At 59.3% G+C, this 57,671-nt stretch carries 49 protein-coding genes (1 of these 49 running past the window's edge); 19 read left to right on the top strand and 30 right to left on the bottom strand.

Features of this window, described 5'->3' with window-relative positions; translation table 11 throughout:
• Positions 1–46: 46 nt before the first annotated feature.
• Complete coding sequence (locus ACW9IR_RS01010; protein ID WP_457461237.1) at positions 47–1,201, top strand: PQQ-dependent sugar dehydrogenase; 1,155 nt, start codon at positions 47–49, stop codon at positions 1,199–1,201.
• Between the two features lie 108 nt (positions 1,202–1,309).
• Here the strand turns inward: ACW9IR_RS01010 and ACW9IR_RS01005 are convergent, their stop codons facing one another.
• Positions 1,310–2,410: a peptidase C39 family protein gene (locus ACW9IR_RS01005; RefSeq protein ID WP_102899831.1), complete on the bottom strand. Its 1,101-nt coding sequence runs from the start codon at positions 2,408–2,410 to the stop codon at positions 1,310–1,312.
• A 92-nt stretch (positions 2,411–2,502) separates the two neighbouring features.
• Here ACW9IR_RS01005 and ACW9IR_RS01000 point away from each other — a divergent pair, with 92 nt between their 5' ends.
• The 4 genes from ACW9IR_RS01000 (at position 2,503) to nudC (ending at position 6,875) form a co-directional block, all read left to right on the top strand.
• Positions 2,503–4,077, top strand: a complete 1,575-nt coding sequence (locus tag ACW9IR_RS01000) for a RimK family protein (protein WP_102899830.1) — start codon at positions 2,503–2,505, stop codon at positions 4,075–4,077.
• Positions 4,078–4,084: 7 nt separating this feature from the next.
• Positions 4,085–5,008 (top strand): magnesium transporter CorA family protein, encoded by a 924-nt coding sequence (locus ACW9IR_RS00995; protein ID WP_102899829.1) that lies wholly within the window; start codon positions 4,085–4,087, stop codon positions 5,006–5,008.
• Positions 5,009–5,225: 217 nt separating this feature from the next.
• Complete coding sequence (locus tag ACW9IR_RS00990; RefSeq protein ID WP_102899828.1) at positions 5,226–6,038, top strand: crotonase/enoyl-CoA hydratase family protein; 813 nt, start codon at positions 5,226–5,228, stop codon at positions 6,036–6,038.
• Between the two features lie 6 nt (positions 6,039–6,044).
• Positions 6,045–6,875 carry an NAD(+) diphosphatase gene (gene nudC, locus ACW9IR_RS00985; RefSeq protein ID WP_457461233.1) on the top strand — a complete coding sequence of 277 codons (831 nt, stop codon included), beginning with the start codon at positions 6,045–6,047 and terminating at the stop codon, positions 6,873–6,875.
• Here nudC and ACW9IR_RS00980 read toward each other — a convergent pair.
• Complete coding sequence (locus ACW9IR_RS00980; protein ID WP_457461232.1) at positions 6,843–7,622, bottom strand: TSUP family transporter; 780 nt, start codon at positions 7,620–7,622, stop codon at positions 6,843–6,845. The two genes, nudC and ACW9IR_RS00980, sit on opposite strands and share 33 nt — an antisense overlap.
• A gap of 357 nt (positions 7,623–7,979) precedes the next feature.
• Between ACW9IR_RS00980 and sfnG the strand changes: the two genes are divergently transcribed.
• A complete protein-coding gene (gene sfnG, locus ACW9IR_RS00975; protein WP_457461230.1) occupies positions 7,980–9,062 on the top strand; it encodes a dimethylsulfone monooxygenase SfnG in 1,083 nt (360 codons plus the stop codon).
• A gap of 122 nt (positions 9,063–9,184) precedes the next feature.
• Here the strand turns inward: sfnG and ACW9IR_RS00970 are convergent, their stop codons facing one another.
• Entirely contained in the window at positions 9,185–9,664 is a 480-nt protein-coding gene (locus tag ACW9IR_RS00970) for a nuclear transport factor 2 family protein (RefSeq protein ID WP_186615028.1), read from the bottom strand.
• Positions 9,665–9,718: 54 nt separating this feature from the next.
• A complete protein-coding gene (locus ACW9IR_RS00965) occupies positions 9,719–10,282 on the bottom strand; it encodes a TetR/AcrR family transcriptional regulator (RefSeq protein ID WP_007914737.1) in 564 nt (187 codons plus the stop codon).
• A gap of 216 nt (positions 10,283–10,498) precedes the next feature.
• Here ACW9IR_RS00965 and pssA point away from each other — a divergent pair, with 216 nt between their 5' ends.
• Positions 10,499–11,842 carry a CDP-diacylglycerol--serine O-phosphatidyltransferase gene (gene pssA / locus ACW9IR_RS00960; protein WP_102899824.1) on the top strand — a complete coding sequence of 448 codons (1,344 nt, stop codon included), beginning with the start codon at positions 10,499–10,501 and terminating at the stop codon, positions 11,840–11,842.
• A gap of 131 nt (positions 11,843–11,973) precedes the next feature.
• Here the strand turns inward: pssA and efeO (ACW9IR_RS00955) are convergent, their stop codons facing one another.
• From efeO (ACW9IR_RS00955) to efeU, 4 genes are read right to left on the bottom strand one after another with little or no spacing between them, the layout of a single operon-like run.
• Entirely contained in the window at positions 11,974–12,798 is an 825-nt protein-coding gene (gene efeO, locus ACW9IR_RS00955) for an iron uptake system protein EfeO (RefSeq protein WP_110718559.1), read from the bottom strand.
• A 27-nt stretch (positions 12,799–12,825) separates the two neighbouring features.
• Positions 12,826–14,124 (bottom strand): iron uptake transporter deferrochelatase/peroxidase subunit, encoded by a 1,299-nt coding sequence (gene efeB, locus ACW9IR_RS00950; RefSeq protein ID WP_457461227.1) that lies wholly within the window; start codon positions 14,122–14,124, stop codon positions 12,826–12,828.
• A gap of 18 nt (positions 14,125–14,142) precedes the next feature.
• On the bottom strand, positions 14,143–15,342 hold the full coding sequence (efeO, locus tag ACW9IR_RS00945; RefSeq protein ID WP_457461225.1) for an iron uptake system protein EfeO: 1,200 nt from the start codon (positions 15,340–15,342) through the stop codon (positions 14,143–14,145).
• 8 nt (positions 15,343–15,350) lie between these two features.
• Positions 15,351–16,190: an iron uptake transporter permease EfeU gene (gene efeU, locus ACW9IR_RS00940; protein ID WP_223026846.1), complete on the bottom strand. Its 840-nt coding sequence runs from the start codon at positions 16,188–16,190 to the stop codon at positions 15,351–15,353.
• 291 nt (positions 16,191–16,481) lie between these two features.
• Between efeU and ACW9IR_RS00935 the strand changes: the two genes are divergently transcribed.
• Positions 16,482–17,540 (top strand): AraC family transcriptional regulator, encoded by a 1,059-nt coding sequence (locus ACW9IR_RS00935; RefSeq protein WP_457461222.1) that lies wholly within the window; start codon positions 16,482–16,484, stop codon positions 17,538–17,540.
• On the opposite strand, the gene ACW9IR_RS00930 is transcribed toward ACW9IR_RS00935, so the two are convergent.
• Positions 17,521–20,718 (bottom strand): dermonecrotic toxin domain-containing protein, encoded by a 3,198-nt coding sequence (locus ACW9IR_RS00930; protein ID WP_457461220.1) that lies wholly within the window; start codon positions 20,716–20,718, stop codon positions 17,521–17,523. The two genes, ACW9IR_RS00935 and ACW9IR_RS00930, sit on opposite strands and share 20 nt — an antisense overlap.
• A gap of 245 nt (positions 20,719–20,963) precedes the next feature.
• Between ACW9IR_RS00930 and ACW9IR_RS00925 the strand changes: the two genes are divergently transcribed.
• The 5 genes from ACW9IR_RS00925 (at position 20,964) to ACW9IR_RS00905 (ending at position 26,673) form a co-directional block, all read left to right on the top strand.
• Positions 20,964–22,628: an AMP-binding protein gene (locus tag ACW9IR_RS00925; RefSeq protein WP_457461218.1), complete on the top strand. Its 1,665-nt coding sequence runs from the start codon at positions 20,964–20,966 to the stop codon at positions 22,626–22,628.
• An 18-nt stretch (positions 22,629–22,646) separates the two neighbouring features.
• Positions 22,647–23,408 carry an SDR family NAD(P)-dependent oxidoreductase gene (locus ACW9IR_RS00920; protein ID WP_102899817.1) on the top strand — a complete coding sequence of 254 codons (762 nt, stop codon included), beginning with the start codon at positions 22,647–22,649 and terminating at the stop codon, positions 23,406–23,408.
• A 12-nt stretch (positions 23,409–23,420) separates the two neighbouring features.
• A complete protein-coding gene (locus tag ACW9IR_RS00915; RefSeq protein WP_457461216.1) occupies positions 23,421–24,614 on the top strand; it encodes an acetyl-CoA C-acyltransferase in 1,194 nt (397 codons plus the stop codon).
• A gap of 142 nt (positions 24,615–24,756) precedes the next feature.
• Positions 24,757–25,884 carry an acyl-CoA dehydrogenase gene (locus ACW9IR_RS00910; protein WP_110718551.1) on the top strand — a complete coding sequence of 376 codons (1,128 nt, stop codon included), beginning with the start codon at positions 24,757–24,759 and terminating at the stop codon, positions 25,882–25,884.
• Between the two features lie 15 nt (positions 25,885–25,899).
• The gene (locus ACW9IR_RS00905; RefSeq protein ID WP_102899814.1) at positions 25,900–26,673 is read left to right on the top strand and encodes an enoyl-CoA hydratase; all 774 of its coding nucleotides are present in this window, start codon (positions 25,900–25,902) and stop codon (positions 26,671–26,673) included.
• A gap of 351 nt (positions 26,674–27,024) precedes the next feature.
• Here the strand turns inward: ACW9IR_RS00905 and ACW9IR_RS00900 are convergent, their stop codons facing one another.
• Both ACW9IR_RS00900 and ACW9IR_RS00895 read right to left on the bottom strand, forming a co-directional pair.
• Positions 27,025–28,176, bottom strand: a complete 1,152-nt coding sequence (locus ACW9IR_RS00900; RefSeq protein WP_457461213.1) for an acyl-CoA dehydrogenase family protein — start codon at positions 28,174–28,176, stop codon at positions 27,025–27,027.
• Between the two features lie 3 nt (positions 28,177–28,179).
• On the bottom strand, positions 28,180–29,286 hold the full coding sequence (locus ACW9IR_RS00895) for an enoyl-CoA hydratase/isomerase family protein (protein WP_457461211.1): 1,107 nt from the start codon (positions 29,284–29,286) through the stop codon (positions 28,180–28,182).
• A 255-nt stretch (positions 29,287–29,541) separates the two neighbouring features.
• On the opposite strand from ACW9IR_RS00895, the gene ACW9IR_RS00890 reads away from it, so the two are divergent.
• Positions 29,542–30,564 carry a hypothetical protein gene (locus ACW9IR_RS00890; protein ID WP_457461210.1) on the top strand — a complete coding sequence of 341 codons (1,023 nt, stop codon included), beginning with the start codon at positions 29,542–29,544 and terminating at the stop codon, positions 30,562–30,564.
• A 24-nt stretch (positions 30,565–30,588) separates the two neighbouring features.
• On the opposite strand, the gene ACW9IR_RS00885 is transcribed toward ACW9IR_RS00890, so the two are convergent.
• The 11 genes from ACW9IR_RS00885 to arnB form a co-directional block, all read right to left on the bottom strand.
• Positions 30,589–31,281 carry an HPP family protein gene (locus tag ACW9IR_RS00885; RefSeq protein ID WP_457461208.1) on the bottom strand — a complete coding sequence of 231 codons (693 nt, stop codon included), beginning with the start codon at positions 31,279–31,281 and terminating at the stop codon, positions 30,589–30,591.
• Between the two features lie 157 nt (positions 31,282–31,438).
• Positions 31,439–32,617 (bottom strand): MFS transporter, encoded by a 1,179-nt coding sequence (locus ACW9IR_RS00880; RefSeq protein ID WP_457461206.1) that lies wholly within the window; start codon positions 32,615–32,617, stop codon positions 31,439–31,441.
• Between the two features lie 199 nt (positions 32,618–32,816).
• On the bottom strand, positions 32,817–33,326 hold the full coding sequence (locus ACW9IR_RS00875) for a GNAT family N-acetyltransferase (RefSeq protein WP_457461204.1): 510 nt from the start codon (positions 33,324–33,326) through the stop codon (positions 32,817–32,819).
• 114 nt (positions 33,327–33,440) lie between these two features.
• Positions 33,441–34,820 carry a UDP-glucose dehydrogenase family protein gene (locus tag ACW9IR_RS00870; protein ID WP_457461202.1) on the bottom strand — a complete coding sequence of 460 codons (1,380 nt, stop codon included), beginning with the start codon at positions 34,818–34,820 and terminating at the stop codon, positions 33,441–33,443.
• On the bottom strand, positions 34,817–35,221 hold the full coding sequence (gene arnF, locus ACW9IR_RS00865) for a 4-amino-4-deoxy-L-arabinose-phosphoundecaprenol flippase subunit ArnF (protein ID WP_457461200.1): 405 nt from the start codon (positions 35,219–35,221) through the stop codon (positions 34,817–34,819). The genes ACW9IR_RS00870 and arnF overlap by 4 nt, the downstream gene beginning before the upstream one ends.
• Entirely contained in the window at positions 35,218–35,562 is a 345-nt protein-coding gene (arnE, locus tag ACW9IR_RS00860; protein ID WP_457461198.1) for a 4-amino-4-deoxy-L-arabinose-phosphoundecaprenol flippase subunit ArnE, read from the bottom strand. Before arnE ends, arnF begins: the two co-directional genes overlap by 4 nt.
• Positions 35,559–37,211 carry a lipid IV(A) 4-amino-4-deoxy-L-arabinosyltransferase gene (gene arnT, locus ACW9IR_RS00855; protein WP_457461196.1) on the bottom strand — a complete coding sequence of 551 codons (1,653 nt, stop codon included), beginning with the start codon at positions 37,209–37,211 and terminating at the stop codon, positions 35,559–35,561. The genes arnE and arnT overlap by 4 nt, the downstream gene beginning before the upstream one ends.
• Entirely contained in the window at positions 37,208–38,092 is an 885-nt protein-coding gene (gene arnD, locus ACW9IR_RS00850) for a 4-deoxy-4-formamido-L-arabinose-phosphoundecaprenol deformylase (protein WP_457461194.1), read from the bottom strand. Before arnD ends, arnT begins: the two co-directional genes overlap by 4 nt.
• Entirely contained in the window at positions 38,092–40,083 is a 1,992-nt protein-coding gene (gene arnA / locus ACW9IR_RS00845) for a bifunctional UDP-4-amino-4-deoxy-L-arabinose formyltransferase/UDP-glucuronic acid oxidase ArnA (RefSeq protein ID WP_457461192.1), read from the bottom strand. Before arnA ends, arnD begins: the two co-directional genes overlap by 1 nt.
• Entirely contained in the window at positions 40,080–41,096 is a 1,017-nt protein-coding gene (gene arnC, locus ACW9IR_RS00840; RefSeq protein WP_457461190.1) for an undecaprenyl-phosphate 4-deoxy-4-formamido-L-arabinose transferase, read from the bottom strand. Before arnC ends, arnA begins: the two co-directional genes overlap by 4 nt.
• Positions 41,093–42,241 carry a UDP-4-amino-4-deoxy-L-arabinose aminotransferase gene (arnB, locus tag ACW9IR_RS00835; protein ID WP_457461188.1) on the bottom strand — a complete coding sequence of 383 codons (1,149 nt, stop codon included), beginning with the start codon at positions 42,239–42,241 and terminating at the stop codon, positions 41,093–41,095. Before arnB ends, arnC begins: the two co-directional genes overlap by 4 nt.
• Before the next feature lie 447 nt (positions 42,242–42,688).
• On the opposite strand from arnB, the gene ACW9IR_RS00830 reads away from it, so the two are divergent.
• A complete protein-coding gene (locus ACW9IR_RS00830) occupies positions 42,689–43,534 on the top strand; it encodes a site-specific integrase (protein WP_457461252.1) in 846 nt (281 codons plus the stop codon).
• A 6-nt stretch (positions 43,535–43,540) separates the two neighbouring features.
• On the opposite strand, the gene ACW9IR_RS00825 is transcribed toward ACW9IR_RS00830, so the two are convergent.
• The 5 genes from ACW9IR_RS00825 to ACW9IR_RS00805 form a co-directional block, all read right to left on the bottom strand.
• Positions 43,541–44,095: a PqiC family protein gene (locus tag ACW9IR_RS00825; protein ID WP_102899800.1), complete on the bottom strand. Its 555-nt coding sequence runs from the start codon at positions 44,093–44,095 to the stop codon at positions 43,541–43,543.
• A 16-nt stretch (positions 44,096–44,111) separates the two neighbouring features.
• A complete protein-coding gene (locus ACW9IR_RS00820) occupies positions 44,112–45,767 on the bottom strand; it encodes a PqiB family protein (protein ID WP_110718535.1) in 1,656 nt (551 codons plus the stop codon).
• A 185-nt stretch (positions 45,768–45,952) separates the two neighbouring features.
• Positions 45,953–47,254: an NAD(P)/FAD-dependent oxidoreductase gene (locus tag ACW9IR_RS00815; RefSeq protein ID WP_457461185.1), complete on the bottom strand. Its 1,302-nt coding sequence runs from the start codon at positions 47,252–47,254 to the stop codon at positions 45,953–45,955.
• Complete coding sequence (locus ACW9IR_RS00810; RefSeq protein WP_457461183.1) at positions 47,251–48,339, bottom strand: polyamine ABC transporter substrate-binding protein; 1,089 nt, start codon at positions 48,337–48,339, stop codon at positions 47,251–47,253. The genes ACW9IR_RS00815 and ACW9IR_RS00810 overlap by 4 nt, the downstream gene beginning before the upstream one ends.
• 160 nt (positions 48,340–48,499) lie before the next feature.
• Positions 48,500–49,858: a glutamine synthetase family protein gene (locus tag ACW9IR_RS00805; protein ID WP_457461181.1), complete on the bottom strand. Its 1,359-nt coding sequence runs from the start codon at positions 49,856–49,858 to the stop codon at positions 48,500–48,502.
• 162 nt (positions 49,859–50,020) lie between these two features.
• On the opposite strand from ACW9IR_RS00805, the gene ACW9IR_RS00800 reads away from it, so the two are divergent.
• From ACW9IR_RS00800 to ACW9IR_RS00785, 4 genes are all read left to right on the top strand, one after another.
• A complete protein-coding gene (locus ACW9IR_RS00800) occupies positions 50,021–50,920 on the top strand; it encodes a helix-turn-helix domain-containing protein (protein WP_457461179.1) in 900 nt (299 codons plus the stop codon).
• A 90-nt stretch (positions 50,921–51,010) separates the two neighbouring features.
• Positions 51,011–51,520 (top strand): sigma-70 family RNA polymerase sigma factor, encoded by a 510-nt coding sequence (locus ACW9IR_RS00795; protein ID WP_038361341.1) that lies wholly within the window; start codon positions 51,011–51,013, stop codon positions 51,518–51,520.
• The gene (locus ACW9IR_RS00790; RefSeq protein WP_457461177.1) at positions 51,520–52,467 is read left to right on the top strand and encodes a FecR domain-containing protein; all 948 of its coding nucleotides are present in this window, start codon (positions 51,520–51,522) and stop codon (positions 52,465–52,467) included. Before ACW9IR_RS00795 ends, ACW9IR_RS00790 begins: the two co-directional genes overlap by 1 nt.
• A 67-nt stretch (positions 52,468–52,534) precedes the next feature.
• Positions 52,535–54,937 (top strand): TonB-dependent receptor, encoded by a 2,403-nt coding sequence (locus ACW9IR_RS00785; RefSeq protein ID WP_457461175.1) that lies wholly within the window; start codon positions 52,535–52,537, stop codon positions 54,935–54,937.
• Between the two features lie 47 nt (positions 54,938–54,984).
• Here the strand turns inward: ACW9IR_RS00785 and ACW9IR_RS00780 are convergent, their stop codons facing one another.
• From ACW9IR_RS00780 to ACW9IR_RS00770, 3 genes are all read right to left on the bottom strand, one after another.
• A complete protein-coding gene (locus ACW9IR_RS00780) occupies positions 54,985–55,977 on the bottom strand; it encodes a LacI family DNA-binding transcriptional regulator (RefSeq protein ID WP_095118844.1) in 993 nt (330 codons plus the stop codon).
• Positions 55,978–56,052: 75 nt separating this feature from the next.
• Positions 56,053–57,522, bottom strand: coding sequence for a glycoside hydrolase family 32 protein (locus tag ACW9IR_RS00775; RefSeq protein ID WP_457461172.1), 1,470 nt, complete (start codon positions 57,520–57,522; stop codon positions 56,053–56,055).
• Between the two features lie 26 nt (positions 57,523–57,548).
• A protein-coding gene (locus tag ACW9IR_RS00770) for an ABC transporter ATP-binding protein (protein ID WP_457461170.1) crosses the window boundary here: on the bottom strand, positions 57,549–57,671 show its end. It continues 1,023 nt past the right edge of the window; the window shows 123 of its 1,146 coding nt (coding positions 1,024–1,146); its start codon lies beyond the right edge, outside the window; the stop codon is at positions 57,549–57,551.

Raw genomic sequence — 57,671 nt, 5'->3', positions numbered from 1 at the left:
GAACTGAAGTTTTGCCGGCCCCACAAACGAACAAAAGGAATCGTGCATGTTGCGTAAAACCCTTCTAGCCACACTGTGTGCCGGCGCGCTGATCAGCGTTCCGGCGTTTGCCGCCGCGCCCAAAGAGCTGCAAAGCGAACAGGGCACTCTCGAAGTCACGACCATCACCGCAGGCCTTGAACATCCATGGGCGCTGGCGTTTCTGCCGGACCGCCAAGGCATGCTGGTCACCGAGCGTCCGGGCAATCTGCGTGTAGTCGCGGCCGACGGCACACTGTCGGCGCCGATCTCCGGCGTGCCGCAGGTCTGGGCCAAGGGGCAGGGCGGGTTGCTGGATGTCGTGCTGTCGCCGGACTTCAAACAGGATCGTCTGGTCTACCTGTCCTATGCCGAAGGTGGCGGTGCCGGCGACAAGGCTGGCACCGCCGTGGGACGAGGGCGGCTCTCGGATGACTTGAAGACACTGAAGGATTTCAAAGTGATCTTCCGCCAGGAACCGAAGCTTTCGGTTGGCAACCATTTCGGCTCGCGGCTGGTGTTTGATCGCGACGGTTATTTGTTCATTACTTTGGGCGAGAACAACGACCGGCCGACCGCACAGGATCTCGACAAGCTGCAAGGCAAAGTCGTGCGCATCTACCCGGACGGCAAGGTGCCGGATGACAATCCCTTTGTCGGTCAGTCCGGCGTACGGCCAGAGATCTGGGCCTACGGCCTGCGTAACCCACAGGGCGCAGCGCTCAACCCGTGGACCGGCACGCTGTGGGAGAACGAACACGGCCCGCGCGGTGGCGATGAGGTGAACATCATCGAGCGCGGCAAGAATTACGGTTGGCCGCTGGCAACCCACGGCATCAATTATTCGATGCAGCCGATCCCGGAAGCCCAGGGTAAAACGGCGGAAGGCACCGTCGCGCCGCACCATGTCTGGGAGAAGTCGCCGGGCGTCACCGGCATGGCGTTTTACGATGCCGATCGCTTTAAACCGTGGCAACACAATGCGTTTGTCGGTGCCTTGGTGACTCAGGAACTGATTCGTTTGCAGTTCGATGGCGACAAGGTTGTGCACGAGGAGCGTTTGCTAGGTGAACTGAATCAGCGGATTCGCGATGTGCGGCAAGGGCCGGATGGTTATCTGTATGTGCTGACGGATGAAGAGAAAGGTTCACTGTACAAAATCGGCCTGAAGCCCGCGCTTTAAAGACGATCCCCCTGTAGGAGCTGTCGAGTGCAACGAGGCTGCGATCTTTTGATCTTGTTTTTCAAAATCAAAAGATCGCAGCCTTCGGCAGCTCCTACAGGTGAGTTCTCACGTTTCGCGGGAATACAGCACCACCGCCGCGCGCAATTTACCCCGGCCAAACCGGCACATTTTCTCGAATTCGCCATGGCTGACCGGCACATGCTGGCAATCCATGGGCTGTCGATGCTGGCTGTGGTCGACATCCGGGTCATGCAGGTAAACGAAATCTTCGTCGCAATCGGTCACGACCACCCAGTGCGGCGACTTGGAGCGCGTCAGTCGATAGCTGCTGATCAACACCAGTGGCTGTCCACCGGCATCCAGCAGTCGTGGCAGATCCAGCAACGCACCGATCACACACTCGACATCGGTTTCCTGCAATTGCGCGGTGAACTCATCATGCACCAAACGCATGACGTCTTTTTTATGCGCATCCCGCACACCGTCGAGGAACAATGGCCCGGCCAGGCTTAGTTGCAAACCCACCTTGTAGCCTCGACGCCACGCCGCCAACGCCAATCCCTGCGGACTGCATCCGCCGTGGCCGGAGGTCATGAACACCGTGGTCGCCTCACGCCAGATCTGCAATTCTTCGCGCCGCTCCAGCAAACGCTCAGATTGCAGTGCGCCCATGGCCATCAACAGACACGCCGGGCCACAAGTGAAGTCGGTGGTTTGCCGGTAGTAGGGCACTTTGATGCTGCGTGAATCACGGTGCTGAAGGATGCGTTTCTCCAGGCGTAGCGCGTCGGCATGATCTTCGTAGTAATCGTGAATCAGCGCAAAACGCCGGTAGCCATTGCGTTCGTACAACGCGATCGCCGCAGGGTTGTCGATGCGCACTTCCAGGCGCAGGTATGCGCAGTCGTGCTCCAGCGCCATCGCTTCAATGCGTTGCAGCAGCTGTTTGCTCAGGCCGGTGCCGCGCGCCTCGACGGCGAGCGCAATGGAATACAGCCGCGCGAGTGAAGTGCCGCGATGGAACAACACCAGTGCGTAACCCAGCAGTTGGCCATCGCACTCCGCCACCAGCAACTGCCCGTGAGCGCGGGTGATCATCCACTGAAAGCTGCGACTGGTGAGCCGGTCCGTGGTGAAACATTGCATTTCCAGTGCCAGCAGCGCCGGCAAGTCTTCAACTACCGCCAAACGAAAAACAGCCTTCATATGACCACCGTAAAAGTTGCGTAACGAAACGAGACTTTCAAAAAACTTCGTGCTTAATAGAAAAGGTCTTGTTCTCCAACGGATCAATCTCTATGTCAGCGGTACAGGGTCATTGGCGCGAAGTATCCGAGCAAAGTTTGCCGGCGGCAACTATTTTAAGTTCAGCGATTAAAGCCTCCAGTCAAGTGTTGATTATTGTCGAACGCAAGGAAGACTGGGCTTCATACTTCCCCAGCGAAGACATCCTGACCGCTCAGGAGTACCTCGAACACAGCTGCGGCAGCGAGCCGGGCAAGCGCGTTCAGGTGATCAATTTGTGCCGCAGCTACAAGTACCTGGGTCACGGCTACTACTGCTCGCTGCTCGCCGAAGCACGGGGGCACAAGGTGATTCCATCGGTGCGCACCATCAGCGAACTGACGAAAAAATCACTGTACGGCCTGGCTCTGGACGATCTCGATAAAACCCTGGAGAAAGCCCTCAGTCATCATCTCTACAGTGACACCGAAGGCTTTACTCTGACGCTGTATTTCGGTCGAACACATATTGAACCCTTACAGGATCTGGCGCGGCAGTTGTTTGAAGTGTTTCCCTGCCCGATCCTGTTAGTTGAGTTCCGCCGAACTAACGGTTGGCACATCGAAGGGATAAAGTCTGGCGCTTTGCACAAGTTGCGCGATGATCAGGAAGATCAGTTCGCCAATGCGCTGGACGGTTTCAGCCGTAAAGTCTGGCGTGTACCGCGCTCGCCGCAAGTAGCGCGCTACGACCTGGCGATTCTGCACGATCCGCAAGAAGCTTTGCCGCCATCCAACGCCAAGGCACTGGCGAATTTCGTCCGGGTCGGCAAAACCATGGGTATCGATGTTGAACTGATTGAACGCAAGGATTACGCACGACTCGCCGAGTACGACGGCTTGCTGATCCGCGAGACCACCAGCGTCGACAATCACACTTATCGCTTCGCCAAGAAGGCCGAAAGTGAAGGACTGGTGGTCATGGATGACCCAACGTCGATTCTGCGCTGCACCAACAAGGTCTACCTCACCGATCTGCTCAACAGCCATCAACTGGGCATGCCCGCCACCGAGATCCTTTACAAGGAGCGACCCGAAGACTTCGAACGGGTCGGCGAGCGGCTTGGCTTTCCGCTGGTGCTGAAGATTCCCGACGGCTGTTTTTCCCGTGGGGTGATCAAGGTCGAAAGCCAGCAGGCGCTGCTCGAAGCGACCGCCGAACTGTTCGAACACTCGGTGTTGCTGCTGGCTCAAGAGTTTTTCTACACCGAATACGACTGGCGCATTGGCGTGCTTAACCGCAAACCGATCTTCGCCTGCCAGTACTTCATGTCCAAAGGCCACTGGCAGATTTACAACCACAAGGCCAAAGGTCAGGACGTCAACGGCGAATGCCGAACGATGGCAATCCACGAGGCACCGCGGGCAGTGGTGGAACTGGCGGTGAAGACCGCCAACCTGATCGGCGATGGCCTCTACGGCGTCGATCTGAAGCAGGCCGGCGACAAAGTGGTGGTGATCGAAGTCAACGACAACCCCAACCTCGACGCCGGCATTGAAGACGCCTATTTGCACGACGATCTGTACTCACTGGTGCTGGAAGAGTTCGTGCGCCGCCTGGAACTCAAGCGTCGCGGTCAGGCGTGGTGAGGCGCCGATGATCAACAGCTTCGCACTGAGCCACGGCGCCTTGCAGCGGGTCGAGCGACTGGACGCCGAGGTGATGCTGTTCAGCAACCCCGATGCCGCCGAGCGCGACTTGCTGCACAGTCATTTCAAAGTCGACGAGCATGCACTGGCGTCAGCGCTGGACCCGGACGAGGTGTCGCGCATTGAGTTCCATCCCGACCATCTGTTCCTGATCTGGAAGCGTCCGGAAAACTATTCCGGTGGCGGCACGCTGGCATTTGAGGTGTCGTCCTGCGGATTGCTGTTCGCACCGGGGCAATTGCTGGTGATCGCCACCGACGACACACCGCTGCACGGCCTCGGCACCCGCCAACCGTTGAACACGCCGCTGGATGTATTGCTCGACCTGCTGTTCAACAACATCCATCACTACCTCGGGCACCTGAAGGTGATCAAACTGGTCGCCCGCGAGTTGCAGCAGAAATTCAACGCCTCGATGCAGAACCAGCATCTGGTGCAGATGTTCAACCTCAGCGAAAGTCTGATCTATTACATCAACGCACTGCACAGCAACGGCGCAGTGCTGACGCGGCTGCGCAATCACGCCGAAAAGCAGCATTTCGGCAGCGAGGCGATCGGCCTGATCGACGACCTGATCATCGAAAACAACCAGTGCTACAAGCAGGCGGAAATCTACTCGACGGTGTTTTCCGGGCTGATCGATGCGCGCGGCAATCTGATGAACAACAGCATGAACAACCTGCTGCGCAAGCTGACGTTGATCAACGTGGTGTTTTTGCCGTTGAACCTGATTGCTAGCATTGGCGGCATGTCGGAGTTCAGCATGATGACGGCGGGGACGCCTTGGTGGATTTCCTATCCGCTGTTTTTGGCGGCGATGTTGCTGGGGGCGGGGGGGATGTTGTTTGGGTTGCGGCGTTTGGCCAGATGAGTGGGGTTGTGCAATAACCCGGGTAGGAGCTGCCGAAGGTTCGGGCCGCGATCGGACGATCTTTTGATCTTGGCTCTTAAAAACAAAATCAAAAGATCGCAGCCTTCGGCAGCTCCTACAGAGAACGCGCGCTGCAGTCCCGCATTTGGCCGAACCGCCACTGTGATGCCTTGTTATAGTTCGGGCCTCATTTTCAGCCCGGTAAAGGATCACTGCCATGACTCAATACTCCGCCTTCAGCGTCGAACTGGCCGACAACATCGCCCATGTGCAGATCAACCGTCCGGAAAAGATCAACTCGATGAACGCGGCGTTCTGGAGCGAGATCGTCGAGATCTTCCAGTGGATCGACGACACCGATGAAGTGCGCGTGGTGGTGCTCAGCGGTAACGGTAAACACTTTTCCTCGGGCATCGACCTGATGATGCTCGCCGGCGTCGCCAATGAACTGGGCAAGGACGTTGGCCGCAACGCGCGCCTGTTGCGAAAAAAAATTCTGACCCTGCAAGCCTCGTTCAACGCCGTCGACAACTGCCGCAAACCGGTGCTTGCCGCCATTCAGGGGTATTGCCTCGGTGGCGCCATCGATCTGATCGCCGCCTGCGACATGCGCTACGCCGCCGAAGACGCGCAATTCTCGATCAAGGAAATCGATATCGGCATGGCCGCCGATGTTGGCACTTTGCAACGGTTGCCACGGATCATCGGTGACGGCATGCTGCGTGAGCTGGCTTACACCGGTCGCACTTTCGGCGCTGACGAGGCGCGCAGCATCGGCCTGGTCAATCGCGTCTACAGCGACAAGGACGCGCTGCTCGAAGGTGTGCAGGACATCGCTCGCGAGATCGCTTCGAAGTCACCGATTGCGGTCACCGGCACCAAGGAAATGATCAGCTACATGCGCGACCATCGCATCGACGACGGTCTTGAATACGTTGCCACCTGGAACGCCGCCATGTTGCAATCCACCGACTTGCGCGTGGCCATGGCCGCCCATATGAGCAAACAGAAACCCGAATTTCTGGACTGAGAAACCATGACATCTCGCTGGACCACTGCAGTACTGGACACCGATCAACCCGGCGGCTGGGCCGTGGCGCGCAGCCCGGAAGGCTTTTTGTTCGACGACAACGGCGCGCTGTTCCCACGTGAATGGCTCAAGCGTCAGGACTTGTCGATCCTCGCCGAGCACGGCATCGGCCATCTCGATGGCGAGCCGGTGTACTTGCTGGAACTGCGCAGTGCCAGCGAAGTGTCGGGTTGTAACTGGAAAGGCCTGCGGGCGTTCATGCTTGATGGCGATCACACCATCTACAAAGTGCTCGGTTACGCCGCGCAGATCGGCACGTGGGCCCGCGAACATCGCTTCTGCGGCAACTGCGGGCAGGCGATGACCCAGGTGCCGCGTGAACGGGCGATGTATTGCCAGCCGTGCGATCTGCGCAGTTATCCGCGTATTTCGCCGAGCATGATCGTGCTGATCACCCGGGGCGACGAGATTCTGTTGGCGCGCTCACCGCGTTTCGTCACCGGGGTCTACAGCACGCTGGCCGGATTCGCCGAACCGGGCGAGTCGGCCGAGGATTGCCTGATTCGTGAAGTGCGCGAGGAAGTGCAGATCGAGGTGCAGAACATTCAGTATCTGGGCAGCCAGTGCTGGCCGTTCCCGCATTCGATGATGCTCGGCTTCCATGCCGAGTACGCCGGTGGCGAGATTGTCTGTCAGGAAGACGAGATCGAAGACGCCCAGTGGTTCAACGTGCACGACCTGCCGCCGTTGCCGGCGTCCAAGTCGATTGCCCGTTATCTGATCGACGTCTACGTCGCGCGGCGTTTAGGCCACGCTGAACCAGTGCTGCCAGGCTAGGCGCACGGTCAAACCCAGCACCACGGTGATGAACACCGGGCGAATGAATTTGGCGCCGCCGCTGATCGCGGTGCGCGCGCCAAAGAACGCGCCGACCATCACCGACAGGCCCATGCTCAGGCCGATGATCCAGTCCACCTGCCCGGAAAACACGAACACCGACAGCGCCGCAATGTTGCTGACGAAGTTCATGCTGCGCGCCACACCGCTGGCCTTGACCAGGTCGATCGGGTAGAGCAGCAGGCTGCTCACCGTCCAGAATGCGCCAGTGCCGGGACCGGCCACGCCATCGTAGAAACCGAGGCTGAAGCCTTGGGTCGACTGCCATTTCTTTTTGATCGGCGCATCGCTGTCGAGTGGCGCTTTTGGCGTGCCGCCGAACAACAGATACAGACCGCAGGCGAAGACGATTACCGGAAGCATCTTGTTCAGCCATTCGGCCGGCAGGTAATGGGCGACGATGGCGCCGGTCAGTGCGCCGATCAAAGTGCCGACAATCGCATGCGTCCACTGTCGAGGGTGGAACAGCTTGCGTTTGTAGAAGGTGAAACTGGCGGTGGCCGAACCGAAGGTCGAGCTCAACTTGTTGGTGCCGAGTACCAGATGCGGTGGCAGGCCGGCCGTCAGCAGTGCAGGCGTGGTCAACAGACCGCCACCGCCGGCGATGGCATCGATGAAACCGGCAATGAAAGCGACAAGGGCCAGGATGGCGAGGGTGGTGAGGTCAACGCTGAGTTCGAAAGGCATGGAATCGGCTTATTCGGCAGGGCGCAGATTAGGCTGCGGGGAGGGCGGTCATGTTACTCATTTCCAAGTGTTGCGGCGACCCGTCTGACGCCATCGCTGGCAAGCCAGCTCCCACAGGTTTTTGCGTAGTACCCAAGATCATTGTTCACCCTGATCCTTGTGGGAGCTGGCTTGCCAGCGATGAGGACAGTCGAGCCAACAAATAAACCAACTGTTGCCCACACAACAACCCGCCAACAAATCCCCCTCTACAAAACATCAATCCCACGCCGAACATCAACAAAATCGGGCATTCCAACCCTGGCACGCTTGCTGCTCTACCACTCCCATCTCCGCAAACGTCCCGAGGACACGCCAATGAGTCAGCAAGCCGTAAAATTTGCCTACTGGGTGCCGAACGTCAGTGGTGGGCTGGTGGTCAGCAAGATCGAACAGCGCACCGATTGGGGCATCGACTACAACCGCAAACTGGCGCAACTCGCCGAGACGGCCGGGTTCGAATACGCGCTGACGCAGATCCGTTTCACCGCCGGGTATGGTGCGGAGTTCCAGCATGAGTCGGTTGCGTTCAGTCATGCTTTGTTGGCTGCAACCACCAAACTCAAGGTCATCGCAGCGATTCTGCCTGGCCCGTGGCAGCCGGCGCTGGCGGCCAAGCAACTGGCGACGATCGACCAACTCACCAACGGTCGCATCGCGGTGAACATCGTCAGTGGTTGGTTCAAGGGCGAATTCCAGGCCATCGGTGAGCATTGGCTGGAGCACGACGAGCGTTATCGTCGTTCCGAAGAGTTCATTCGTTCACTGCGCGGCGTGTGGAGTCAGGACAACTTCACCTTTCGTGGCGACTTCTACCGTTTCGACAATTACAGCCTGAAACCAAAACCCTTGGGCCGTCCGGAAATCTTTCAGGGCGGCAGTTCCCGTGCGGCACGGGACATGGCGGCGCGGGTGTCGGACTGGTATTTCACCAATGGCAACAGCGTTGAGGGGATCAAGGCGCAGGTCGACGATATTCGTGCCAAAGCAGCGGCAAATAGTCATTCGGTGAAAGTTGGCGTCAACGCGTTTGTCATCGCCCGTGATACCGAAGAAGAGGCGCGGGCCGTGCTTGCGCAGATCATCGATCAGGCTGACCCGGAAGCCGTGAACGCCTTCGGCGATGCAGCGAAGCAGGCGGGCCGGGCATCGCCGGAAGGAGAGGGCAACTGGGCAAAATCGACGTTTGAGGATCTGGTGCAGTACAACGATGGTTTCAAGACCAATCTGATTGGCACGCCGCTGCAGATTGCCGAGCGGATTGTCGCGTTGAAAGCGGTGGGTGTGGATCTGGTGTTGGCGGGGTTTCTGCACTTTCAGGAAGAGGTCGAATATTTCGGGCGGCGGGTATTGCCGCTGGTGCGCGAACTGGAGGCCGAAAAGACTGCCGCCGTCGCTTGAACCCCACACATCCCCTGTAGGAGTGAGCCTGCTCGCGATAGCGTCTGAACATTCAACTTGTATGTTGACTGACACACCGCTATCGCGAGCAGGCTCACTCCTACAGTTGGAGCTGTGTTGGCTTACAGGCCGAGTTCGGTCAGGCCCGGATGATCATCCGGACGACGGCCCAGTGGCCAGTGGAACTTGCGTTCGCTTTCCTTGATCGGCATGTCGTTGATGCACGCATAGCGCTGGAACATCAGGCCCTGTTCATCGAACTCCCAGTTTTCATTGCCGTAAGAGCGGAACCAGTTACCCGAGTCATCGTGCCATTCGTAGGCGTAGCGCACGGCGATGCGGGTATCCGAGTAAGCCCACAGTTCCTTGATCAAACGATAATCCAGCTCTTTTGCCCATTTACGGGTCAGAAAGGCCTTGGCTTCTTCGCGGTTGTTGGCGAACTCGGCGCGGTTACGCCACTTGGTGTCGAGGGTGTAAGCCAGCGATACCCGTTCCGGGTCGCGGGAGTTCCAGCCATCCTCGGCCAGTCGAACTTTCTCGATGGCTGATTCACGGTTGAAGGGCGGCAATGGCGGACGTACCTGGGCTGCAGTAGACATATCAGTCTCCCGATCTAATTAATAATGGAACAACAAGTCCGGCTTATTAAGGCGTTACAGGTCCAATAACTTTCGCGCCATGCATTGCGCATTATCGGCGGCACTGTGATCACCCATCACAAGCGCTACGGTAATGGCACCGTCAATCAGAATCAGCAGCTGTTTGGCCAGCAGTTGCGGATCCTCGGCACCATGTTCGGTACACAGCTCGCACACGTAGTCGAGCAGTTTCTGTTTGTGTTCTTTGGCGACCAGCCGCACCGGGTCCTGCGGATCGCCGGTCTCGCCGCTGGTGTTGATAAAGGCGCAGCCGCGAAAGCCTTCCGAGGCAAACCAGCTCTTGAGCACGGTAAACAGGTTGAGCAGGCGATCGGCCGGGGTTTCGGCCTGATCGACAGCGCTTCTGTACCAGTGCATCCAGCGCACATCGCGGCGTTGCAGGGCGGCGACGGTCAAGGCGTCCTTGTCGGCAAAGTAACGGTAAATACTTTTTCTGGAGACGCCGGCGGTTTTCACCAGAAGATCCATGCTGGTGGCAGCGATGCCACTTTTGTAGATCAGCTTTTCGGTGACATCCAGAATGATGTCGCGTGTGTCGTTGCTAGTGATTTCGTTCATGCGGCGAACAGTAGAACGATTGTTCTCCTTGGTCAAGCGAGTATTTTTATTGCTGGTGAAATCGCTTTCGCGAGCAAGCTCGCTCCCACAGGGGAATGCATTTCAAATGTGGGAGCGAGCCTGCTCGCGAAGGGGCCATTACAGACACTGACAAGACCCGAAGGATGCGATGGTGTAAGCTCTCGGGTTCTTCGGATTCGACCCATTGCGAGCCCTATGCCGTTGCTTTTCAAACGCTCCTTGCTGCCCAAATTGCGCAGCTTCCCGCTGACCGCCGAGGCCGTGACCATTCTGTCCGGCGCCGCTGAATTTCGTCGTTGCCTGCTCGAGAAAATCGCCGCAGCGACCCAGCGTATCTACATCGTTGCGCTGTATCTGCAGCAAGACGAAGCCGGTCAGGAAATTCTCGATGCACTTCACGCCGCCAAGCTCAAGCGTCCCGAGCTGGAAATTGCCGTGGTGGTCGATTGGCTGCGCGCCCAGCGTGGGCTGATCGGTGCCGGCAAGCAGCCGGGCAACTCGGCGTGGTACCAGGAAATGACCCGCACGCACCAAAGCGAAGTGCCGGTGTACGGCGTGCCGGTGCAGACTCGCGAGCTGTTCGGCGTGCTGCATCTGAAGGGCTTCGTGATCGACGACTGCGTGGTCTACAGCGGCGCGAGCCTGAACAACGTTTATCTGCACAAGTTCGACAAGTACCGTTTCGACCGCTATCACGTGCTGCAAAGCCAGGAACTGGCGGACTCGATGCATCATCTGGTCAAACACGGTCTGATCGAATCGAAAGCGGTGCATCGCCTCGATCTGCCCAACCTGCCGACCACGCGCAGCCTGCGCAACGATATCGGTGATCTGCGCAGCCGCTTGAAATATGCCACATACGACACGGCCACGGGCAGCACCGCCCGAGATGGCCTGTGCGTTACGCCGTTGCTCGGCGTCGGCAAGAACAACCCGTTGAACCGGGCGATTCTCGAGTTGATCGCCAGCGCGCAAAAACAGCTGACCATTTGCACGCCATACTTCAATCTGCCGCTGGGCGTGATCCGTGAGATCAATCGCGCGCTGGCCCGTGGGGTGAAGATCGACATCGTCGTTGGCGACAAGACCGCCAACGACTTCTATATCCCGCCGAGCGAGCCGTTCAAGGTGATCGCAGCGCTGCCGTATCTGTACGAGATCAGCCTGCGCCGCTTCGCCAAACGCCATCAGCGCAACATCGACAGCGGTCAGTTGAACCTGCATTTGTGGCGTGATGGCGACAACACCTATCACCTCAAGGGCATGTGGGTCGATCAGCGCTATACGCTGCTCACCGGCAACAACCTCAATCCTCGGGCGTTCCGCCTGGATCTTGAGAACGCCTTGTTGATTGATGACCCGAAGGGCGAGTGGCTGGCGCCACGGGCGAAGGAACTGGAAGAGATTTTCCGCCATACCACGCGGATCGACAGCTTTCAGAGCCTGGAGACGCTGCCGGAATACCCGGCCGGGGTGGCCAAGTTCCTCAAGCGCGTGAGTCGGGTGCGGATTGAGCGGTTGCTGTACCGAATTTTGTAGGCTGCTGAAAATGCCATCGCTGGCAAGCCAGCTCCCACAGGTTCTATGGTGTACACAATATTTGTGAATGACCGAGAACACTGTGGGAGCTGGCTTGCCAGCGATGGGGCCCGCTTAGACGCTACAAAAAATCAATTCAGACCCAACTTGCCACGCAACGTGGACAGATCTTCCGCCAGCGTATTCACCGGCCCGACCAGCGCCTTGCGGTCGTTATCCTTCACCTTGTCATAAGTCTCGAAACCACCATCCTTGGTCTTGTACTTGGCCAGAATCTTGTCGACGGTGGCAAAGTTCTTGTCGACCTTCGCTGCAAACGCCTTGTCCTGCTGTTCGATCTGCGGACGGAACAGGTCGACGATTTTCTTCGCGCCGTCGATGTTGCCCTGGAAGTCATACAGGTCCGTGTGGCTGTAGCGATCTTCTTCGCCGGAGATCTTGGTCGCGGCGACTTCTTCCAGCAGCGCAGCAGCACCGCCGACGACTTTCTCAGGCGGGAAGGTCAGCCCGGCGACGCGGGTCTGCAGGTCTTTGACGTCGCTGTTGAGCTTGTCCGCCAGTTCGTTCAGGCCTTGGGTGCTTTTTTCCGAGAACAGCGTGTACTCGATGCGGTGGAAACCGGTGAAGTCTTCAGCCTTCACGCCTTTCTCGTGATCGTCGACACGGGAGTCGATGGACGCATCAAGGTCACTGAACAGTTCGGCAATCGGCTCGATCGACTCGTAGTAAACGCGAGTCGGCGCGTAGAGCCTTTGCGCGGTGGCCAGGTCGCCCTTTTTCACCGCATCGGTGAATTGTTGGGTGTGGCTACCCAGTTCATCCAGTTGCTCGGTGACGTAAATCTTGTAGTCCGAAACCGGCCCCACCAGATCCAGCGGTGCTGTGGCAGCGAATGCCGACAGCGGGGTGTTGAGCAAACCAAGGGTCAGCAATAACGCGAGTGGCGTCTTTTTCATGGGGGCGGCTCCAGTGTCGAGATAGTTTTATGCGGCTGTTTTCGGTTGTGTGGCGTTGAGCAGCGAGCGGCCGATGAAGTCCTTGTCGCCCGTGACACCCGGGAGGGTGAAGAAGTAACCGCCGCCGACCGGTTTGAGGTATTCCTCCAGCGGTTCGCCGTTTAGGCGGGTCTGCACGGTGATGAAGCCTTTTTCCAGATCAGCCTGGTAACAGATGAACAACAGGCCCATGTCGAGCTGACCGTTCTTGTTTACGCCATTCGAATAGTTGAATGGCCGGCGCAGGATCAGGTTGGCCTGGGTTGCAGCCGTACGCGGATTAGCCAGACGAATGTGCGCGTCGAGTTTGGTCAGCTTGCCGGCCGGGTCTTTGCTGTAATCCGGGACTTCGCTTTCATGCTGGCCACCCATCGGTGCCCCGGTGGTTTTGACCCGGCCAAGGATGCTTTCCTGCTCCTGCAATGGTGTGCGGTCCCAGCGCTCGACAAAGTTGCGGATGATCCGCACCGCTTGATAGCTGCCATGCGCAGCCCAGGCCGGCTCGTCGCTGCCCGGTTGCACCCAGACCAGGCGATCCATGGCTTTGCCATCGTTGGAATCCGGGTTGGCCGAGCCGTCGCGGAAACCGAGGAAATTGCGCGCCGATTGTGCCGGCACACCGGGTTTCGCCGGGGCTTGCGGCGGCACGCTGCCTTCCTGCTTCCAGCGCACCAGCAGCAGATCCGGGAGGTTTTTGACGATGTCGCGCAGGGCGTGAATGTTGGTGTCAGCGGTGTTCGAGCAGAACTGCAGGCTCAGGTCGCCATGGCAGCAATCGGCATCCAGCGCATCGTTGGGGAAACCGACCATACGGATCAGCCGTTTGGGTTTGGCCTCGGCCAGACCGAAGCGCTCATCGAACAGCGACTCACCGACGGAAACGGTGATGGTCAGGTTGTCCGGCGTGACGTTCGGGCCGAGGATGCCGGAATCCGGCGGTGGCAGTTTCGGATCGATCTGTGCGACCGGGCCGCCCTTCATCAGGAAGGCAATGCGCTCGTTGAGCGTGCGGAACAGCCGCTCGAGGTCTTCGCGATCACTGGCCAGCACGTCGAATGAAACCAGCATGCCCGAGGCCGGACGCGGAGTGACGATGCCGGTTTGATGCACACCGTGGAAATCGTGGCGGTCTTCGGTCTTGTCGCTGCTCGGTGCTTCAGTGACCTGTGCTGGCGCGGCAGCCATGGCCGGGCAGCTCAGTGCGGACCCGGCGAGGGCAACACCGGCGGCGCCCATACCCATCAGGACACGGCGACGTTGCAGGTTGAGCGTTTCTAGATCTTTCATCGGGAATGGGTCTTCTGCTTACAGGCCGGAGAGGCCGAGGGCGGGATCGATGCCATCCAGTGCGTCGGCCAGAGCCTGGGCCTTGTCGGCGATCTGCTTGCGTTGTGCGCCACTGACGGAGTCGTAGCTGGCGTAGCCGTCCTTGATCTTGTAGGTGTCGAGTTCGCTGTCGAAATCCGCCAGTGCCTTATCGATTTTCGGCAGCAGGTCGGCAGCTGATTTGCTCAGCATCGGCCGCAGCAGGTCGACGACTTTGCGCGCGGTTTGCGCATTGGCGGAGAAACCGTTGAGGTCGCTGTGGCTATAGCGTTCTTCTTCACCGCTGGCGGCGCGAACGTCAGCCAAAGTGTTGAGGTTGCGCACGATGATGTTGACCAGTTGCTCCGGTGGCAGCGATTGCGCGAGCAATTGCTGTTTGAGCGTGGTGACATCGCTGAGCAAACGCTGGGCGACCGGCGTCAGATCGTCGAGTTTGCGCTGTTGGAACAGGCCGAATTCGAGGCGATGGAAACCAACGAAGGCCGGATCCTGTTCGCGTTTTTCGAAATAGTCGGCGCGGGCGTTGATGCTGTTGTCCAGTTCGGCCAGGCGCTGCGCGGCCGGCGCCAGATGTTGATAAGCCGCACGCGCGGGCAGGTATAGCGCTTGGGCTTGGCTGAGATCACCGCTTTCAATCGCTTGATTGAGCGCCGTGACAGCTTTGATCAGCGCGCTGCTCTGGCTGGCCAGATACACACGGAACTCCGACAGCGGCCCGACGAAGGCGACCATCGACGGTTTGGCCTTGGCGGCAGCGTCGGAGGCGGCAGTAGGTGTCACATGCAGGGTGCCGCGCGGATTGCTCAGCAAGCCGCAAGTGATCGCGTAATCGCCCGGTTGCAGATTGGCGTTGATCACCTGACTCAGGCCCGGCGCAATGTTTTCGCGCTCTTCGACGACCAGTACGCCATCGAGGATTTCCCATTCCACGGCCCGGTCGGAGCGGTTGACGATGCGGAAACTGGCGCGGCCAGCCGGCACAGTCAGCGCGTTCGGCTCGCAATTGCCCGGATGGATATTCACCACCACTTCATCGTGATTGTGCTGACGCTTGGCCGCGGCCATTTTCGAGGCGTAATAAAACAGACCACCGGCGGCGATCATCACCACCACCGAGCCTGCCACCGCCCAGCGCAAGGCGCGAGGAGGGGAGGCCTGAGGAGAGTTAGGCTTTGACATGAATGCCCTTATTGGCTGGAAACGGAAGACGATTGCGCAGTGGGTTTGGCCGCCGGCAGGAAGAACATCACCAGTGCTACCAGCAGATAAATCAGGTAGGCCCCGAGGGTGCTGACGGTCGGCGCATCCTGATAACCGAACATGCCGGCCAGCACCGCACCCAGCGGGCCGTCCATCGGCAGCGTTGCGCTGAAGTCAAAGAGCACGGTTTGCAGGTGATTCCACAGCCCGGCTTCATGCAGGGCCTGCACCGAGTTGGCGAGAATCCCGGCGGCGACCACCAGAATGAACAGGCCGGTCCACTTGAAGAACGCGGAAAGATTGAGGCGCATGCTGCCGCTGTAGATCAGGAAGCCGACGATAATCGCCAGAATCAGCCCGAGCAGGGCTCCGATCGGCGCGCCCGGGCCTTCGCTTTGCTGAAACACCGCGAGCAGGAAGAACACGGTTTCCAGACCCTCACGGGCCACGGCGAAGAAGACCATGGCGATCAGTGCGATCACCTGGTGTTTCGAGGACGTCAGCGCCTCATCCAGCGAGGCTTGCAGCGAATGCTTGATCGAACGCGCCACTTTGCGCATCCAGAACACCATCGAACTGAGAATGGCCACGGCGACCAGCCCGACGATGCCTTCAAACAGTTCCTGTTGCTTCTGCGGGAATTCGGCACTGACCAGTTCCAGACCACCGCCGACCAGCAGGGCGAGGGCCGCAGCGAGGAAAACCCCGATCCATACGGCAGGCATCCATTGGCCACGGCCGGTCTGTTGCAGGTAACTGGCGATAATGCCAACGATCAGCGCGGCTTCAATGCCTTCGCGCAGCATGATCAGGAAGGGAACGAGCATTTGGTGTCCAAGAGGTCATTTCTAGAGGTTACAAGTTGTAACATAATGAAAGTCATTCTCACATGACATTGATTGACATAAACCTGAACAGTTGCTGAACGACCTCAATTTTTGCCTCGCATTGATCCCTGTAGGCCTTCGCCTGCTCGCGATGGCGTCGTATCAGTCAGCGCTGATTTTTCAGACCCACCGCTATCGCGAGCAGGCTCACTCCTACAGAGAGTTCGTGTTGAATTCGCCACCTGCGGTAAGATGCCCACCATCCAAAAACAACAAGGTTCACCGCGTTCCATGTCGGAAAAAGACACCATCGCCGTTCAACTGGTGCGTGAAGCGCTGCTGCAAAGTTGTGCCCCGGGCGTGGCCACGGCAGAAGTCTTGAGCAAGGTCGGGATTGATCCGGCGTTGCTGCAAACCGAGCACGGCCGGGTACCGGCCTCGCAGTACGCGAAACTCTGGCGGTTATTGGCCCGACGCGGTGATGACGAGTTTTTCGGCATGGACCCGCGCAAGCTCAAGTCCGGCAGCCTTGAATTCCTCTGTCGCAGCGCGATGGCGCAACCGACGCTGGCAGCGGGTTTGAGCACGGGTTTGAGCTTTCTGTCGCTGATGCTTGAACGCATGCCGGCGCAACTGGTGCACCAGCAAAGTCTGGCGGAAATCGTCCTGCTGGAAGATGACCACGAACCGCGCCGCGCCTTCAGCTATTTCACCTACTGGATGATCGTCCACGGTGTGGCCTGCTGGCTGGCCGGGCGGCGGATACCGATTCTGGCGATTGAATTGCGCTGTGCGGCGCCGGACTTCACCGATGACTACCGGGTGATGTTCTCGGAAAACCTGCGTTTCGAGCGGCCACGGACACGGATGATCTTCTCCGCCGATTGCCTCGACCTGCCGATCAAGCGCAGTGCCGAAGAACTGAAGCGCTTTCTCGCCCACGCCCCGGCCAACATTCTGGTCAAGTACCGCGACCCGCAGAGCCTGGCCAGTCGGATCAAGCAGGATCTGCGGCAGCTGCCTGCCGAGCAGTGGCCGGAAACCGAAGCCCTGGCCCAACAGTTGTGCATGTCGGCCTCGACACTGCGTCGACGTCTGGCCGAGGAAGGGCAGACCTATCAAGGCCTTAAGGACAGCGTGCGCAAGGAGTTGGCCATTGTCTGGCTGGCGGAACCTTCGATCAGTTTTGTCGAGATCGCCAGCCGCTTGGGGTTTGCCGATGTCAGCTCATTTTATAAAGCGTTCCGCAAATGGGCAGGCTCCAACCCTGGGCACTACCGTAACCTGATCCTCAGCCAGCCAGCCGAAGCTGGCTCGACCGAGGCGTCAGTTACAGTTCCTTCACGCTGACCAACGTGGTTGTGCCGGTACCGAACGCCGAAGCCTTGATGCGCAGTTGCAAATCGTTCTTCGAGCCGCGCAGGACATAGATATGATCCTTCAGCTTCGGGCTCTCGAGCTTGAACAGCTTTACGCTGCCCTCTGGATAAAGCGTGGGATCAAGTTCCAGTACCGCGTGGATCTTGTTGGCACGGGATGAGACGTTGTACCGGTTTTTACCAAACAGGGTTTCCGAAAGCTGCTGCAGCGGCATTGAGTCCGGCGCGAGATCGGTCACGTACAGTCCGACGATATCGCGCTGCGGCCTGCCGTAAGCATCGTTGGACGAATTGGCGATAAACGCGCTTTTCGTGGCTTTGATTGTCGCCAGTTTATCCCTGTTCACGTAGTGGTACAGGCGCTTGGGCAATGGCGTGATTTCAGTTTCGACAACCGTCGGAAAACCGCTACTGTCAGCGACTGCCCGTCGTGACGGACCCGGCGCCTCGGTGTTGGAGTTGTCATGGCCGCGCTTGTTCGGCGTGCCACCCTTGAGATACAGCTTGTTATCGACTGTCCATCGCCCCTGACTGTCGGAGATCAGGAAGGGACCGGGTCGCAGGTTATCCGCCGGATCAATGATAAGCACCGGCCCTTCTTCAATCGAAACCCGAAAAAACTGATCTTCAACCAGCGCGTGCCATTTGTCGTTGTATCGATATAGCCCTTTGTTGCGTCCTTGCGCCACGGGTTCTCCCAGATCTGCCGGCTTCTCCATCGCGAAACTGTCGAGTATCGCTTTCTGCGCTCCGGAATAGGACGAACGTGGTGTAGCCAAAGCGTTTTCAGTGAGCGACAGGTCCACCTGCGGATGCCGCTCACTCGGCAAACTACGGTTTTCGACAACCGGCACATCAGGCGTAGCGGTGGCGGAACTTTCGACGGAATAATCGAATACTTCCGGTTCGATCGACAGGTGCGGGAGATTTTCGGCGTTTTTTGCCCCAGTCGAAATGCGCCCGGCGTGCATGAGGACTGCCGCCAGATTCAGCAGCAGGTCGGCCACGGCAAATGACTTGTCCTGACCGTCCGATTGCGACAGTGCCTCCAGGTCGCCTTTGAGACTTACCGCCAATTGCACTAACCATCCGGCGGTGGCTGCCGGCCCGGTCACCAGCGGCAACAACGACTCGAAAATCAACCAGCTCAACGTCTTGAAATGGGCCCAGCGACTCTCTGCGTTGGACACTGATTGCCGGTCTGCCAACTCAACAAGCGCCCGGCTGTTCGCCTCATACAAGTGCTGAAATACATCGCCCTGCAGTGGGGACACGTTTTTCAGTTCCCAACGCAGGCGTATTTCGTTAGCGCCCAGCAGTCCGGTGTGCCTGACCACGGTTTTGTACCATTCATGGATGCTCTTCTGCAGCGCGGCGTCGGACTGAATCGCCTGTTCCAGATGGCTGCGCGAACGGTATTGGGTCAACGAAGGGGAATAGAAGGGGCGATAGAGGACGACGGGGGCATCACTGCGGTTGCCGGCAGCAATGACGAACATATTCAAAACCGCGCCGAGCCGCAGATGCAAAGGGCTGACGACGATGTCTTGAGAGGTCTCGCTGCCATCCGCCAGTGCAACGATCAGGCGTACACCGTCATCGTCAAAACCATGGGCGCCGGTCAGTTTGGCCTCTAGTGCCTGGAGCGGCAATTGATTGCGCAGGTGAACCGTAAACAGATTTTGTCGGGACGACGCCTCGGGGCGATTTTCAAGCAGATGCTGTTTCAGATACGCCGGGTAGGTACGGCCAATGTCCACCGACTGGATCAGACCCTTGACGTAATCGGGGGTCATCCACGCGGGTACAGTGCGCTGATGCAGGCCTTTGACGGTCATCGTGCCCCAAGGCAGGCCGGCGAGATTTTCCAGGGCAAAATCGATGATGCCCAAGCGAGTCGTTTCCACGGTTCCCCATCCACCCGGTACGCCTCGCGCAACCTTGATGTGGAGTTCCATGTCATCAGGATTTACCGGCTCATGTCCGTCACGGCTCATCTGAGCGACGAGGGCTTGATAGGCAAAATCGCGAATGGAATCGAGATGGGTGAAAAACGTCGCGCCGTCATACTGTAAATGAGTGACGGCCATGGCCGAGACATAACGCCGATAAGTCCGGCGATCGTCAGGGTCGGCGTCCTTGAGCCATTGCGGCAAATGCTTGTCGACATGTTCCGCTTGGTAAACATGCGGCTGTTGGCCGGCCAAGAGTCGAAGCGGATCGCAGATCTGATCGAACAACTGCTCAGCGTCCTCGAACACTCCGTCGGCCGGAATCCGGATGCTTTCAAGTTCCACCAGTTGCTGATCAATCAGGACCCGCACCAGTTCATCAAAGATGTCCGCATCAGGTTCATAGCGATCGACGCTCAGCTCGGTAAACTCCCATTGGTGCTGCAATTGCCGCGCAACATTCTGCAGGCAGTCTGCTTCGGAGCTGAATCGTTCCCAGGCCCCCGAGGGCTGAATCAATACTGGTCCTGACTTGTCAGTGACGAGCAAAGCAGGATAGATCAGCGAGAGATTATCCGCCCCGTTATTCAAGGTGAGCTGCAAAAGATAAACCGGCGGCCTTAAATGCTCGTTAAATAGTTGTCGATGTTGTTTTTCTGATGTGGCGACCAGTCCAGTGAAAGCGAAATGCAAGTCTGGATCTGTCTGGTGAAGCGATTCATTGATGTTTAATGCGCAGGCATCTTTTATTACCTCCGACAGCCACTGCCAACGGCTCATGCCGTTATCGGCTGGTTGCTGCCAGTAATCCAGCAACTGTTGCTGTAACGTGGCAACCAGTGTTTGGCATATTTCTTTTTGAGCCGCTTGGAATTCAACAAGATCGATTCCAGCGCGGCCGTCGGCTTGCACCGGAATAATCAGGTTTTCTTCGGTTAAAACAATACTGCGCCCTTCGGTGAAGGCCCGAATAAATGCATCGAGATAAGGCACGGGCGCGGCTTCCGGGTCAAATCGGGTATCACGATAGAAGAACGTATCAAGGGACAGTGAGCCTGGTTGCAAACAGTAATGTAAATAATCTTCCAGTTGCGATCTGGCAACACTTCGCAATGTAGGGTGGTCGTTGAATTGAGCATGTACCGATTGTTTGAAAATAAAATCTTTGTCATTAAATAAGTTTTGCTCAGGCGACACGGTGTGTTCCTTTTTTGATAAAGAAAGATAGGGGGTGTTTGTTGTTTGAAACTATCAGGCCGGCTTGTTATCGACCACTACATATAATTATCAACTTGTAAGAAAACAGTTGTGTACCTGCCAGGGTTGGCCAAACCAGTCAGCCACATTGATGGCTTTGACCATTGCCGCCGCCGCCCCACAGCGCGACTATCTTTCTGTTGTTTACGGTTCCCAACCTAATAAAAAACAGAGGGATTCTGGCAATGCGCGATTACTTGTCTGCCACCGCACAGTTCAACTATCAGCACACCGTGGATGCCGCGCTGAGCGGTACGCTTGAGGCGCTCAACGCCTGTGTCGAATGCTGCGACCGTCACGCCTTGCTGGGGCGCATCGCGCTGTTCTGGGAGGGCCGTGATGGCGCCAGTGCGACGTACACCTTCAGCGAGCTACAGGATAAAGCCGCGCGTTTCGCCACTTTCCTTCTTGCTCAAGGCGTACAGAAGGGTGACAAAGTCGCCGGCCTGCTGCCGCGCAACATCGAATTACTCATCACCGTATTGGCCACCTGGCGCATCGGCGCGGTGTATCAGCCGCTGTTCACCGCATTCGGCCCCAAAGCCCTCGAACATCGCCTGAACAGTTCCGGGGCCAAAGTCGTGGTCACCGACGCGGTCAACCGGCCGAAACTCGCTGAAGTCGCCGATTGCCCGACGCTCGTTACCGTCGGCGGCGCCAAAGGCCAGGGCATTGTCCGAGGTGATTTCAGCTTCTGGGCCGAACTGGCCAACTATTCCAACGTCTGCGAGCCGGTCATGCTGACCGGCGAAGACCCGTTCCTGTTGATGTTCACGTCCGGCACCACCGGCCCGTCGAAAGCCCTGTCAGTACCGCTAAAAGCCATCGTCGCGTTCCAGAGCTACACCCGCGATGCCGTCGATCTGCGTCCGGAAGATGCGTTCTGGAACGTCGCCGATCCGGGCTGGGCCTACGGCATCTACTTCGGCGTCACCGGGCCGTTGTCGATGGGCCACCCGATCACCTTCTACGATGGCCCGTTCACCCTCGAAAGCACCTGCCGGGTGATCAACAAGTACGGCATCACCAACCTCACCGGTTCACCGACGGCTTATCGTTTGCTGATTGCCGGCGGGGACGCGTTCGCCAAGTCGATCAAAGGCAAGCTGCGCATCGTCAGCAGCGCTGGCGAGCCACTGAATCCGGAAGTGATCCGCTGGTTCGCCGACAACCTCGACGTGGTCATCCACGACCATTACGGCCAGACCGAACTGGGCATGGTCCTGTGCAATCACCACGGCCTCGACCATCCGGTACACGTCGGCGCCGCCGGTTTCGCCTCGCCGGGCCATCGCATCGTCGTGCTCGACGATCAGTACAACGAACTCGGCGTCGGCCAGCCCGGCATTCTTGCCATCGACCGCCCACAATCGCCGATGTGCTGGTTTGGCGGTTACGAAGGCGCGCCGACCAAAGCGTTCGTCGGTGATTACTATCTGAGCGGCGACACCGTGGAATGGAACCCGGACGGCAGCATCAGCTTCGTCGGCCGCAGCGATGACGTGATCACCACGTCCGGCTATCGCGTAGGCCCGTTCGATGTGGAAAGTGCGCTGATCGAACACCCGGCGGTGGTCGAAGCGGCGGTGGTCGGCAAACCCGATCCGGAGCGCACCGAACTGGTCAAAGCCTTCGTGGTGCTGAGTGCGCAATACCGTGCCGCGCCGGAGCTTGCCGAAGAGCTGCGTCAACATGTGCGCAAGCGTCTGGCCGCGCACTCATACCCGCGTGAAATCGAATTTGTCAGCGAATTGCCCAAGACCCCAAGTGGCAAATTGCAGCGCTTTATCTTGCGCAACCAGGAAATCGCCAAGGCTCAAGAGGCCGCGGCGCATAACGTTTCAGCTTGAAGATCAGGAAATACAGTCATGCAGATCGAGAACAAGGTTTTTATCGTCACCGGCGGCGCATCCGGCCTCGGTGCGGCCAGCGCTGAATTGCTGGTGAGTGCCGGCGCCAAAGTGATGCTGGTGGACATGAACGCCGAAGCCGTGGCCGCTCAGGCGCAGCGTTTGGGCGCGCAAAGCGTCGTTGCCGACATCAGCAACGAAGCCGCTGCCGAAGCCGCCGTGCAGGCGACCGTCAAAGCCTTCGGCAGCCTCAACGGTCTGGTCAACTGCGCCGGTATCGTCCGTGGCGAGAAGATCCTCGGCAAGAACGGCCCACACGCGTTGAGCAGCTTCGCGCAAGTGATCAATGTCAACCTGATCGGCAGCTTCAACATGCTGCGTCTGGCCGCTGCGGCCATCGCTGAATCCGAGGCAAACGCTGATGGCGAACGCGGTGTGATCATCAACACTGCATCTGTCGCGGCGTTCGACGGCCAGATCGGCCAAGCGGCGTACTCTGCTTCGAAAGGCGCGATCGCCAGCCTGACCCTGCCGGCTGCCCGTGAACTGGCGCGCTTCGGCATTCGCGTAATGACCATCGCCCCAGGCATTTTCGAAACGCCGATGATGGCCGGCATGACCCCGGAAGTCCGCGATTCACTGGCCGCCGGCGTACCGTTCCCGCCACGTCTGGGCAAGCCCGCCGAGTACGCTGCGCTGGTTCGGCATATCATCGAAAACAGCATGCTCAACGGCGAGGTGATCCGTCTCGACGGTGCCTTGCGCATGGCCGCCAAGTAAGGAGGATTTGTCATGACCATTTCCAACGATCCGATTGTTATCGTCAGCGCCGTGCGCACGCCAATGGGCGGTTTTCAGGGCGAACTGAAAAGCCTCACCGCACCGCAACTCGGTGCTGCAGCGATCAAGGCAGCGGTTGAGCGCGCCGGTGTCGCCAGCGATGCAGTCGATGAAGTGTTGTTCGGTTGCGTATTGCCTGCGGGCCTCGGTCAGGCGCCCGCGCGTCAGGCCGCTTTGGGCGCCGGGCTGGATAAATCGACCCGTTGCACCACCGTCAACAAGATGTGCGGTTCGGGCATGGAGACCACCATTCTCGCCCACGACATGCTGATCGCTGGCAGCGCCGATGTGGTCATCGCAGGCGGCATGGAGAGCATGTCCAACTCGCCGTACTTGCTGGATCGTGCCCGCGCCGGTTACCGCATGGGCCATGGTCGCGTGCTTGACTCGATGTTCCTCGACGGCCTCGAAGACGCTTACGACAAGGGCCGCCTGATGGGCACCTTCGCCGAAGACTGCGCCGAGACCAACCACTTCAGCCGCGAAGCGCAGGACGCCTTTGCCATCGCCTCGACCACCCGTGCGCAGCAGGCGATCAAGGACGGCAGCTTCAAGGACGAGATCGTCCCGCTGACCGTGACCGTCGGCAAAGAACAGGTGCTGATCAGCAACGACGAACAGCCACCGAAAGCCAAACTGGACAAGATTGCTTCGCTGAAACCGGCGTTCCGCGAAGGCGGCACGGTGACGGCGGCGAACTCCAGTTCGATCTCGGACGGCGCGGCGGCACTGGTGCTGATGCGTCAGTCGCAGGCACAGAAACTCGGTCTGAAACCGTTGGCGGTGATCCATGGTCATGCCGCGTTTGCTGATACCCCGGGCCTGTTCCCGGTGGCGCCGATCGGTGCGATCAAGAAGCTGATCAAGAAAACCGGTTGGTCGCTGGGTGATGTCGATCTGTTTGAGGTCAACGAGGCGTTTGCCGTGGTTGGCATGGCGGCGATGACGCACCTGGAAATCCCTCATGACAAGTTGAATGTGCATGGCGGTGCCTGTGCGCTGGGGCATCCGATCGGCGCGTCGGGGGCGCGGATTCTGGTGACGTTGCTCTCAGCGCTGCGCCAGAGAAAGCAGAAACGCGGTATCGCGGCGATCTGCATCGGCGGCGGCGAAGCCACGGCCATGGCTGTGGAATGCCTCTACTGAGCCCAACACCAATCCCCTTGTAGGAGTGAGCCTGCTCGCGATGACGTCGTGTCAGTCACCACTGATTTATATGACCCACCGCTATCGCGAGCAGGCTCACTCCTACAGGGAAAGCGGTGCGACTGATATTTAAGGATTCACCATGATTCCCAACGAAGACCAAACCCAGATCCGCGACATGGCCCGGCAGTTCGCCGAGGAACGCTTGAAACCGTTCGCCGCCGAGTGGGATCGCGAACACCGTTTCCCCAAGGAAGCCATCGGCCAAATGGCTGAGCTGGGCTTCTTCGGCATGCTCGTGCCGGAGCAGTGGGGCGGTTGCGACACCGGTTATCTGGCCTACGCCATGGCCCTGGAAGAAATCGCTGCCGGCGATGGTGCCTGCTCGACGATCATGAGCGTGCACAACTCGGTCGGCTGCGTGCCGATCCTCAAGTTCGGCAACGACGATCAGCGCGAACGCTTCCTCAAACCGTTGGCCAGCGGCGCCATGCTCGGCGCCTTCGCATTGACCGAACCGCAGGCCGGTTCCGACGCCAGCAGCCTGAAAACCCGTGCACGGCTGGACGGCGATCATTACGTGCTGAACGGTTGCAAACAGTTCATCACCTCCGGGCAGAATGCCGGGATCGTGATTGTGTTTGCGGTGACCGATCCGAGCGCTGGCAAGCGCGGCATCACGGCGTTTATCGTGCCGACCGATTCGCCGGGCTACAAAGTCGCGCGGGTCGAAGACAAGCTCGGCCAGCATGCTTCCGACACCTGCCAGATCCTCTTCGAAGACGTCAAAGTACCGGTGGCCAACCGTTTGGGTGAAGAGGGCGAAGGCTACAAAATCGCCTTGGCCAACCTTGAAGGTGGCCGCGTCGGTATCGCGTCGCAATCGGTAGGCATGGCCCGCGCCGCATTTGAGGCGGCGCGTGATTACGCCCGTGAGCGCGACACCTTCGGCAAACCGATCATCGAGCATCAAGCCGTGGCATTCCGTTTGGCCGACATGGCCACGCAAATCGCCGTCGCCCGGCAGATGGTGCATTACGCTGCAGCCCTGCGTGACAGCGGCCAACCGGCATTGGTCGAGGCATCAATGGCCAAACTGTTCGCCTCGGAGATGGCCGAGAAGGTCTGTTCGATGGCGTTGCAAACGCTCGGCGGTTACGGTTACCTCAACGACTTCCCGCTGGAGCGCATCTACCGCGACGTGCGCGTCTGCCAGATCTACGAAGGCACTAGCGATATTCAGCGCATGGTTATTTCGCGCAATCTTTGACAAGGAATTTTAATCATGACTTACGAAACCATTCTGCTCGAAACCCACGGCCGCGTTGGCCTGATCACCCTCAACCGCCCGCAGGCACTGAATGCCCTGAACGCGCAACTGGTCAGCGAAGTGAATCAGGCCCTCGATGCGTTGGAGGCGGATGCGAACATTGGTTGCATCGTGCTCACCGGTTCGAAAAAGGCCTTCGCCGCCGGCGCCGACATCAAGGAAATGGCCGAGCTGACTTACCCGCAGATCTACATGGACGACTTGTTCAGTGACAGCGATCGCGTGGCCAACCGGCGTAAACCGATCATTGCCGCCGTCAACGGTTTCGCCCTCGGCGGTGGTTGTGAGCTGGCGTTGATGTGCGACTTTATTCTGGCCGGTGATAACGCGAAGTTTGGCCAACCGGAAATCAACCTTGGCGTGTTGCCGGGCATGGGCGGCACCCAGCGTCTGACGCGTGCCGTCGGCAAAGCGAAAGCCATGGAGATGTGCCTGAGCGGGCGCATGATCGATGCGGTCGAGGCCGAGCGTTGCGGCATCGTTGCGCGGATCGTGCCGAGTGATGAGTTGCTCGATGAAGCGTTGAAGGTTGCTGCCGTGATTGCCAGCAAGTCGCTGCCGATTGCGATGATGATCAAGGAGAGCGTCAATCGTGCCTTTGAAGTGAACCTGACGGAAGGCGTGCGTTTCGAGCGTCGGGTGTTCCATGCGGCGTTTGCCACGCAGGATCAGAAGGAAGGGATGGCGGCGTTTATTGCCAAGCGTGAGGCTGAGTTCAAAGGCAAGTAACGCGTCTAAAGCGAAAAGCCCCTCACCCTAACCCTCTCCCGGAGGGAGAGGGGACTGATTGGGGGATGCTTGGGAGGTACGTCGACCTGAAAGTGCTTTATTGAATCCGTAATCGGCCTGGTTAATCCAATCGATAATCGACTCGGTCTTTCAGGTCGATGCATAACGCCAGATACCTCGGTCGGCCCCCTTTCCCGGAGAGCGAAGGCTGCGGAGGTACGCCGACCTGAAGGTGCTTTATTGAATCCATAATCGACTCAATCTTTCAGGTCGATGTATAACGCCATACACCTCGGTCGGCCCCCTCTCCCTCTGGGAGAGGGCTGGGGTGAGGGAAAGGGGCCAACACCATTACAACTGATAGTTCTTCAGCTCCCGCGCAATCACCATCCGCTGAATCTCGCTCGAGCCTTCATAGATCTGGGTAATCCGCGCATCGCGGTAATACTTCTCGACCGGATAATCCTCCAGATACCCATACCCGCCATGAATCTGAATCGCCGACGAGCAAACCTTCTCGGCCATTTCCGACGCAAACAACTTGGCCTGCGAAGCCTCGGACAAGCAAGGTTTGCCCGCCGTACGCAGACGCGCCGCATGCAGGATCATCAGCCGCGCCGCGTTGATCTGCATGTGCATGTCAGCCAGCAGGTTGGCGATGCTCTGGTGTTCATTGATCGGTTTGCCGAACTGGATACGGTCACGCGAATACACCAACGCCGCTTCAAACGCCGCCCGGGCAATACCCAGCGCCTGAGCGGCGATGCCAATGCGTCCGCCTTCAAGGTTGGACAGTGCAATCGCTAGGCCTTTGCCGCGCTCGCCGAGCAGATTGGCCTCAGGAATGCTGCAGTTGTTCAGCGTCACCGCGCAGGTGTCTGAAGCACGGATACCCATTTTGTGCTCGGTGCGATCAACGATGAATCCTGGCGTATCGGTCGGTACCAGAAACGCCGAAATGCCTTTCTTGCCCAGATCCGGATCCGTCACGGCAAAGACGATCGCCAGCTTCGCCCGTTTGCCGTTACTGACAAATTGCTTGGCGCCGTTGATCACCCATTGGCCGTCACGCAGTTCGGCACGGGTGCGCAGGTTGTGCGCTTCGGAACCGGCCTGCGGTTCGGTCAGGCAGAAGCAGCCGATGGTTTGCCCGCTGGCCAGATCCGCCAGCCAGGTCTGTTTCTGCGCTTCGCTGCCGTAATTGAGCACCGGCCCGCAGCCCACCGAGTTGTGGATGCTCATGAACGCGCCGGTCGCGCCGTCACCGGCGGAAATCTCTTCCACGGCCAGGGCATAAGCGACGTAATCGACGTAGGTGCCACCCCATTCCTCAGGCACTACCATGCCTAACAGCCCCAGATCACCCATCTTCGCGACGAGCGCGTCGTCGATCCAGCCAGCCTTTTCCCAGGCCTGCGCGTGCGGCGCGATTTCGCCACGGGCAAAGTCCCGGGCCATGTCGCGGATCATCACTTGTTCTTCAGTCAGTTCGAGATCGTGCATGGCTCAGCTCCCGCTCTCAGCAAATCCGTGGAAGAAACTCGCGACATGCGCAGCGTCCAGCGCAGCGAGGGTCGGCGGGTTCCAGCGAGGTGTCTTGTCTTTATCGATCAGCAGGGCGCGTACGCCTTCGATCAGGTCGCCGCGGGCGAACCACTGGCGATCCAGATGCAGTTCCAACGCAAAGCAATGTTCCAGACTCAAGTGGCGGCCGCGACGCAGTATCTCCAGCGTAACGGCCATTGCCAGCGGCGAGCGGGTTTCCAGCAGATCAGCCGTGGTGGTCGCCCATTTGTGGCTGTCGGCGACGGTTACCGCGCGCAATTGCTCGACCATGCTCGGCACGTCCGGCAGGGCGAAGAAATGGTCGATAGCCGGGCGCAAAGCCTCAAGTGGCGCATCGGGCAGGGTTTGTACGGCGTGTTTGGCCAGCAGGTTTTGCAGCGCCTTGAGCGGCGTGTCCTGCCATTCCATCTGATCGAGTTTTTCGTCGAGCAGCGCCAGTTTGCTGCTGTCCAGGTACCAGTCGGCGAGGCCGCAATACAGCGCATCGGCCGCACGAATCTGCACGCCGCTGACCCCCAGATAAATCCCCAGTTCACCGGGAATGCGCGGCAGGAAGTAACTGCCACCGACATCCGGGAAATAACCGATGGCCACTTCCGGCATCGCCAGACGGCTCTTCTCGGTGACCACGCGCAGATCGGCGCCTTGCACCAGGCCCATGCCGCCGCCGAGGACGAAACCGTCCATCAGCGCCAGCACCGGTTTGCGGTAGTGATGAATCGTCAGGTCGAGGGCGTATTCCTCGACGAAGAAATCTTCGTGCAGCGTGTCGCCGCTTTTGAAGCTGTCGTACAGCGAACGAATGTCGCCGCCGGCACAGAAGGCTTTTTCACCGGCACCGCGCAGGACCACGGCGTGAACATTGGCGTCAGTCGCCCAGGCATCGAGCTGCTGTTGCAGCAAACGCACCATGTCGAGGGTAATGGCGTTGAGACCGGCGGGGCGATTGAGGGTCAGGTGACCGATATGATTGCGAACCTCGGCCAGCACTTCGTTTTGCGTGGCATCCATGGACTGGGTCCGCGGGGATGAAGCCTGAGCTGTCATCAGTAACTCCCTGCTTTTATTGTCTTTATTCGAGAAGCTCGCGCGCGAGCGTTACCGGATCGTAACAGTGCAAATTTGCCGTGTACAACGGAGATAACTGCAGGCGACATCTGCATTTTTGCATGGCTATGGCGCCTGTCGGCAGCGCTTGCGGGAATACAGACTACTTTGGAGTGGATAGTGATATTCAATAATTGTGCTACACCCTAACAAGCGGTGCGAAAGGACATTCGTCAATCTGTCAGGGAAAGAAAAATGGCTCCGAAACACGGGTTAATTACGCAACTGGTGAGGGGGTTTTCAACGAAGGCGCCCAAACACGTTCCTGCAACGTCTGTTAACCCAACTCCCCCGGGAAAGCAAAAACGCATTTTTCTGCCCGGCAACCAGAACGCACCGATCCTCAGTGGCAGCCTTGATTCGGCCTTGCCGCTGCATGCGAGGATGCGGGCCAATCATTTTTTCTGGTTTTGTATCAACGTCAAGATGAGTTGTGATGTGCTTGGCAAGATTTCACACACGTTTAACAAGAAGCCTCTGGATGCAATAGAACTTCGTCATGCGACTCATCAAACCGGAGTCGGCTACAGAACCAAGGGGATACACGCCGATTTTAATAAAAGCGCTGACAACATGGGGGATCAACTGGGTACGGGCGTTTCCAGTATGGACGCAGCGCACTTCAATAACCTGGGGCTCACCCAAGACTTTCTGTCAGGCTTCGATATCGCCATCGGAAACTCGGACGGGGATTTGAAGGCTGCACTTCAAAAACTCAAGGATCGTTGCCTGACGTTTTGTTCGGATACGCGGCTGTTGCCGCAGCATATCAATCTGAAGCCCGATGTCATCATTGACGAGGTTCACCGTCAGGTGGCGCGCGATCTATTTTTCAACCCGGGTTTCAACACCGGCCAACTAGTGTCTGACAGTCAAATTGGTCATTACATCAATACCGCCACCACAGCAATCGAGGGTAGTTTCACCGCTGATGAGAAGAAAAAGCCGGAGGCGCTCCTCTACGAAATGGCGAAGTTATACCAGCCGGGTTATTCGTATGTGAAAGCCCATTTTTACAACGAACTGCGGCCAAATGTGCAGATCCAGATTGATGAGATCAATGGGGTATTGCCAGAGGGGGTCATGCTCAAATACGGCGATTACATCGGTGAAGGCTCCTCCGCGGCTAAACCGCGATCGCCCGAACTCCTGGAACAGATCCAAAAGTTTCGGGACGCACAAAAAGCCAATGAAGATGATCAAACCTGGAGTGAATGATGGCCGTCAGTGGACAGCCCGCGTCTATGATCGCGCAAGCACTTCGCTGATGCTGCGCCGCTTCGCATGCAGTTCGCTGGCGTGGATCAGCTGTTCAAGATCCTCGGGGGTGATGTCGATGAAGGCTTCCATGTCGGCCAGCGCGAGTTTGAGGTCTTCGGCGGTAATGGCCTGATTGTCGACGGGCGCAACGATCGGCGCCGGTTCAGCCGGACGTTTCGGATAACGGATGCGGGTCAGGTTGTTGTAGGCCAAGGCACTGAGCAGCATGCACGCCGCGCCGAGCATCACCGGTTCCATGGCTTTCCAGTCCATCGCGATGGTCGCCGGATCGGCCAGAACCAGTGTCAGTGCCAACGCCCCGGCCGGCGGATGCAGACAGCGCAGCCAGCACATCAGAATCAACGCCATGCCCGCCGCCAGGCAGGCGCTGCCCAAAGTTCGGCCGAGCACATGGGCGACCAGCAACGCGACGACGCCGGCACACAAATACCCACCGAGAATCGACCACGGCTGGGCGAGGGCGCCGGAGGACACGGCGAACAGCAACACCGCCGATGCGCCCAGCGGGCCGATCAAGTGATAGGCGACTTCATGGCCGAACACCTGCGCGCACAACCACACGCTGAATAATGTGCCCAGCGCCATGCCGATGGCGGCGCGGCTCCATTCGGTCGGGCGGGTGTTGATGGCGGCGGGCAACCAGCGAGCGAGCATGTGAATCCGATCCTTGCAGCAAATTCGAGGCAAAAAAAAGGACTTGTCCGGCATATCCGGAAAGCCCTCGAAGTGTTCCAACATTGGGGGAGGAACGTGCACAGTGTGCCGTTCAAACTCGATGCTGACAAATTCATATTAATGAAGATTTAGTGCATTAATTTTGAATTGAAGCGACTCGACGGCCACTGACGAAGCACAAATAGCCTCCCACGGCTGCCAGTGCGCTCAAGGCATAGAACATGCTCGGCGCCGGCGTATGCATCAGCAGAAACCCGCACATGACTGGACTCGCCGCACCACCCAGCGCCGCCAGGTTCTGCGCGCCGTAATAGCTGCCGCGAAGTTCTTCAGGCGCGAGGGTGTCGACAAACAGGAAGTCTGCCGGATAGATGATCATCTCGCCCAAGGTGAAGATGAACATCGCCACGCACCAGCCAACCAGGCTGTCAGCCAGACTGAAGCCGATCAGGCCAATGATGAACAACGCGGTGCCGCAGGCAATCCAGTGGCGCAGGTGTTCGCGGGTCAGTAAACGACCGATCTGGTACTGCAACACAATCACCGTGATCGCGTTGCAGGCGAGCAGGGCGGCCATGGTGTCCAGCGTCTGTTGCTGGGTGTGGGTGACCAGCAGGTATTGCGACAGGTACAGGGTGAAACGCCCGTGCACCAGCGTGCTGAGCAGGCAGCCCAGGGTAAACAGGATCATCGTGCGGTCGTTTTTCAGGATGTTCAGGGTTTTCAGAAAGCTTTGTGGCTGAGCGACCGCGGCGACCGGATTCACTTCGCGCCCGGCACCGAGCAGCAGAAAGAGGCTGACGATGGCAATCACCCCCGCGACGATAAACGGCGCTGACGGCTGAACCCCGGCGATCACCACGCCGATCATCGGGCCGACGGCGTAACCGATGTTGGTCAGCGTGTAATTAAGGGAAAACGCCTTGACCCGTTGGCCCACCGGCAGGTTTTCACTGAGGATGGCTTTGGAGCAGATCAGGAACAGCGCCGACGCCGTTTCGCTGATGATCAGCACCAGCGTGACCAGGTACAGATTCTGCGCGAAGGTCAGCAGGATCAGACCGATACCACTGGAGAGCATCGTCAGGATCAGCAATCGGCGCTTGTCGAGCCGATCGATGATGTAGCCGCCGTACAACGACAACAGCGTGGCGCTGAACACCGCGATGCCCAACAGCAGGCCGACGTCTTGCGGGTTGAGGCCGAGCTTGTTGCTGAGGAACAGCGTCAGCAGCGGGCTGATCAGGGCGCGGCTGATGACGACGGTCAGCGAGCTGATCATCAACCGGCGGATGAGGCGCGAGTAGGTGGCCACGGAGGGTCAATGTCCTTATTTGAAAATGCCTGGCGGGCGTACGCCATCCTCTCTGCGCATGCCTCATGGGTCAAGCGGCCACACCCACAACCTATGTGGGAGCGAGCTTGCTCGCGAAAGCAGTCTGTCAGTCACCATCAATGTCACAGACCCACCGCATTCGCGAGCAAGCTCGCTCCCACAGGGGAACTGTGGTGCCTCAGGAGAGGGGCAGGGCAATGGCGCAGCGTCGCTCTGCAGGAAAACCGTGGGTGATTTCGGCTTGCAGTGCTTCGCGTAAATAATCAGTTTTTGAAGGAATCAACTCGATAAACCCCATGCGCTGATAGAACGGCGCATTCCACGGCAGGTCGCGAAACGTGGTCAATGTCACTGCGTTCAACCGCAACGCGCGAGCGTGTTCAATCGCCGCCGAAACCAGCCGTCGACCGATGCCCTGGCCCTGAAAGGCCTGACTGACGGACAACTCCTCAATGTGCAGGTGCTGGTCGATTTCCACTGCGCGGATAAATCCTGCCAGTTCGGTACTTTCGGCGACCCATACATACGCCTCCTCGGTAGCCCGCAAATGTTGCGCAACATCCGCCACCTCGGCGTCCGCCAGCCAGGCCAATTGCGGGTCAAGACGAAACAGCTCGGCCGCCGAGCGTTCGATGGCAGGGAGGGCCAACGCGTCAGCGGGCCTTGCGAGGCGAATGATCATGTTCATGTAGGAGCTGCCGCAGGCTGCGATCTTTTGATCTGGATTTCAAGAAACAAGATCAAACGATCGCAGCCTTCGGCAGCTCCTACAAGGGGGGCGGTTTACAGAGCGACGGCGTCATCAAGCAACGTCTGACGCATTCGGCCACTGTTGCAGCGGGATCGGCAATTTGCGCGATTCGCCACGACCCATCGGGAAGTAATGGAAACCGTTGCGCGCCAGACGCTCGGCGTCGTACAGGTTGCGGCCGTCGAAGATCACCGGGGTGTTGAGGCGCTGCTTGATCAGGTCGAAATCCGGTGCCTTGAATTGCTGCCATTCGGTGCAGATGATCAACGCATCGGCGCCGGGCAACACCGATTCCGGCGTGCCCATCAGCATCAGCTTCGATTCGTCCGGGTAGAGGTTCTGGGTTTCCTGCATGGCTTCCGGGTCGAAGGCGCGCACGCTGGCACCGGCGGCCCACAGTTCCTCGAGCAGGACACGGCTCGGCGCGTCGCGCATGTCATCGGTGTTGGGTTTGAACGCCAGCCCCCACAGAGCGAAGGTCTTGCCACGCAGATCACCGCGGTAGAACGCGTTGATACGCTCGAACAATTTGTGTTTCTGCCGCTGGTTGATCGCCTCGACCGCTTGCAGCAAGTCGCTGGAGCAATGCGCTTCTTCGGCGCTGTGGATCAGCGCGCGCATGTCTTTGGGGAAGCACGAGCCGCCATAACCGCAGCCGGGGTAGATGAAGTGGTAACCGATGCGCGTGTCGGCACCGATGCCCTGACGCACCGATTCAATATCGGCGCCGAGGTGTTCAGCGAGTTCGGCGATCTGGTTGATGAAGCTGATCTTGGTCGCCAGCATGCAGTTGGCGGCGTACTTGGTCAGCTCGGCGCTGCGCAGGTCCATGAACATGATGCGGTCATGGTTGCGGTTGAACGGCGAGTACAGATCACGCATCACGTCGCGTACCTCATCGCCTTCACAGCCGATGACGATGCGATCCGGGCGGCGGCAGTCGGCAACCGCCGAGCCTTCCTTGAGAAATTCCGGGTTGGAGACGATATCGAATTGCAGCAGGCGGCCCACCTTGATCAAGGCTTTTTCAATGTGCGTGCGCAGGGTGTCGCCCGTACCCACCGGCACCGTGGATTTCTCGACGATGATCAACGGTTGCTCACGATGCCGGGCAATCGCATCGCCGACCGATAGCACGTAACGCAGATCTGCCGAACCGTCCTCACGCGACGGCGTACCCACGGCAATAAACGCCACCCGCGCGTGCTGCACGGCGAGTTGTTCATCGGTGGTGAATTGCAGGCGTTTCGAGTCCAGCCCTTCGCGCACCAGGCTGGCCAGCCCCGGTTCGAAAATGCTCACGTGACCCTGGCGCAACAGGTCGACCTTCTTCTGGTCGACGTCCATGCACACGACATCATGGCCGACTTCGGCCAACACAGCCGCTTGCACCAGACCGACGTAACCGCTGCCAAACACTGTGATTTTCATGGAGCACTCCTGAATTCGGGCGCACGAGCCGGACGAGTGTTGATGGTGATGACCCCGAGCATGACCAGCGCCACGCCCAGTGATTGAGTGAAACTGAAGGATTCGTTGAACAGCGGCAGACTGGCCGCCAGCAGGTACACCAGCGCATAGCTGATGCTCAGCAGCGAGTACGCCCGGCCCAACGGCAGATCGCGCAGGGCGGCGAGCCAGCAAAGCATCGACAGCGCGTAGGCAAAAATCGCTGCGATGACCACGGCCAAGGCGCGCCAATCAAGGCTGTCGATGTGCAGCCATTGTTCCGGCACGGGCAGGCGGATCATGCTCCAGCGCATGCCCAGTTGCGCAGCGCTGACGAGGAACACGCTGCCCAACGCGAAACTGATTCCACGACGCGGGTTCATGACTGCTGCCCCAGCAAAACCACGCCGCCGATCACCAACGCCACGCCAAACCAATGCTGGCGGTCGATCGGTTCACCGAAGACGAAGCGCGCGATCAGGGTGATCAGGACAAAGTTGAGGCTGAGCATCGGATAAGCGACGCCGACTTCCAGCCGCTGCAGCACCAGCAACCAGACCAACAGACCGGAACCGAGGGCGAACAGGGCCAGCCATAACCATGGCGAGCGCAGTTTGCCAATCAGCGAAGAATCGCCCCCGCGCCAGCTCTCCACGGCGTACTTTTGCGCGACCTGTCCCAGACAGGTCAGCAGGCACGCGGCCAACAGCAACAACAGGCTCATGACGCCTCCTTGGGCAGAATCATGATGACCAGGTTGCCCTGCTCGTAACGGATACCGTCCTTTGGCAATCTGTCGATTTCGTCCAGTTCGTCCTGCCCCTTGACGCGCATCACCACGCCGACCGCACCGCTGCGGCGTGCCTCGCGCATCCACTGTTGCACGTGATCGGGATCGACCCGCTGTTGAATGCCGTCAGGATAGGCAAGGCCATATTTCAATTCGCCTATCGTGTTGTACAACGCGACTTGCGGCGTTTTCAGACGCCAGGCCAGCGCCGACGCCGCGCCGAGGTCGTTGCTCAGCAGGTGATCGGTCTGCGCCAGTTCGGTGACGTGATGCTTGATGAATTGGTCGGGCATCTTGTTGGCCACCACCGATTTGGGCATCGCGGCCGGCAATACCGCGATCAGCAACAGGCTGCCCAGCGCCGGAGCCGCCCAGCATTGCAGCGGCAGAAAGGCTTGCAGCAGGTTGGCGATGATCCAGCCGATCAGCGCGATAAACACCAGCACCAGACTGTGCAGTTCGTGGTCGTAGACCGGTTTGGTCAGTTGCAGATACACCAGCGCGATCAGCGTGACGACGCCCAGCAACAGATTGAGCAGGCCATTGATGCTCAGCGCGCGACCTTGCTCAAGACGCAAGCGGTCGGCCAGCGCATTGCCCAGCAACAACGCCAGCGGCAGCAGGCACGGCAGGATGTAAGTCGGCAATTTGCCGTTGCTCAGGCTGAAGAACAGCAGCGGCATCAGCAGCCACAGCAGCAGGAACACGACTTTGGGCTGAGTGCGGCTTTGCCAGGCTTGCTTGAACGCCGTCGGCAGCAATCCCGCCCACGGCAAACTGAACGCCACCAGCAATGGCAGATAGAACCACCACGGCGCATCGTGTTGCGCGTCATCCCCGGCAAAGCGGCGAATGTGCTCATGCCAGAAGAAGAACCGCCAGTAGTCCGGCTCCTGCGCATGCACCGAGAGCACCCACGGCAGGCTGATGATGATCGCCACGGCAATCGCCACGGGGCCAAACATCAGCAGTTCACGCCAGCGTTTTTGCCAGAGCAGCCACGGCAGGGCGATCAACACCGGCAGCAGCCAGGCGAGAAATCCCTTGGTCATGAAACCCATGCCACAGGCCAGGCCCAACACGGCCCACGCGGCCATGCGCTTGCCGCTGGTGTGGCTGTCGACGGCAAACCACAGCGCCAGCAGACTCAGGTTGACCCAAAAAGTGAACTGCGGATCGAGGTTGGCGTACCCAGCCTGACCGGCAACAATCGTGAAACTCATGTAGAGCAGGGCGCAGACGAAGCTTTTGCGCGGCTCGTTCCATAAACGTCGGGCGAGCAGATAGCACAGCAGCACGCTCAGGCCGGTGCTCAGCGCCGACACAAAGCGCACGCCGAACAGGTTCTGCCCAAACAACTCCTGACCCAGCGCGATCATCCAGTAACCGGCAATCGGCTTCTCGAAATAGCGCAGGCTCATGAAGTGCGGCGACACCCAGTTGCCACTCAGCAGCATGTCCTGACTGATCTGCGCGTAACGGGTCTCATCAGGAATCCACAAACCGTGCGTGCCCAGCGGCAGCAGATAGGCCAGCAGACAAATGCCCAGCAACAGCAGTGGCAGCGTCCAGCGTTTGATCATGCGCCTTGCACTCCCAGCCAGCCTTCACGGCCGTCGAGGGCGCCGCGCTGCACGCGACCCACGGGCAAGGTGTTGAAGAACTCGGGCAGCAAGTCACCCAGCGGTGTGAAGTCAATGTTGCGCTGTCGCGCGTCGGCGAGCAGTTGGCGAAAGTCCTCGGCCATGAGAATCCCTTCTACTTCGGCGTGAATGGTGTAAACGTTGAGCTGCTGCGGGCGAAAGTGATCGAGGAGGAACGCGTTGTAGTCCCGCGCGGCAACGATGGGGCCGACGACTTCGTCGAAGGTCGGCAAGTCCACCGGAATCTGCGGCGTACCCGGCGTGCCATCGGCCAGCAGCGGACGAAACAGGCGGTTGCCTCGGCAATCGCTGTTGTAGCGAAAGCCGAAGGCTTGCTTGGCCTCGATCACACGCTCGTCCGCACGCCAACCGGCAGCGGCGGAACACTCGACTTTTTCGCCGAGAATGTCGCTCAAGGTGTCGACGCCCTGACGGATCTGCTCGATCAGTTGCGCATTGCTCCAGCGCCCGGCATTGGCCTGCCAGCCGTGGTGGTCCCAGGCATGCAAACCCACTTCATGACCGGCATCACGGGCCTGACGCATCAGATGGCCGAGATCACGGCCAATCGGTTTGCCCGGCCACGCGGTGCCGGCCAGCAGAATGTCCCAGCCGTACAGGCCGGCCGCGTTGGAGCGGAGCATTTTCCAGAGGAACTGCGGGCGGATCAGGCGCCACAGATGCCGGCCCATGTTGTCGGGGCCGACACTGAAGAAGAACGTTGCCTTGATCTGCGCCTCGTCGAGTATTTCCAGCAAGCGCGGCACACCTTCACGGGTGCCGCGATAGGTATCGACGTCGATACGAAGGCCTGCCTGCATTAGCGCTTGTCCGCTTGTTCGAGCATGGCTTCACGCAAGAAGAAGTCGAGCGTGTTGCCAATGGTCTCGCGCATCTCCACGGTCGGCGTCCAGTCGAGCAGGCGCTTGGCGTTGGCGATGCTTGGTTTGCGGTGTTCGACATCCTGATAACCGGCGCCGTAGAACGCCTTGCTCTCAACATCGCGGAAACCGGCGAACGGCGGGAAGTTGTCGCGCAACGGATGCGCTTCGAACTGACGCAGCAGCTCTTCGCCCAACTGACGGATGCTCGCTTCGTTGTCCGGGTTGCCGATGTTGATGATCTGGCCGTTGCAGACGTCGTTGTCGTTATCGATGATCCGCGCCAAGGCTTCGACGCCGTCAGCGATGTCGGTGAAGCAGCGTTTCTGCTCGCCGCCGTCGAACAGGCGAATCGGCGTGCCTTCGACCAGATTGAGGATCAGTTGGGTGATGGCGCGCGAACTGCCGATGCGCGCCGAGTCCAGACGGTCAAGGCGCGGCCCCATCCAGTTGAACGGGCGGAACAGGGTGAAATTCAAGCCCTTGGCGCCGTAGGCCCAGATCACCCGATCAAGCAGTTGCTTGGACACCGAGTAGATCCAGCGCTGCTTGTTGATCGGGCCGACCACCAGATTCGAGGTGTCTTCGTCGAAATGTTTGTCCTGGCACATGCCATAGACTTCCGAGGTAGACGGGAAGATCACGCGCTTGTTGTACTTGACGCAGTAGCGCACCAGTTTGAGGTTTTCTTCGAAGTCGAGTTCGAACACGCGTAGCGGGTTGCGGGTGTATTCGATCGGTGTGGCGATGGCCACCAGCGGCAGGACCACGTCGCACTTCTTGATGTGGTACTCGATCCACTCGGAGTGAATGCTGATGTCGCCTTCGACGTAGTGGAAGTGCGGATGACTGCGCAGACGCTCGATGGCGTCGGAACCGATGTCCAAACCATAGACTTCATAGCGATCATCACGCAGTAGGCGCTCGGACAAGTGATTGCCGATAAAACCGTTGACGCCGAGGATCAGCACGCGAGTGCGACGCGGCGTACGGCCGGACTCAGCGCCACGCAGCAGCGAGCCATCGACCAGACCGAGTTCACTGGCCAGTTGCGGGCCGCTGAGGAACAGACCGTTGTCGTTGCGTTGACCGGAGAGGATCACCAGCGAGTCTTCACCGCAAGCAATGCGCAGCGGATCGACACTGATCACGCGGCCCGGCGCCTGGCCGTCGTTGCCTTTAACGACTTCGGCGCTCCAGACGATGAGTTTGTGCTCGCCGACCGCGCAGAAAGCGCCCGGATACGGCTGAGTCACGGCGCGCACCAGATTGAACAGTTGCTCGGCAGGTTTTGACCAAAGCAGTTTGCCGTCCGCTGCGGTGCGACGACCGAATACAGTGGCTTTCGATTCGTCCTGCGCGGTTTCGCTGATCTTGCCTTGCAGCATCGCTGGCAAGGTGTCGCGCAGCAGGTCAACGGCTGCCACGCGCAATTTGCCGTGCAGGCTCAGCGCGGTGTCGCTGCGTTCGATGGCCACGCGTTGCTGAGCAACGATGGCGCCGGCATCGGCACGCTTGACCATGCGGTGCAGGGTCACGCCGGTTTCGGTTTCACCGTTAACCAGCACCCAGTTGGCCGGCGCGCGGCCACGGTAGTTCGGCAGCAATGAACCGTGCAGATTGAACGCGCCTTTTTTCGCGGTGGCCAGCAACGACTCGCTCAGCAGGTGGCGATAGTAGAAGGAGAACACGTAGTCCGGATTGAGCTTGGCAATCCGCTCGATCCACAGCGGGTGATTGACGTCTTCCGGCGCGTGCACCGGGATGCCTTTGTTGGCGCACAGTTGTGCGACCGAGGCGTAGAAGGCGTTCTCTTTCGGATCGTCGGCGTGAGTGAACACCGCCGCAATCTCATAGCCGCTGTCGAGCAGGGTTTGAATGCCGGCGCAGCCGATATCGTGATAAGCGAAGACAACCGTTTTTGCGCTCATGAGAGAACCTGATCATTGGAGGAGGAGAGACCGTCGACGGTGATGGCGCGCGGCGGCATGGCGGGTTGGCCGCGCAAGACTTTTTCCACGAAGAACCGCGGGCGGGCGCGCACGTCGTTGTACATGCGCCCGAGGTATTCGCCGAGCAGGCCCATGCCGATGAACTGGCCACCGGTGAACACGAACAACACCGCGAACAGCACGAACATGCCGTCACCGGCCCAGCCGGCACCGAACACCAGACGCAACACGATCAGTGCGGCGGCAAACAGCACGCCGAGGCCAGCCATGGCGAAACCGACGATGCTCAGCAGGCGCAACGGCGTGGTGGTCATGCAGGTGATCAAGTCGAACATCAGGTTGATCAAACGCATCGGGCTGTACTTCGAATCGCCGTGTTCACGCTCGGCGTGGGCGACGACGATTTCCGTGGTGTGGCGGGCGAAACTGTTGGCCAGAATCGGAATGAAGGTGCTGCGCTCGCGGCAGGCGAGCATCGCGTCGATGATCGTCCGGCGGTAAGCGCGGAGCATGCAGCCGTAGTCGCTCATGGCGACGCCGGTGGAGCGTTGCACGGCGAGGTTGATTAGCTTCGACGGATAGCGGCGCAGCGCCGAATCCTGACGGTTGCCGCGCACGGTGCCGACGACGTCGTAACCCTTTTCGGCTTCGGCGACCAGACGCGGAATCTCTTCCGGCGGGTTCTGCAAGTCGGCATCGAGGGTGATGACCACATCGCCTTTGCACTGCTCGAAACCGGCCATGATTGCCGCGTGCTGGCCGTAGTTGCGATTGAGGATGACCGCCACGAACGGGCTGTCTTCACGGGTGGCGGCTTCCTCAAGAATGTTCGCGGATTCGTCACGGCTGCCGTCGTCAACGAGGACGATTTCATAGTCGTGACGCAACATCCGGCAGGCGGCTTCAGTGCGGCGTAGCAGTTGCGGCAGGCTGTACTGTTCGTTGTAGACCGGAATAACGATCGACACACAGCGGATCGGATAAGGTTTCACGGGCGTTTGTCCATTAGGGAGGCGATGGCGCCGACCACGCGATCAAGGTCTTGATCGCTCATGTCGGGAAACAACGGAATCGAGCACAGCCGCGCCGAGTTCCATTCGGTGTTGGGCAGGTAGAGGTCGGGGTCACGCTGGCGATACCAGGAGTGCAGGTGGGTGGCGATGAAATGGATACCGGTGCCGATGCCCTGTTCCTGCAAACCTTTCATAAAGGCATCGCGATCCATGCCGCAGCGCTCGCGGTCGATACGCAGGATGAACAGGTGCCAGGCGTGGGTTTGTGCATAGGCGGGTACGGCCAGCGGTTGCACCGGCAGGCCTTCGAGTTTTTGCCAGTAGGCGGCGGCCAGTTCTGTGCGGCGCGCGTTGATCGCGTCCAGACGCTCAAGCTGCACTAGGGCAATCGCGGCGTTGATGTCGGCGAGGTTGTATTTGAACCCCGGCTCCAACACCTGGGCCTGCGGCTTGCGGCCACCGGTCAGGCGATCGTAGGCGTCGACGCCCAGACCGTGGAACTTGAGCATGCGCACGCGGCTGGCCAAGGCTTCGTCGTCGGTGACGAACATCGCGCCTTCGGCACAGGTCATGTTCTTGATCGCGTGGAAGGAGAAAATCGCCGTGCCTTGTGCACCGACGTGGCGGCCCTTGTAGCGGGTGCCGGCAGCGTGGGCGGCGTCCTCGATCACTGCGATGCCGTGCTGGTCGGCCAGCGTGTACAGCGGATCAAGATCAAACGCGGCGCCGGCGTAATGCACCGGGATAATCGCTTTGGTGCGTGGGGTGATGGCGGCTTCGATGCGCGCGGCGTCGGTCATCAAGGTGTCGCGATCAACGTCGACGAATACCGGTTTGGCACCGAGCAGCGAGATCATGTTGGCGGTCGAGACCCAGGTCTGCGAGGGCGTAATCACTTCATCACCGGGGCCGATGCCCAAGGCCAGTAACGTGATGTGCATGCCACCGGTTGCCGATGAAAGTGCCACTGCATGCTTGCAGCCGACATAATCGGCAAACTGCTCTTCCAGTGCCTGGCTTTTAGGGCCGGTAGTAATCCAGCCAGAACGCAATACTTGTTCAACCGCGGCTATTTCTTCATCGCCGATACTCGGCCGGGAAAACGGCAGAAACGCTTGACTCATAAGAACCTCGGGGCGACAGCCATCCTTCAGCCGATTGTCTGAAAAACACGGAATTTCAAAGGGTTGAGTTACCGGTCGGGGAATACCTGATTGACTTTCCAGTCCGCGGCCGGCAGGGTTGCAGGCCTTTCGGGGCAACCTGTTGTAACTAAGGTTATGCGTGTTTTTGTCAAAGGAACATGAAAAAACGGTCGGCGATTCGTCTATCTGTAAGCCATACAGCCACCGTTCAGACTTCTTCCGTTCATCGGCTGTTTTAGTCGAAAAGTCTTACGGAAGAGTCGCTCTCTATATAAGTTTGTTTGCACTTTTAAGTTGTTTTGTTGAACTGTTTTCTATTCAAGGCCGTTTCGTTTGATTGACTTGTCGAGTACTGAATCCACCCCGTCCAACACTAATCCGCTGACGATTTATCTGGCGCGACTGGCGCCTTCCAGCCAACTGACCATGCGCTATGTCTTGCAGGATGCTGCGGACCGCCTCGGTTTCGAAGACGTGGATATCGAAGAAATCCCCTGGCACGGGCTGCAACCGGAAGACGTCGTGGCGCTGGTCGCCGCATTGCGCGCCGACGGTTACGCGCCGAATACCTCGTCGCTGTATGTAAATGCCGTGCGCGGCGTTATGAATGAAGCCTGGCGCATGAGCCTGATCAGTCAGGACCATTTGCTGAAGATGCGCTCGGTAAAGGGCATTGCCGGCACGCGGTTATCTCAGGGGCGCAACTTGAAGCGCACCTTGATCCACGAATTGATGGAAGTCTGCGCCGCCGATCCACGCCCTCAGGGCCTGCGCGATGCGGCGGTGATTGCGTTGTTGTACGGCACCGGCATGCGTAAATCGGAGTCGGTGGACCTGGACTTGAATCAGGTCGACTTCACCGAGCGCAGCCTCACCGTTACCGGCAAAGGCAATAAACAACTGATCAAGTACGCTCCGGCCTGGGCGTTCGCCAAACTCGATGCGTGGCTGGAGCTGCGACGTTCAGAACTCAAGGAAGGCGAGACTGACGATGCTTTTCTGTTCAACCGCATCCGTCGCGGCAGCCATATCACTCGCGAGCGCATCACCAAACACGCGATCTATTACATCGCCCGCCAGCGTGGCGCCCAGGTCGGGGTGAAGATCATGCCGCACGATTTCCGCCGTTCGTTTATCACGCGGGTGATCGAGGAGCATGATTTGTCGATTGCGCAGAAGCTCGCGCACCACAGCAATATCCAGACCACCGCCAACTACGATGTGCGTGATGACAACGAGCGGCGGCGCGCGGTGGATCGCTTCGATCTGTAGGCCCCGTCAGGACGGCGAAGGGCAGGTGCGCGCGTTGCCGGTTGCCGCCCGACTGATCTGCTCGGCCAGACGTTTGACGTTGTGCTGCTGAGCGCCCACCAGATCATCGATGGTCGGGCCGGACGGTGTTTGCAGGGTCGAACGGCAGGTCAGCAAGCCATTGTCAGTGGCGCCGACGGGTCGCAAACGCCATTTGGCGTCGATCAGGCCGTACTGACCGGGGATCGAGTCGAAGCGTTGCACTTCGATGCGCACCGAAACGTTGCCTTGGCCACTGGTATTGCTTAATTGATCGGCCAACGCACCGCGCAACTCATCCGCCAATGTCGCCCCCCACCAATCGGTTTCCAGAATCGCCAGGCCGCTGTTGCCTTGGCGGATAACGATTTGCGCACGGTCGACCTGCGGCGGCACGCTCAGCGCTTCGATCGGAATCTGCGCGCCGGTCCGTGTGTTGGCGACCTGCACCGGCGTCAGCGTGTGAAAGCTGATCGGGTCGCTGCGACAGGCGCCCAGCAGCATGAACGCAGCGAGCACGGTGATTTTCAGCGGTACAGCCATGGTTCAGCTCCTGTGCTCAGTTGCGTGGCGGGCCTTTCAAGTCGATAGGTGCAGCGTTATCTGGGCGGCCACGGATCAGCGATTCCGGATGCCGGCCGAGGTAATCCGACAGTTCACGCAGCGAACGCGACATGCGCCCGAGTTCGTCGAGGGTTTCCGTGAGCTTCTCGCGTTGCGGCGAATCTTCGGCCAAGGTCGAGCTGGCGGACTGCAAGGTCTTGCTGACGTCGGCGAGGGTGCTTTGCACGCCCGGCAGGGTCTTGGCGTTGAACTGGGTCAGGCCTTTGCGCAACTCGATCAGATTGCTGTCGAGGTTGTTGGCGATGCGATCAACCGGCAGCTTGTTGAGCTTGTCGACCACGGCTTCGAGTTTTTCCTGCAACTGTTCGAGGCTGCCGGGAACGGTCGGTAGAACGACCGGGCGAGCAGTCGGGTCGAACGCGACTTTTTCCGCTTTCGGGAAGAAATCCAGTGCCACGTACAACTGGCCGGTCAGCAGGTTGCCACTGCGCGCCTGAGCACGCAGGCCATTATCGACGAAGGTACCCAGCAGGCGGATGCCAGCGGCTTCGTCGTTGGGGTCGTGCTTGAATTCGGTGAGCATCTTTTTGTAGGCCTGACCGAGACGCTGCGGGTAAATGACGATGCCGACGTTAAGCGGGAAGGTGCGTTTTTTTGCGTCGAAATCCAGGTTGATGCCCACGACCCGGCCGATCTCCATACCGAGGAACTCGACCGGCGCATCGACCTTGAGTCCGCGCAGTGACTGTTCGAAACGCAACACCATGTATTGCGCCTTGCCGTTCGGCGGGGCGAGGGCGCTCTGCTGGTCGGCGAACAGTTCGAAATCCTTGTCGTCGGCGGCGGCCACATCATTGGGACTGTAATCCGGAGCACGGAACGCAATACCGCCCACCAGCATGGTCGACAGCGATTCGGTCTTCACGGCAAAGCCGTTGGCACCGACATTGATGTCGATGCCGCTGGCATTCCAGAAACGGGTGTTTTCGGTGACGAACGCGTCGTTCGGCGCGTGAATGAACACCTCGATATCGACCCCTTTGCCTTCGGGGTTGAGGGCGTAAGTGACGACCTGGCCGACCGGGATCTTGCGGTAATAAACCGGTGAACCTATGTCCAGTGAACCGAGGTCCGGCGCATGCAGCATGAAGCGCTTACCGGGTTCGCCATAGGTGATCGGCGGCGGATTTTCCAGACCCTTGAAGTTCTTTGCGCGGCTATCGGACTGGCCGACGTCGGCGCCGATGTAGTCACCGGAAAGCAGGGTGTCGATGCCCGAAACGCCGCCGGCGCCAATGCGCGGGCGCACCACCCAGAACTGTGAATCTTCGCGCGTGAAGGTTTCCGCCTGTTTGGACAGTTTGATGGTGGCGTCGACGCTTTTCTGGTCGCCACTCAACTCGACGTCCGTCACCTGACCGATGACCACGTTGCGGTACTTGACCTCGGTCTTGTTCGCCGTCAGGCCACTGCCGGTCTTGAAGTTGACGATGATCGTCGGCCCTTCCTGCATCACGTTGTGCACCACCAGCGAAATGCCCACCAGCACCGCCACGATCGGTACGATCCAGACGAGTGAAATGCCGAAACGGCGGGTTTTGACTGGGGCTTGGCCTGGCGCTCGCGGCTCGTCGGTGGCTGACGACTTCATCCATGTCCTCCTCGATTGATTGGGCACTGAGCGTCAGGAACGCAAAAGCACCTCATCAATATAGAAGTGCTTGGCGATAGAGCAAATGTGAATAGCGCATGCACCGCGACCTGATCGTTCCCACGCAGAGCTTGGGAACGATCAAAGCCGGGAACGATTAGATCGTGTCAGCGCGGTTTGTGCTGTCAGCCGAGCATTTCCCGCAAGCGATACCAGAACATGCCCAGTGCCAGCAGCGGCGAGCGCAAGGCCGGGCCGCCGGGGAAGGTCATGTGCGGCACGCCGCTGAACACGTCCATGCCCTGACTGTGACCGGCATGAATCGCCTCGCCGAGCAGTTTTGCGCACCAGTGCGTGACGTTCAGGCCATGGCCGGAATAGCCCTGCGCATAGAACACGTTCGGGTGCTGTTTGAGCCGGCCGACCTGCGGGAAGCGGTTGGCGGTGATGCCAATCTTGCCGCCCCATTGGTAATCGATGCGCACGTCCGCCAGTTGCGGGAAGACCTTGAGCATCTTCGGCCGCATATAAGCGGCGATGTCCGCCGGATCGCGCCCGGAATAGTGGCAGGCACCGCCGAACAGCAAGCGCCGGTCCGCCGAGAGCCGGTAGTAATCTAGGCCGACTTTCTGGTCGCACACCGCCAGATTCTGCGGGATCAGTTGCGCGGCGCGTGCCTCGGACAACGGCTCGGTGGCGATGATGTAACTGCCGGCCGGCAGCACCTTGCCACTGAGTTGTTGTTCGAGGTCGTCCAGATGCGCATTGCAGCCGAGCACCAGACTACCAGCCCGCACCGTGCCGTTTGCGCAACGCACTTGCACGGTCGGGCCGTGGATGATTTCCAGCACTTCGCTCTGCTCGAAAATCTTCACGCCGAGCGCCGCTGCCAATCGCGCTTCGCCTTGCACCAGATCCAGCGGGTGCAGGTGGCCGGAACCCATGTCCACCAGCCCACCGGCATAAATGTCGGAGTTGACCACTTGCTGGCGGATCTGCTCCGGGCCGATCAGGCGGGTTTCGTGGGCATAGCCGAGTTCGGCGAGATCGACCAATTCATCCTTGAAGGCATCGAATTGCGCCGGGGTGTTGGCCAGATCGCAGAAGCCCCAGCGCAGATCACACTCGATGCCGTTGTCGCCGATGCGCTGCCGCACCAGCTCTACCGAATCGATGCCGGCGCGCTGCAAATAGCGCACGCCTTCCTGGCCGACATACTTGGCGAAGCCTTCAACCTCATGACCGATCCCGCGAATCAACTGACCGCCGTTGCGCCCGCTGGCGCCCCAGCCGATGCGCCGGGCTTCGATCAACACCACCGACAATCCGCGCTGAGCCAGTTCGATGGCGGTGTTGACGCCGGTGAACCCGCCGCCGATCACGCAGACATCGGCCGTCAGGTCACCGTCCAGTACTGGATAAGGTGTGGTCGCCCGCGCCGAAGCGGCGTAATAGGAGCGGGCGTGCTCCTGGGTGTACTGATTCATTTGTTCGACTTCACTTTGCTCCAGGAACGGGTCATCAGACGCATGATCGCTTGGGGCGGGGTGGTAGAAATATAGAGTTTGTCGAGGACTGCTTGAGGTGGGTAAACCTCTGGATTGTTGACCAGTTCCGGATCCATGTATTGCTTGGCGGCCGGGTTCGGGTTGGCGTAACCGACCGAAGCGCTGACCTTGGCGATCACTTGCGGATCGAGCAGGTAATTAATGAAGGCATGGGCTTCTTTGGTGTTGCTCGCATCGGCAGGGATGGCCAGCAGGTCGAACCAGAGGTTGGCGCCTTCCTTCGGAATGGCGTAAGCGATGTTCACGCCGTTCTTGGCTTCCTTGGCGCGGTTGGCGGCCTGGAACACGTCGCCGGAATAACCGAAGGCTACGCAAATATCACCGTTGGCCAGGTCGGACACGTATTTCGAGGAATGGAAATAGGTGATGTAAGGACGAATGCTCAGCAGTTTGGCTTCGGCCTTTTTGAAGTCTTCCGGATTTTCGCTGCGTGGGTCCAGGCCCATGTAATTGAGCACGGCGGGGAAGACTTCGTCGGCGGAGTCCATCATCGACACGCCGCACTGGCTGAGTTTTTTCAGGTTCTCAGGCTCGAACAGCACGGCCCAGGAATCGATGTGGTCGACGCCCAGCACTTGCTTGACCTTGTCGACGTTGTAGCCGATGCCGTTGGTGCCCCACAGGTACGGCACCGAATGCGCGTTGCCCGGATCGTTTTTCTCCAGCAGTTCGAGCAGTTTCGGGTCGAGGTTCTTGAAGTTCGGCAACTGCGAGCGATCGAGTTTGAGGAACGCGCCGGCCTTCACCTGACGGGCGAGGAAGTGGTTGGATGGTACGACCACGTCATACCCGGTGCGGCCGGCGAGCAGTTTGCCTTCGAGGGTTTCGTTGGAATCGAAAACGTCGTAGATCACCTTGATCCCGGTTGTGCTCTGGAAGTCGGCGAGGGTGGTTTCACCGATATAGTCGGTCCAGTTGTAGACGCTGACTTGTGGCTGGGCTTGGGCTCCGATGCTGCACATCAGGGCCAGAGCGGCGGGAACCATGGTTTTCAACAGACGCATTTCGACACCTCTTAAATTTATTGGATTTCTCAGGTGGTTCGCTAATCCCTTGTGGGAGCGAGCCTGCTCGCGAAAGCGGTGGGTCAGGCAACATCAATGGTGACTGTGCTGACGCCTTCGCGAGCAGGCTCGCTCCCACAGGGATTTGTGCAGATTTGGGTTAAACGCTCAGCATCAGGAACTCACGCTCCCACGAGCTGATCACGCGCTTGAAGTTTTCATGCTCGGCACGCTTCACCGCGACATAGCCACGGACAAACTTGTCGCCAAGGTATTGCGCAACGGTTTCGCACTCTTCCATCTGCGTCAGTGCTTCCTCGATGGTGATCGGCAGGCGCAGGTTGCGGCGCTCGTAAGCGCGGCCTTGTACCGCAGCGCTCGGCGCGATGGCTTCGACCATGCCGATGTAACCGCAGAGCAGACTCGCGGCAATAGCCAGGTACGGGTTGGCATCGGCGCCCGGCAGGCGGTTTTCCACGCGCATGGCTTCCGGGCTGGACGTCGGTACACGCAGGCCGACGGTGCGGTTTTCTTCGCCCCATTCGACGTTGACCGGCGCCGAGGTGTCCGGCAGGAAGCGGCGGAACGAGTTGACGTTCGGCGCGAACATCGGCAGCACTTTCGGGATGTACTTCTGCAAACCGCCGATGTAATGCAGGAACAGCTCGCTCATCTGCCCGTCAGCATTGGCGAATATCGGTTTGCCGGTGGCGATTTCGACCACGCTCTGGTGAATGTGCATGGCGCTGCCCGGCTCATCGCCGATCGGCTTGGCCATGAAGGTTGCGGCGACGTTGTGCTTGAGTGCGGCCTCACGCATGGTGCGCTTGAACACAGTGATCTGGTCAGCCAGATCGAGGGCGTCGCCGTGGCGGAAGTTGATTTCCATCTGCGCCGGGCCGTCTTCGTGGATCAGCGTGTCGAGGTCCAGACCTTGCAGTTCGCACCAGTCGTAGACGTCTTCAAACAACGGATCGAATTCGTTGGCAGCATCGATGGAGAACGACTGCCGGCCGCTTTCAGCACGGCCCGAGCGGCCTAGCGGTGCTTTCAGCGGCAAGTCCGGGTCTTCGCAGCGCTGGGTCAGGTAGAACTCCATTTCCGGCGCCACAATCGGCTTCCAGCCTTTGTCGGTGTAGAGCTGCAAGACTTTCTTCAGCACGTTGCGCGGCGACAGTTCGATCGGGTTGCCGAACTTGTCGAAGGTGTCGTGGATGACGATGGCGGTCGGTTCGATCGCCCATGGAATCACGTAGACCGCGTCAGCCACGGGCTTGCAGACCATGTCGATATCGGCAGGATCAAGCAGGTCGTAGTAGATGTCGTCGTCGACAAAATCCCCGGTTACCGTTTGCAGCAGCACACTTTCCGGCAGGCGCATGCCTCGCTCATGCAGGAACTTGTTGGTCGGTGCGATCTTGCCGCGGGCAATGCCGGTCAGGTCGCTGACCACACATTCGACTTCGGTAATCTTGTGATCTTTCAGCCACGTGAACAGCTGATCGAAAGGGGCATTCATAAAGACCTCGTTATTGGTTTTATAGACGCCGGGGAGGGCGGGTTTCATCTTCCGCCCCTTCCCCTGTGGCGCGTTGACGACTATCTTGGGCGAGCCTTGCAGTTCCATCTATCCACTTTAAGCAGCACCAAAGCGCACCAAAAGAGTGCGCAAGGTCACCCCATGACGACGTGCAATCCGCTCCAGGTTCAAGCTTTCAACACCGCCGATGTCGCTGAGCAAGTTCGCGCCACACCGGGCTGGGTCCAGCATTACCAACAGATGTCGCCGGGCCATTTCGCCGGGCAGATCCGCTATCTGGATCTGCAGGGTGTCGAGGTCTATGAAGAGCAGATGAACACCCGCGTCGAGCAGAATTTCAGCGCGCCATCGGGTGCTCTTGCGTTCTGTTTTGATCGCAGCGACAACGCGCTTTATTTGCTCAATGAAGAGAGCCGCAATATCTGGATCACCCCGGAGAACTACCAGGAAATCGCCGTGGTGTTCGGTCCGGAGTTTGTCCGTCAGCACGGTCTGAATGTGGCGAAACTTGAAGGCTTGTTCATGACGCAACTCAATTGCGGGCAGAACGCCTTGTTCAGTCGCTGGTTAAGCTCGATTCTCACAAAGTTGTCGCAAGCTGTTGATCCGCTTGATAAAGATTCGCTGACAAAGCAGCTGCTCGAAGACTGTTTGTTCATCCTCGACAACGCTCACACAAGTCTCGATCGCGGCGGCTTACAGCGTCGTACTGAAGAGCGGATGATCATGAAACGCGTAGGGGAATGGGCGGCGGATTCGCCGGAAGACACCGTCAATCTGCTCGAACTTTCCCACGTGGCCGGAGTGCCGTTGCGGCAATTGCAGCAGGCGTTCAAGGCCTACACCGGGATGACCCCGAGTCACTGGCTGCGCCTGCGCCGGTTGAACAGTGCACACCGTGAATTGCTCAAGCGCCGGCCGACGGAAACTACGGTTGCCGAGGTGGCGATGCAGTGGTCGTTCTGGCATTTGGGAAGGTTTTCCAGCAGTTACCGGGCGTTGTTCAAGGAGTTGCCGAGCGAGACCTTGAAGCGCTCATGAAAGCCTTGGCGGTTAAAAAGGCTTTGTCTCGGCGCTGAAGTTAAATAGAATCACTCTCATTTGAAACTGACTTCGCGCAGGACTCTTGAGATGACTGAAGCAGCGACGCCATCGCCGCAGCACCTGCACGAACTGTATCGCGATCACCGAGGCTGGCTGGAAACCTGGTTGCGGCGGCGCATGGGCAATGCCTGGGATGCGGCGGACCTGAGCCAGGATACCTTCTTGCGCGTGCTGTGCAGCGCTCAGCCGATTGCCGATATGCGTGAGCCGCGGGCGTATTTGCTGACAGTCGGCAAACGCCTGCTGAGCAATTTCTACACCCGTCGCAGCCTGGAAAAGGCCTATCTCGAAGCCCTCGCGCAGTTGCCCGAAGAATGCGTGCCGTCGCCCGAGCAGCGCTGGCTGCTGCTGGAAACCCTGCAAGCGCTGGATGAGCTGCTCGATGGTTTGCCGCGAGCGGTGCGTCGGGCCTTTCTCCTGAGTCAGCTCGAAGGCCTCGGCTACCGTGAAATCGCCGAACGTTTGCAGGTCTCTGAGCGCAGTATAAAGCGTTATATGGCAATGGCTTACGAGCATTGTTTGATGTTGGATCTATGATGCGTGTAGTTCCTAACACCGAAGCGCGTGAAGTGGCACGTGCCGCCGCACAGTGGTTGGCATTGCTCGAATCCGGCGAGGCCAGTGAAGCCGATCACGTGCGACTGAAGCACTGGCGCGACAGCGATAGCCGCCATGAAAACGCCTGGCAGAAGATTCAATTACTGCGCCAGCGCTTTTCCAGTCTGCCAGCAGAATTGGCCATGGCCACACTCGATCGCCCGGATCTGGCGCGGCGTGCAACTCTGAAAAGGGCGCTGGGTCTGGCGGCGCTGGTGCCGACGGCGTGGTTGATCAGTCGCCAGTTGCCGCTCGACGTCTGGCGCGCGGATTTGCAGACTTCCACCGGAGAGCACACGCGTACACGGCTGGCCGACGGCTGCACCTTGCATCTGAACACCGCCAGTGCGGTGAACGTCGATCTGGCCAGCCGTCAATTGACGTTGGTGCGCGGCGAAATGGCGCTCAACGTTCCGGGTAGCACGGCATTGACGGTCAACGCGCCGTACGGTCGGATCATTGTCAGCCGCAGCGAAGTCTGCGTGCGCCTCAACGAGCGTGACTGCACCGTGTCGGTGGTCAGCGGTTCGGTGCAATTGCAGCCGTTGCACGGGCCGGCGCTGCAGTTGAACGCCGGGCAACAGGTCAATTTGCAGGCCTCCGGCGCCGGACCGATCGCGCTGTTCGACGCCAAAATGCCGGGCTGGCGTGACGGTGTGTTGATGGCGCAAAACCAGCCGTTGGGGGATTTCCTGCGCGAGTTGAGCCGTTATCGCTCGGGGCTTCTGCGCTGGGAGCCGGCACTTGAACGTCTGCGTGTCACCGGCAGTTTCCGTCTCGACGACACCGATAAAGTGCTGGCGCTGCTGGCGGCGAGCCTGCCGTTGGAGGTGCATTCGCGCACGCGTTTCTGGGTAACGCTGACGCCGCGAAAAAATTTCGTCTGAAGCCTGTCCCTTTTTTTCGCCTCACCGGTCATTGCAGGTAAGTGAACAAAATCGAGAGCTTCTTCCAATGCCCGCAGTATTCCCTAGTCGTTTGCGTCCGTTGTTGCAGTTGAGCCTCCTGCTGAGCCTGAGTGCCAGCCCTGTGTTGATCCAGTCCAGTTGGGCCGATGACAACGCTCGGCGCAGTTACCAGGTGCCGGCCGGCAGTTTGAGCGCCGCACTGACCCGCTTTGCCGGGTTGGCCGGGGTCAATCTGTCGGTCGATCCGGCACTGGTGAGTGGCCGCAACAGCAACGGTTTGTCCGGCGAATTCGCTGTGGAGGAGGGGTTCGCTCGCTTGTTGCTGGGTTCCGGTCTGCAACTGCAACCGCTGGGCGAGCAGGCCTACACACTGATTCCAGTGGCCGAGGGCAGCAGCCTGCAACTGGCGCCGACGTCGATTCTCGGTGCCACCGGTTCCAGCGATGCCGATGTGTTTGCCGGCGGCCAGGTCGCGCGGCGGGGCTCGCAGGGTTTGCTGGGGTCGAAAGACTTCATGGAAACCCCGTTCAGCATGACCACCTACACCAGCGAGGCGGTGAAGAATCAGCAGGCGCGCACCTTGGGCGATCTGATTTCCAGCGATCCATCGGTGCGTGCAACCAATCCGGCCGGTGGGCGCTATGAGCAGTTCACCATCCGTGGTTTCAGTCTGTTCAACAGTGACGTGGCGTACAACGGGCTCTATGGCGTGTTGCCGACGTACACCATTGATATGGAAATGGCCGATCGTGTGGATATCATCAAAGGCCCGAGCCAGCTCATCAACGGCATTTCGCCGCGGGGCAGCGTAGGCGGGGGGATCAACGTGGTGCCTAAGCGTGCCACCGACAAACCGATCACTTCGCTGACGGCTAATTATGCGTCGAACAATCAGGTCGGCGGCGCAGTGGATGTCGGCCGTCGTTTCGGTGAGGACAACCAGTTCGGCCTGCGCTTCAACGGCGTCAAGCAGTCCGGTGATACCGAATGGGATCATCAAAGTGTCGACCGTGACATGGCCGTGCTCGGCCTGGATTTTCGCGGTGAGCGGCTACGGCTTTCGACCGATATCGGTCACACCGAGCGCGACACCGACGCGCCGCAGGAGCGCGTGCAGGTCGCGGCGAATGCCAAGGTTCCGAGCGCCAATAAGGTGCATCGCAACTACGCGCAACCGTGGAGCCAGGCGAAAACCGAGGACACCTTCGGCACAGTCAACGCCGAGTTCGACGTCAATGACTCGGTGATGCTGTACGGCGGTGTTGGCGCTCGCAAGAGCAATCACGACTTCCTTCGGCATGCGGTTTCCGTGACCAACGATGCCGGCGACTTCAGCGTGCAACCGCGTGATTTCACCCGCGACGAGAATGTCCGTACCGCCACGGCAGGTGTGCGCAACTGGTTCCACACCGGGCCGGTGAGCCATGAGGTCAACCTCGCGGCCAGCTACTTCTACATGGATTTCGAGAACGGCGGCGCACGTTACGCGGCAGGCCGCAGCAACCTGTATGACCCGGTGGAAACGGCGAAACCCGGCACGCCGACACGCAATGACGCCAAGGTCTATACCGAAAACCGCTTCAGCGGCGTAGCGCTGTCCGACACCCTGGGCTTTTTCGACGATCGATTACTGCTGACCCTCGGCGCTCGCTGGCAGCGGGTGAAAGTTGATGACTGGAGCGATGGCGTCAAAGGCGACACGGCTTACGACGAAGAAAAGGTCTCGCCATCGGGCGGGATTCTGTTCAAGGCCACGGACCGATTGTCGCTGTACGCCAACTACATGGAAGGCCTGAGCCAAGGCAAGATCGCGCCGTCGACTTCCATCAACGAAGACGAAATCTTCCCACCGTTCATTAGCCGCCAGGTCGAGGTCGGTGCCAAGTACGATGCCGGCGCCTACGCGTTGACCGCTGCGGTGTTTCGCATCAAGCAACCGGCGTACGAAACCAACGCCACCACGCGAGTCTTCGGCCCCAATGGCAAGCGCGAGAACAATGGCGTGGAGTTGAGCGTGTTCGGCGAACCGCTCAAAGGCTTCCGTTTGCTCGGCGGCGTGATGTACATCGACAGCGAATTGACCAAGACCACCAATGGCACCTTCGACGGCAATCGCGCGCCGGCGACGCCGAAATACAACGTCAATCTGGGCGCCGAGTGGGACGTGCCGACTGTGCAAGGGCTGACGCTGACAACGCGGGGCATTTATTCCAGCTCGCAGTATCTGGATCAGTCCAACGAGAAGGAAATCGATTCCTGGGAGCGCTTCGACGTAGGTACGCGGTACGCCTTCAAAGTCGATGAGAAAACCATCACCCTGCGCGGGAATATCGAGAACGTGCTGGATAAGCGTTATTGGAGTTCGGCAGGGGCGTCCGATGACAGTGAGCCGGGATTGACGTTGTCGACACCGAGAACCTACCTGCTTTCAGCGACGGTGGACTTCTGATTCCACTCGGAAAATCAAAAGCGTGCTATCAGCGAGCTGACCCACTCTCAGAGTGATGTCCTGACCACCAATGGACAGTCAACTCGCTGAGTTCCCGATAGCTCCAGGGTCTCGATCAGATGCCGTGCAGCCTGGCGCCCAATCTCGTAGTACGGCAGTTGCACGGTGGTCAGCGGCGGGATGAACAACTCGGCAATGCCGATCATGTTGTCGTAGCCGAGCACGGCGACATCGTCGGGAATTTTCAGGCCACGCCCCAACAACAGTTGATAGGCACAAAAGGCAATGCGGTCGTTGCCACAGATCAGAATATCGAATTGGGGGCGACCATCAATGACATGCCGGTCGAGAATGGCGGCTGTTTCACTGTAGGCATCATGATCGGAAAGGTCGTATTGCAGGAGAGTGTCAGGCGCCAGTCCGAATGCCTGACAGGCACTTTGCAGACCCTTTTGTCGTAGCCCCCATGCCAGACTCTGTTTCGGCAGATTGATACACAGAGGACGCTTGTAGCCGAGGCTCAACGCGTGGTGTACGGCGCGATACTGGCCCATTTCGTCGTCGGGCACATAACTGACGAGGCTGCTGTCATCTGCCAGACAATTGGCGAGCACCAGAGGCTTGCTCTTCAAGCGCTCGGGAATGCTGACCTGGCGAAACCCCATGGCGCTGAAGATCAAGCCGTCCGGACGGTGCGACAGCATCAGGTCGATGTTCTGGTCGGTGGGCGGGTTGCTCAGCAGGTTGAGGATAAAGACATTCCAGCCGGCCTGCTGCGCGGTCTGTTCAATGGACAGCAGCAGCTCGACCGCGAAGGGTGTGGTCGCAGTGTCCAGCGCGAACACACCAATGGTGCGCGACTGGAGGTTGTCACCGCGCATCTTGCGCGCTGACAGGCTGGGTACGAATTGCAGTTCATCAATGGCACGACGCACCCGTAGGAGGGTTTCGGGGCTCAGTTTTTCCGGAGTATTGAGCGCTCGAGACACCGTCATCAGGGACACGCCGGCCAGTTGTGCAACGTCTTTCACTGAAGTCATGCGAAGTGCGGCCGGTCAGGTTGACGCAGAATCATGACACAGGGCCCGGGCTTCTCGCGACCCGAATGACGCCGCTCATGACCATGCAGAACCGAGCGGCCATGCCTTGGCAATCGCGACGCGCCCGCCATTCCCGCTTGCCACCAGCTTCACGCCCAGACTGTCGGAGCGCGGATAGAGGCGACTGCTGAGGCTGAAACGGCCGTTTTCGTCGAACACCTCGATGGATGAGCGATCGAGGAACACGCGTAGCTCAAGTCGCTCTTGTGTCGGGTCTATCGAGACGCTGCGCTGGCCGGTGACTTGCGCACCCGAGCGGCTGCGATCAAGCACCAGGCGCTGCAGTGACGCATCGTAATAGAGCAGGGTTTCTTCACGGCCATCGTCGCTGCAGCGCAAGGCGACTCCCAAGTGGCCGTCAGTGCAGCCGAGCAGATCCAGATGCACATGGATTTCGAGCATGTCGCCGTTTAACTCCGGCACCCAGCGGGTTCCCGACGCTTCCCACCACGGCGTCCCCGGCAATTGCGTCATTCGCAGCGCGCTGAGCTCCCGTGCCGGATACACGCAAAGACGATCGGCGCACAGTTCCAGTTCGCGGGGTAATCCGAGCATGCCGCACCAGTGATGGGCCTGGCTCGGCATCGGGCTTTCCCACATGTCCAGCCATGCCCATAGGAGGCGCCGACCATCGGCGGCCAACAGCGTCTGCGCCGCATAAAAATCGTGGCCGTTATCCAGCTCGATAAAAGGCCCGCCCGTGAAGTGCCACTTGTTGTCGAGCTGGCCCACTCGATAACCGGTCTGGTACTTGTTGAGCCGGTCGTAACCGTCGGCTTGCATGCCTTGTGGTGAGTACAGCAGCACATCGCGTCCATTCAGGCGAAACAGGTCCGGGCATTCCCACATATAGCCATCGCCCTCGCTGCCGGCGGACACATAATCGAGGAATTCCCAGACGTGCAGATCCGTGGAGCGGTACAACGGCAGCAGTGGCCTGTCACCCAGACGTGCCCCGGCGATCAGGTACCAACAGCCATCTTCCTGCCAGACCTTGGGATCGCGGAAATGCATGATGGCGTCTTGCGGCGCGCTGTCGATGACGGCGCCATGCTTGATGAAGCGGATGCCGTCGTTGCTGGTTGCCAGGCACTGGACCTGTCGGATCAAGCGTTCATCACCCACTTCGTCCAGCCAGGTGTGCCCGGTGTAGATCAGGGCCAGGGTATCGCCACAGACCACGGCGCTACCGGAAAAACAGCCGTCGCGGTCGCAGTCATCGCCGGGGGCCAGCGCAATGGGCAGGTGCTGCCAATGAACCAGATCGGCACTCTTGGCATGGCCCCAATACATCGGGCCCCATTTCGCGTCGAAGGGGTGATGCTGATAGAAAACGTGATACTCGCCACGGAAGTACACGACCCCGTTCGGGTCGTTCATCCAGCCTGCCGGCGGGGCGATATGATAACCGGGTCGATAATCCTCGATGACGCGAGACTGGTTGTCAGCCAGGGCGCGCTGCGCAAGGTCAAGGGTCGAAGACATGGGATCGCTCTGGGTATTCAAAAAGGTCATAGGGCGTGTGCTCGGATTGAGCGCAGAGAGAGGTCATTCGGCACGGATTCAAAGGCGTGCGGGTGGCGCTTCAACGCCGTGCCGTCGGTGTCGAACAGGTGGATCTTGTCGATGTCCAG

It is taken from the genome of Pseudomonas sp. SDT291_1_S447 (assembly GCF_054070155.1).
This window is presented reverse-complemented; position numbering and strand designations above follow the sequence as displayed.

Coding starts and splice junctions, on each gene's coding strand:
- ACW9IR_RS01010 (WP_457461237.1), top strand. CDS start 47: ATGTTGCGTAAAACCCTTCTAGCCACACTGTGTGCCGGCGCGCTGATC.
- ACW9IR_RS01005 (WP_102899831.1), bottom strand. CDS start 2,410: ATGAAGGCTGTTTTTCGTTTGGCGGTAGTTGAAGACTTGCCGGCGCTG.
- ACW9IR_RS01000 (WP_102899830.1), top strand. CDS start 2,503: ATGTCAGCGGTACAGGGTCATTGGCGCGAAGTATCCGAGCAAAGTTTG.
- ACW9IR_RS00995 (WP_102899829.1), top strand. CDS start 4,085: ATGATCAACAGCTTCGCACTGAGCCACGGCGCCTTGCAGCGGGTCGAG.
- ACW9IR_RS00990 (WP_102899828.1), top strand. CDS start 5,226: ATGACTCAATACTCCGCCTTCAGCGTCGAACTGGCCGACAACATCGCC.
- nudC (WP_457461233.1), top strand. CDS start 6,045: ATGACATCTCGCTGGACCACTGCAGTACTGGACACCGATCAACCCGGC.
- ACW9IR_RS00980 (WP_457461232.1), bottom strand. CDS start 7,622: ATGCCTTTCGAACTCAGCGTTGACCTCACCACCCTCGCCATCCTGGCC.
- sfnG (WP_457461230.1), top strand. CDS start 7,980: ATGAGTCAGCAAGCCGTAAAATTTGCCTACTGGGTGCCGAACGTCAGT.
- ACW9IR_RS00970 (WP_186615028.1), bottom strand. CDS start 9,664: ATGTCTACTGCAGCCCAGGTACGTCCGCCATTGCCGCCCTTCAACCGT.
- ACW9IR_RS00965 (WP_007914737.1), bottom strand. CDS start 10,282: ATGAACGAAATCACTAGCAACGACACACGCGACATCATTCTGGATGTC.
- pssA (WP_102899824.1), top strand. CDS start 10,499: ATGCCGTTGCTTTTCAAACGCTCCTTGCTGCCCAAATTGCGCAGCTTC.
- efeO (WP_110718559.1), bottom strand. CDS start 12,798: ATGAAAAAGACGCCACTCGCGTTATTGCTGACCCTTGGTTTGCTCAAC.
- efeB (WP_457461227.1), bottom strand. CDS start 14,124: ATGAAAGATCTAGAAACGCTCAACCTGCAACGTCGCCGTGTCCTGATG.
- efeO (WP_457461225.1), bottom strand. CDS start 15,342: ATGTCAAAGCCTAACTCTCCTCAGGCCTCCCCTCCTCGCGCCTTGCGC.
- efeU (WP_223026846.1), bottom strand. CDS start 16,190: ATGCTCGTTCCCTTCCTGATCATGCTGCGCGAAGGCATTGAAGCCGCG.
- ACW9IR_RS00935 (WP_457461222.1), top strand. CDS start 16,482: ATGTCGGAAAAAGACACCATCGCCGTTCAACTGGTGCGTGAAGCGCTG.
- ACW9IR_RS00925 (WP_457461218.1), top strand. CDS start 20,964: ATGCGCGATTACTTGTCTGCCACCGCACAGTTCAACTATCAGCACACC.
- ACW9IR_RS00920 (WP_102899817.1), top strand. CDS start 22,647: ATGCAGATCGAGAACAAGGTTTTTATCGTCACCGGCGGCGCATCCGGC.
- ACW9IR_RS00915 (WP_457461216.1), top strand. CDS start 23,421: ATGACCATTTCCAACGATCCGATTGTTATCGTCAGCGCCGTGCGCACG.
- ACW9IR_RS00910 (WP_110718551.1), top strand. CDS start 24,757: ATGATTCCCAACGAAGACCAAACCCAGATCCGCGACATGGCCCGGCAG.
- ACW9IR_RS00905 (WP_102899814.1), top strand. CDS start 25,900: ATGACTTACGAAACCATTCTGCTCGAAACCCACGGCCGCGTTGGCCTG.
- ACW9IR_RS00900 (WP_457461213.1), bottom strand. CDS start 28,176: ATGCACGATCTCGAACTGACTGAAGAACAAGTGATGATCCGCGACATG.
- ACW9IR_RS00895 (WP_457461211.1), bottom strand. CDS start 29,286: ATGACAGCTCAGGCTTCATCCCCGCGGACCCAGTCCATGGATGCCACG.
- ACW9IR_RS00890 (WP_457461210.1), top strand. CDS start 29,542: ATGGCTCCGAAACACGGGTTAATTACGCAACTGGTGAGGGGGTTTTCA.
- ACW9IR_RS00885 (WP_457461208.1), bottom strand. CDS start 31,281: ATGCTCGCTCGCTGGTTGCCCGCCGCCATCAACACCCGCCCGACCGAA.
- ACW9IR_RS00875 (WP_457461204.1), bottom strand. CDS start 33,326: ATGAACATGATCATTCGCCTCGCAAGGCCCGCTGACGCGTTGGCCCTC.
- ACW9IR_RS00870 (WP_457461202.1), bottom strand. CDS start 34,820: ATGAAAATCACAGTGTTTGGCAGCGGTTACGTCGGTCTGGTGCAAGCG.
- arnF (WP_457461200.1), bottom strand. CDS start 35,221: ATGAACCCGCGTCGTGGAATCAGTTTCGCGTTGGGCAGCGTGTTCCTC.
- arnE (WP_457461198.1), bottom strand. CDS start 35,562: ATGAGCCTGTTGTTGCTGTTGGCCGCGTGCCTGCTGACCTGTCTGGGA.
- arnT (WP_457461196.1), bottom strand. CDS start 37,211: ATGATCAAACGCTGGACGCTGCCACTGCTGTTGCTGGGCATTTGTCTG.
- arnD (WP_457461194.1), bottom strand. CDS start 38,092: ATGCAGGCAGGCCTTCGTATCGACGTCGATACCTATCGCGGCACCCGT.
- arnA (WP_457461192.1), bottom strand. CDS start 40,083: ATGAGCGCAAAAACGGTTGTCTTCGCTTATCACGATATCGGCTGCGCC.
- arnB (WP_457461188.1), bottom strand. CDS start 42,241: ATGAGTCAAGCGTTTCTGCCGTTTTCCCGGCCGAGTATCGGCGATGAA.
- ACW9IR_RS00830 (WP_457461252.1), top strand. CDS start 42,689: ATGCGCTATGTCTTGCAGGATGCTGCGGACCGCCTCGGTTTCGAAGAC.
- ACW9IR_RS00825 (WP_102899800.1), bottom strand. CDS start 44,095: ATGGCTGTACCGCTGAAAATCACCGTGCTCGCTGCGTTCATGCTGCTG.
- ACW9IR_RS00820 (WP_110718535.1), bottom strand. CDS start 45,767: ATGAAGTCGTCAGCCACCGACGAGCCGCGAGCGCCAGGCCAAGCCCCA.
- ACW9IR_RS00815 (WP_457461185.1), bottom strand. CDS start 47,254: ATGAATCAGTACACCCAGGAGCACGCCCGCTCCTATTACGCCGCTTCG.
- ACW9IR_RS00810 (WP_457461183.1), bottom strand. CDS start 48,339: ATGCGTCTGTTGAAAACCATGGTTCCCGCCGCTCTGGCCCTGATGTGC.
- ACW9IR_RS00805 (WP_457461181.1), bottom strand. CDS start 49,858: ATGAATGCCCCTTTCGATCAGCTGTTCACGTGGCTGAAAGATCACAAG.
- ACW9IR_RS00800 (WP_457461179.1), top strand. CDS start 50,021: ATGACGACGTGCAATCCGCTCCAGGTTCAAGCTTTCAACACCGCCGAT.
- ACW9IR_RS00795 (WP_038361341.1), top strand. CDS start 51,011: ATGACTGAAGCAGCGACGCCATCGCCGCAGCACCTGCACGAACTGTAT.
- ACW9IR_RS00790 (WP_457461177.1), top strand. CDS start 51,520: ATGCGTGTAGTTCCTAACACCGAAGCGCGTGAAGTGGCACGTGCCGCC.
- ACW9IR_RS00785 (WP_457461175.1), top strand. CDS start 52,535: ATGCCCGCAGTATTCCCTAGTCGTTTGCGTCCGTTGTTGCAGTTGAGC.
- ACW9IR_RS00780 (WP_095118844.1), bottom strand. CDS start 55,977: ATGACTTCAGTGAAAGACGTTGCACAACTGGCCGGCGTGTCCCTGATG.
- ACW9IR_RS00775 (WP_457461172.1), bottom strand. CDS start 57,522: ATGTCTTCGACCCTTGACCTTGCGCAGCGCGCCCTGGCTGACAACCAG.